The sequence below is a fragment of the Sphingopyxis sp. USTB-05 genome (assembly GCF_023822045.1).
Lineage (GTDB): Bacteria > Pseudomonadota > Alphaproteobacteria > Sphingomonadales > Sphingomonadaceae > Sphingopyxis.
In genome coordinates, this window is sequence record NZ_CP084712.1 from 2,897,364 (window position 1) to 2,953,186 (window position 55,823).

The 55,823-nt window shown below is 63.5% G+C and carries 54 protein-coding genes and 1 tRNA gene (1 of these 55 only partly in view); 22 read left to right on the forward strand and 33 right to left on the reverse strand.

Features of this window, described 5'->3' with window-relative positions; translation table 11 throughout:
- The first annotated feature begins 147 nt into the window (after positions 1–147).
- Positions 148–819 (forward strand): glutathione S-transferase family protein, encoded by a 672-nt coding sequence (locus KEC45_RS13405; RefSeq protein ID WP_062178320.1) that lies wholly within the window; start codon positions 148–150, stop codon positions 817–819.
- A gap of 169 nt (positions 820–988) precedes the next feature.
- Here KEC45_RS13405 and KEC45_RS13410 read toward each other — a convergent pair whose 3' ends face one another.
- Both KEC45_RS13410 and ubiG read right to left on the reverse strand, forming a co-directional pair.
- Complete coding sequence (locus tag KEC45_RS13410) at positions 989–1,591, reverse strand: YdeI family protein (protein ID WP_238586576.1); 603 nt, start codon at positions 1,589–1,591, stop codon at positions 989–991.
- Positions 1,579–2,304 (reverse strand): bifunctional 2-polyprenyl-6-hydroxyphenol methylase/3-demethylubiquinol 3-O-methyltransferase UbiG, encoded by a 726-nt coding sequence (ubiG, locus tag KEC45_RS13415; RefSeq protein WP_062178317.1) that lies wholly within the window; start codon positions 2,302–2,304, stop codon positions 1,579–1,581. Before ubiG ends, KEC45_RS13410 begins: the two co-directional genes overlap by 13 nt.
- A gap of 161 nt (positions 2,305–2,465) precedes the next feature.
- Here ubiG and KEC45_RS13420 point away from each other — a divergent pair, with 161 nt between their 5' ends.
- Positions 2,466–3,713, forward strand: coding sequence for an aspartate kinase (locus tag KEC45_RS13420; protein WP_062178313.1), 1,248 nt, complete (start codon positions 2,466–2,468; stop codon positions 3,711–3,713).
- Between the two features lie 3 nt (positions 3,714–3,716).
- Here KEC45_RS13420 and KEC45_RS13425 read toward each other — a convergent pair whose 3' ends face one another.
- The 4 genes from KEC45_RS13425 to KEC45_RS13440 all read right to left on the reverse strand — a co-directional run bounded on the left by KEC45_RS13425 (position 3,717) and on the right by KEC45_RS13440 (position 6,544).
- Positions 3,717–4,301 (reverse strand): inner membrane-spanning protein YciB, encoded by a 585-nt coding sequence (locus KEC45_RS13425; protein ID WP_062178310.1) that lies wholly within the window; start codon positions 4,299–4,301, stop codon positions 3,717–3,719.
- 118 nt (positions 4,302–4,419) lie between these two features.
- On the reverse strand, positions 4,420–5,541 hold the full coding sequence (locus KEC45_RS13430) for an HlyD family secretion protein (protein ID WP_062178308.1): 1,122 nt from the start codon (positions 5,539–5,541) through the stop codon (positions 4,420–4,422).
- Entirely contained in the window at positions 5,538–5,954 is a 417-nt protein-coding gene (locus KEC45_RS13435; RefSeq protein ID WP_062178304.1) for a PaaI family thioesterase, read from the reverse strand. The genes KEC45_RS13430 and KEC45_RS13435 overlap by 4 nt, the downstream gene beginning before the upstream one ends.
- Complete coding sequence (locus KEC45_RS13440) at positions 5,951–6,544, reverse strand: TetR/AcrR family transcriptional regulator (RefSeq protein WP_062178301.1); 594 nt, start codon at positions 6,542–6,544, stop codon at positions 5,951–5,953. The genes KEC45_RS13435 and KEC45_RS13440 overlap by 4 nt, the downstream gene beginning before the upstream one ends.
- Before the next feature lie 55 nt (positions 6,545–6,599).
- Between KEC45_RS13440 and KEC45_RS13445 the strand changes: the two genes are divergently transcribed.
- From KEC45_RS13445 to KEC45_RS13455, 3 genes are all read left to right on the forward strand, one after another.
- Positions 6,600–8,213 carry a DHA2 family efflux MFS transporter permease subunit gene (locus KEC45_RS13445; protein ID WP_062178298.1) on the forward strand — a complete coding sequence of 538 codons (1,614 nt, stop codon included), beginning with the start codon at positions 6,600–6,602 and terminating at the stop codon, positions 8,211–8,213.
- Positions 8,214–8,331: 118 nt separating this feature from the next.
- Positions 8,332–9,015, forward strand: a complete 684-nt coding sequence (locus tag KEC45_RS13450; protein ID WP_062178295.1) for a hypothetical protein — start codon at positions 8,332–8,334, stop codon at positions 9,013–9,015.
- Between the two features lie 541 nt (positions 9,016–9,556).
- On the forward strand, positions 9,557–9,967 hold the full coding sequence (locus KEC45_RS13455; protein WP_062178292.1) for a hypothetical protein: 411 nt from the start codon (positions 9,557–9,559) through the stop codon (positions 9,965–9,967).
- A 206-nt stretch (positions 9,968–10,173) separates the two neighbouring features.
- Here the strand turns inward: KEC45_RS13455 and KEC45_RS13460 are convergent, their stop codons facing one another.
- Positions 10,174–11,292: a helix-turn-helix transcriptional regulator gene (locus KEC45_RS13460; RefSeq protein ID WP_252171106.1), complete on the reverse strand. Its 1,119-nt coding sequence runs from the start codon at positions 11,290–11,292 to the stop codon at positions 10,174–10,176.
- 198 nt (positions 11,293–11,490) lie between these two features.
- On the opposite strand from KEC45_RS13460, the gene KEC45_RS13465 reads away from it, so the two are divergent.
- The 3 genes from KEC45_RS13465 (at position 11,491) to KEC45_RS13475 (ending at position 13,225) form a co-directional block, all read left to right on the forward strand.
- Complete coding sequence (locus KEC45_RS13465; RefSeq protein ID WP_062178286.1) at positions 11,491–12,132, forward strand: YceI family protein; 642 nt, start codon at positions 11,491–11,493, stop codon at positions 12,130–12,132.
- Positions 12,133–12,216: 84 nt separating this feature from the next.
- Complete coding sequence (locus KEC45_RS13470; protein ID WP_062178283.1) at positions 12,217–12,567, forward strand: hypothetical protein; 351 nt, start codon at positions 12,217–12,219, stop codon at positions 12,565–12,567.
- Between the two features lie 142 nt (positions 12,568–12,709).
- Positions 12,710–13,225: a rhodanese-like domain-containing protein gene (locus KEC45_RS13475; protein WP_062178280.1), complete on the forward strand. Its 516-nt coding sequence runs from the start codon at positions 12,710–12,712 to the stop codon at positions 13,223–13,225.
- A gap of 819 nt (positions 13,226–14,044) precedes the next feature.
- Here the strand turns inward: KEC45_RS13475 and katG are convergent.
- Entirely contained in the window at positions 14,045–16,246 is a 2,202-nt protein-coding gene (katG, locus tag KEC45_RS13480; protein ID WP_062178277.1) for a catalase/peroxidase HPI, read from the reverse strand.
- 364 nt (positions 16,247–16,610) lie between these two features.
- Between katG and KEC45_RS13485 the strand changes: the two genes are divergently transcribed.
- Positions 16,611–16,757 carry a hypothetical protein gene (locus KEC45_RS13485; RefSeq protein ID WP_193749110.1) on the forward strand — a complete coding sequence of 49 codons (147 nt, stop codon included), beginning with the start codon at positions 16,611–16,613 and terminating at the stop codon, positions 16,755–16,757.
- Between the two features lie 69 nt (positions 16,758–16,826).
- Here the strand turns inward: KEC45_RS13485 and KEC45_RS13490 are convergent, their stop codons facing one another.
- Both KEC45_RS13490 and KEC45_RS13495 read right to left on the reverse strand, forming a co-directional pair.
- Positions 16,827–19,349, reverse strand: a complete 2,523-nt coding sequence (locus tag KEC45_RS13490; RefSeq protein WP_083435687.1) for a TonB-dependent receptor — start codon at positions 19,347–19,349, stop codon at positions 16,827–16,829.
- An 88-nt stretch (positions 19,350–19,437) separates the two neighbouring features.
- On the reverse strand, positions 19,438–19,608 hold the full coding sequence (locus tag KEC45_RS13495; protein ID WP_082521326.1) for a YezD family protein: 171 nt from the start codon (positions 19,606–19,608) through the stop codon (positions 19,438–19,440).
- A gap of 204 nt (positions 19,609–19,812) precedes the next feature.
- Here KEC45_RS13495 and KEC45_RS13500 point away from each other — a divergent pair, with 204 nt between their 5' ends.
- The 4 genes from KEC45_RS13500 (at position 19,813) to ptsP (ending at position 24,920) form a co-directional block, all read left to right on the forward strand.
- Positions 19,813–20,817 (forward strand): nitronate monooxygenase family protein, encoded by a 1,005-nt coding sequence (locus KEC45_RS13500; RefSeq protein ID WP_252171107.1) that lies wholly within the window; start codon positions 19,813–19,815, stop codon positions 20,815–20,817.
- 32 nt (positions 20,818–20,849) lie between these two features.
- Positions 20,850–21,569 (forward strand): hypothetical protein, encoded by a 720-nt coding sequence (locus tag KEC45_RS13505; protein WP_062178272.1) that lies wholly within the window; start codon positions 20,850–20,852, stop codon positions 21,567–21,569.
- 347 nt (positions 21,570–21,916) lie between these two features.
- On the forward strand, positions 21,917–22,564 hold the full coding sequence (locus tag KEC45_RS13510) for a hypothetical protein (RefSeq protein WP_062178268.1): 648 nt from the start codon (positions 21,917–21,919) through the stop codon (positions 22,562–22,564).
- Positions 22,565–22,622: 58 nt separating this feature from the next.
- Positions 22,623–24,920, forward strand: coding sequence for a phosphoenolpyruvate--protein phosphotransferase (gene ptsP / locus KEC45_RS13515; RefSeq protein WP_062178265.1), 2,298 nt, complete (start codon positions 22,623–22,625; stop codon positions 24,918–24,920).
- Here ptsP and KEC45_RS13520 read toward each other — a convergent pair.
- Complete coding sequence (locus tag KEC45_RS13520) at positions 24,899–25,918, reverse strand: phosphatase PAP2 family protein (RefSeq protein WP_252171108.1); 1,020 nt, start codon at positions 25,916–25,918, stop codon at positions 24,899–24,901. The two genes, ptsP and KEC45_RS13520, sit on opposite strands and share 22 nt — an antisense overlap.
- Before the next feature lie 141 nt (positions 25,919–26,059).
- On the opposite strand from KEC45_RS13520, the gene KEC45_RS13525 reads away from it, so the two are divergent.
- Positions 26,060–26,476, forward strand: coding sequence for a GFA family protein (locus KEC45_RS13525; protein WP_062178251.1), 417 nt, complete (start codon positions 26,060–26,062; stop codon positions 26,474–26,476).
- Here KEC45_RS13525 and KEC45_RS13530 read toward each other — a convergent pair whose 3' ends face one another.
- The 6 genes from KEC45_RS13530 to KEC45_RS13555 all read right to left on the reverse strand — a co-directional run bounded on the left by KEC45_RS13530 (position 26,477) and on the right by KEC45_RS13555 (position 32,607).
- A complete protein-coding gene (locus KEC45_RS13530) occupies positions 26,477–27,871 on the reverse strand; it encodes a serine hydrolase (RefSeq protein ID WP_252171109.1) in 1,395 nt (464 codons plus the stop codon).
- The gene (locus KEC45_RS13535; RefSeq protein ID WP_252171110.1) at positions 27,828–28,181 is read right to left on the reverse strand and encodes an MmcQ/YjbR family DNA-binding protein; all 354 of its coding nucleotides are present in this window, start codon (positions 28,179–28,181) and stop codon (positions 27,828–27,830) included. The genes KEC45_RS13530 and KEC45_RS13535 overlap by 44 nt, the downstream gene beginning before the upstream one ends.
- A gap of 13 nt (positions 28,182–28,194) precedes the next feature.
- Positions 28,195–28,941 (reverse strand): hypothetical protein, encoded by a 747-nt coding sequence (locus KEC45_RS13540; RefSeq protein ID WP_062178245.1) that lies wholly within the window; start codon positions 28,939–28,941, stop codon positions 28,195–28,197.
- 76 nt (positions 28,942–29,017) lie between these two features.
- Entirely contained in the window at positions 29,018–30,337 is a 1,320-nt protein-coding gene (locus tag KEC45_RS13545) for a replication-associated recombination protein A (protein ID WP_062178242.1), read from the reverse strand.
- Between the two features lie 6 nt (positions 30,338–30,343).
- Positions 30,344–31,501 (reverse strand): glycosyltransferase family 1 protein, encoded by a 1,158-nt coding sequence (locus KEC45_RS13550; protein ID WP_062178239.1) that lies wholly within the window; start codon positions 31,499–31,501, stop codon positions 30,344–30,346.
- A 44-nt stretch (positions 31,502–31,545) separates the two neighbouring features.
- The gene (locus KEC45_RS13555; RefSeq protein ID WP_062178236.1) at positions 31,546–32,607 is read right to left on the reverse strand and encodes a hypothetical protein; all 1,062 of its coding nucleotides are present in this window, start codon (positions 32,605–32,607) and stop codon (positions 31,546–31,548) included.
- Between the two features lie 176 nt (positions 32,608–32,783).
- Between KEC45_RS13555 and KEC45_RS13560 the strand changes: the two genes are divergently transcribed.
- The gene (locus KEC45_RS13560) at positions 32,784–33,503 is read left to right on the forward strand and encodes a hypothetical protein (protein ID WP_062183580.1); all 720 of its coding nucleotides are present in this window, start codon (positions 32,784–32,786) and stop codon (positions 33,501–33,503) included.
- Positions 33,504–33,511: 8 nt separating this feature from the next.
- Here the strand turns inward: KEC45_RS13560 and KEC45_RS13565 are convergent, their stop codons facing one another.
- Together KEC45_RS13565 and ybeY are read right to left on the reverse strand one after the other, a co-directional pair.
- Complete coding sequence (locus KEC45_RS13565) at positions 33,512–34,450, reverse strand: hemolysin family protein (protein WP_062178234.1); 939 nt, start codon at positions 34,448–34,450, stop codon at positions 33,512–33,514.
- 19 nt (positions 34,451–34,469) lie between these two features.
- Complete coding sequence (gene ybeY, locus KEC45_RS13570; RefSeq protein WP_062178231.1) at positions 34,470–34,976, reverse strand: rRNA maturation RNase YbeY; 507 nt, start codon at positions 34,974–34,976, stop codon at positions 34,470–34,472.
- A 176-nt stretch (positions 34,977–35,152) separates the two neighbouring features.
- Between ybeY and KEC45_RS13575 the strand changes: the two genes are divergently transcribed.
- Entirely contained in the window at positions 35,153–35,779 is a 627-nt protein-coding gene (locus KEC45_RS13575; RefSeq protein WP_238586575.1) for a TetR/AcrR family transcriptional regulator, read from the forward strand.
- Positions 35,780–35,851: 72 nt separating this feature from the next.
- Positions 35,852–36,676: an SDR family oxidoreductase gene (locus KEC45_RS13580; protein WP_062178225.1), complete on the forward strand. Its 825-nt coding sequence runs from the start codon at positions 35,852–35,854 to the stop codon at positions 36,674–36,676.
- Positions 36,677–36,690: 14 nt separating this feature from the next.
- Here the strand turns inward: KEC45_RS13580 and KEC45_RS13585 are convergent, their stop codons facing one another.
- Both KEC45_RS13585 and KEC45_RS13590 read right to left on the reverse strand, forming a co-directional pair.
- Entirely contained in the window at positions 36,691–37,569 is an 879-nt protein-coding gene (locus KEC45_RS13585; RefSeq protein WP_252171111.1) for a sigma-70 family RNA polymerase sigma factor, read from the reverse strand.
- Positions 37,569–38,024 carry a carboxymuconolactone decarboxylase family protein gene (locus KEC45_RS13590; RefSeq protein WP_062178222.1) on the reverse strand — a complete coding sequence of 152 codons (456 nt, stop codon included), beginning with the start codon at positions 38,022–38,024 and terminating at the stop codon, positions 37,569–37,571. The genes KEC45_RS13585 and KEC45_RS13590 overlap by 1 nt, the downstream gene beginning before the upstream one ends.
- Positions 38,025–38,164: 140 nt before the next feature.
- Between KEC45_RS13590 and KEC45_RS13595 the strand changes: the two genes are divergently transcribed.
- Positions 38,165–38,542, forward strand: coding sequence for a DoxX family protein (locus KEC45_RS13595; protein WP_062178219.1), 378 nt, complete (start codon positions 38,165–38,167; stop codon positions 38,540–38,542).
- A 731-nt stretch (positions 38,543–39,273) separates the two neighbouring features.
- Here the strand turns inward: KEC45_RS13595 and KEC45_RS13600 are convergent.
- From KEC45_RS13600 to KEC45_RS13650, 11 genes are all read right to left on the reverse strand, one after another.
- Entirely contained in the window at positions 39,274–40,251 is a 978-nt protein-coding gene (locus tag KEC45_RS13600; protein WP_062178216.1) for a DUF6607 family protein, read from the reverse strand.
- A gap of 22 nt (positions 40,252–40,273) precedes the next feature.
- The gene (locus KEC45_RS13605) at positions 40,274–42,580 is read right to left on the reverse strand and encodes a TonB-dependent hemoglobin/transferrin/lactoferrin family receptor (RefSeq protein WP_238586574.1); all 2,307 of its coding nucleotides are present in this window, start codon (positions 42,578–42,580) and stop codon (positions 40,274–40,276) included.
- Between the two features lie 889 nt (positions 42,581–43,469).
- Positions 43,470–44,477 (reverse strand): PhoH family protein, encoded by a 1,008-nt coding sequence (locus tag KEC45_RS13610; protein ID WP_062178213.1) that lies wholly within the window; start codon positions 44,475–44,477, stop codon positions 43,470–43,472.
- A gap of 130 nt (positions 44,478–44,607) precedes the next feature.
- Positions 44,608–45,894 carry a tRNA (N6-isopentenyl adenosine(37)-C2)-methylthiotransferase MiaB gene (miaB, locus tag KEC45_RS13615; protein WP_238586573.1) on the reverse strand — a complete coding sequence of 429 codons (1,287 nt, stop codon included), beginning with the start codon at positions 45,892–45,894 and terminating at the stop codon, positions 44,608–44,610.
- Between the two features lie 58 nt (positions 45,895–45,952).
- Positions 45,953–46,738, reverse strand: coding sequence for a 1-acyl-sn-glycerol-3-phosphate acyltransferase (locus KEC45_RS13620; protein ID WP_062183574.1), 786 nt, complete (start codon positions 46,736–46,738; stop codon positions 45,953–45,955).
- Positions 46,710–47,135, reverse strand: a complete 426-nt coding sequence (locus KEC45_RS13625) for a Fur family transcriptional regulator (RefSeq protein WP_056369183.1) — start codon at positions 47,133–47,135, stop codon at positions 46,710–46,712. Before KEC45_RS13625 ends, KEC45_RS13620 begins: the two co-directional genes overlap by 29 nt.
- Before the next feature lie 134 nt (positions 47,136–47,269).
- Positions 47,270–47,704 carry a MucR family transcriptional regulator gene (locus KEC45_RS13630; RefSeq protein ID WP_062178207.1) on the reverse strand — a complete coding sequence of 145 codons (435 nt, stop codon included), beginning with the start codon at positions 47,702–47,704 and terminating at the stop codon, positions 47,270–47,272.
- Positions 47,705–47,812: 108 nt separating this feature from the next.
- Entirely contained in the window at positions 47,813–48,295 is a 483-nt protein-coding gene (locus tag KEC45_RS13635; RefSeq protein ID WP_238586571.1) for a GNAT family N-acetyltransferase, read from the reverse strand.
- Positions 48,292–48,909 (reverse strand): tRNA (adenosine(37)-N6)-threonylcarbamoyltransferase complex dimerization subunit type 1 TsaB, encoded by a 618-nt coding sequence (gene tsaB / locus KEC45_RS13640; protein ID WP_062178204.1) that lies wholly within the window; start codon positions 48,907–48,909, stop codon positions 48,292–48,294. Before tsaB ends, KEC45_RS13635 begins: the two co-directional genes overlap by 4 nt.
- Before the next feature lie 17 nt (positions 48,910–48,926).
- Positions 48,927–49,520 (reverse strand): malonic semialdehyde reductase, encoded by a 594-nt coding sequence (locus KEC45_RS13645; RefSeq protein WP_062178201.1) that lies wholly within the window; start codon positions 49,518–49,520, stop codon positions 48,927–48,929.
- A gap of 25 nt (positions 49,521–49,545) precedes the next feature.
- A complete protein-coding gene (locus KEC45_RS13650; RefSeq protein WP_152682298.1) occupies positions 49,546–50,199 on the reverse strand; it encodes a NifU family protein in 654 nt (217 codons plus the stop codon).
- On the opposite strand from KEC45_RS13650, the gene KEC45_RS13655 reads away from it, so the two are divergent.
- From KEC45_RS13655 to KEC45_RS13665, 3 genes are all read left to right on the forward strand, one after another.
- Entirely contained in the window at positions 50,182–51,051 is an 870-nt protein-coding gene (locus tag KEC45_RS13655) for a hypothetical protein (protein WP_062178199.1), read from the forward strand. The two genes, KEC45_RS13650 and KEC45_RS13655, sit on opposite strands and share 18 nt — an antisense overlap.
- 17 nt (positions 51,052–51,068) lie before the next feature.
- Positions 51,069–51,144, forward strand: a tRNA-Thr gene (locus KEC45_RS13660).
- Between the two features lie 196 nt (positions 51,145–51,340).
- The gene (locus KEC45_RS13665) at positions 51,341–51,688 is read left to right on the forward strand and encodes a RidA family protein (RefSeq protein WP_062178197.1); all 348 of its coding nucleotides are present in this window, start codon (positions 51,341–51,343) and stop codon (positions 51,686–51,688) included.
- A gap of 99 nt (positions 51,689–51,787) precedes the next feature.
- Here KEC45_RS13665 and KEC45_RS13670 read toward each other — a convergent pair whose 3' ends face one another.
- Positions 51,788–54,568 carry a TonB-dependent siderophore receptor gene (locus KEC45_RS13670; protein ID WP_062178195.1) on the reverse strand — a complete coding sequence of 927 codons (2,781 nt, stop codon included), beginning with the start codon at positions 54,566–54,568 and terminating at the stop codon, positions 51,788–51,790.
- Between the two features lie 199 nt (positions 54,569–54,767).
- On the opposite strand from KEC45_RS13670, the gene KEC45_RS13675 reads away from it, so the two are divergent.
- Positions 54,768–55,823, forward strand: partial view of a CocE/NonD family hydrolase gene (locus KEC45_RS13675; protein WP_202966782.1) — the 5' portion only. It continues 828 nt past the right edge of the window; 1,056 of the gene's 1,884 nt are visible here — the first part of the coding sequence; the start codon lies at positions 54,768–54,770; its stop codon lies off the right edge, out of view.

Genomic DNA, 55,823 nt, shown 5'->3' on the forward strand with positions numbered 1-55,823 from the left:
CGCAATGACGGAGTGGGTCAATACAAAGTCATCAGACTCTAACCTCCCCATCTTGGCCACCCCGGCGCAGGCCGGAATGACGACTAAACTGGTGACATGTTCCCATAGCCGTTGCGCGCGGCGCCTTGCTGCCGCTATGCCGGGGGTATGTGGCAACTCTATCAATTCCCGCTCTGTCCCTTTTCGCGCAAGGTTCGCCTTTTGCTGGGCGAAAAGGGCATTGGATATGAATTGGTGCGCGAATCGCCGTGGGAACGCCGCGACGAATTCATCGACCTGAACCCCGCCGGGCGCACTCCGGTAATGGTCGATCAGTCGCGCGGTCAGGTGCTGATGGACAGCATGGCGATCGCCGAATATTTCGAGGAAACGGTCGAGGGCAAGGCGATGATCAACGGCACGGCGGCAAACCGCGCCGAGATCCGCCGGCTGACGTCATGGTTCGATCATGACTTCTATTATGAAGTCACCGGCCCACTACTCTTCGAACGGATGCAGAAGCGTATCGTCCACCGCCAGCCGCCCGATGGCGGCGCGCTGCGCGAGGCGATGAAGGCCGCGAACAACCATCTCGACTATGTCGATTATCTGATCGATCACCGCACCTGGCTCGCAGGCGCGACGATGAGCTTGGCCGACCTGACCGCCGCCGCACATATCTCGGTCGCCGACTATCTGGGCGGGATCGACTGGACCGGGCATGAGCAGACTAAGGGCTGGTATTCGGGCCTGAAATCGCGGCCGAGCTTCCGCCCATTGCTCGCCGAACGGATGGAGATTGTGACGCCGCCGAAATATTATGAGGATGTGGATTTTTGACGCCGCGCTGAATGCCAAGCGTTCCGAAACATCGACATGAAGAAAGCTGGAGACCTGTGATGATAGGGGCATGGATCGCGATCATCATTGGTGTCGCCACCGCTTTGATCCTCGCATTTTACAGCGTATTTTCTTCAACCAAGGATCCCGAGGCCTGACGGGAACGCGTTCAGCAGTTCTTGTATTTCCAGTTCCGGTCCTTGCCTTCAGCCACCTGCGCAACGATTGTTTCGATCCGCTTGGCCCGCGTTTCCTCGCGCTTCGCCTCGATCACCCATTCGATATAGTCGCGCCGCTTGCCGGGCGAAAAGGCGTCCCAATGACCTTGCGCAGCGGCATTGACCTTCAGCGCCGCTCCCAGGTCGGCGGGCAGATCGAGCGCCGCCTTGGGCTTTGGTGCCGCGCGCTTGGGCCTGCCCTCGGCACACAGCGCAGCCGCCTTTCCTATATAATCCGCCATCTGCTTGTCGGATGGCAGGTCGGCGAGCGACGCCAACCGTCCCATGCTCCCCATCGCGCCGGTATCGCGCGGCGATCCAGTCACCTCCTCGTCGCGCCAGAAGCCAAAGGTCGCATGCTCCTTGAACGCCGCCATTCCTGCAAGATTCTGTCCGCCCAGCACGAAATGCGGCACGCCCCATTTCAGCGTCTCTTCGGCGTCCGGCGCATATTTGTGCACCAGTTCGCGCAAATGGGTCAGGATCGGCTGCGCAAAGGGCTGCGCCTTCGCGATATAGTCGTCGACGCGGGGGTCGCGGGTCAGCCCGGCCACCTTGCTGCAACCAGATAGTTGAGCGCCTCGCTGCCGCCGAGTTTGAAGCCTTTTGCCGCCGACGGCGACAGGCCGGTACGGTCGATAACTTCCAGCCCCGCGCCTTCGAGCAATTTCGTCAATTCCTCGGGCTTCAGAAACTGGTCCCAATCGTGCGTGCCGCGCGGCACCGCGCCGACACGCTCGGCCGCCTCGACGAGGAGCAGCTTCGACAACATCGTCCGGTTCGGGGTCGACAGGATCATCAGCCCACCGGGCGCAAGCCGCGCCGCCAGTTCACCGATGAAGGCCGCGGGATCGGTCACATGCTCGACAACCTCCATCGAGGTCACGAGATCGAAGGTCGCGGGCGGCAGCGCGGCCAGTTCACCGGCAAAATAGGTGATCGGCAGCCCCTGCCCAGCCGCATGATCGCGGGCGGCGGCAATATTTTCCGGCGCCGCATCGACGCCGGTAACCGTGGCGCCCATCCGTGCTAGCGGCTCGGCGAGCAGCCCGGCGCCGCAGCCGACATCGATCGCGCTCCGTCCTGCCAGCGCATGGCGCTCGCGCGCATCGACGTGCCAATGCGCGTCAATCTGTTCGCGGATATAGGCAAGGCGAACCGGATTGAGCTTATGCAGCATTGCCGAAGAACCGTGCGGATCCCACCAGTCGGCGGCAAGCGCACCAAAATGGGCGGCTTCATTCGGATTGATCGTCGCGGCGCTCATAAGGGTGCGATGTGGCACTCCGCCATCATCGGCGCAAGAAATTCTATCGTGCGCATAGGTTCTCACGCTTGCCATCGCCCTCCCCCTTCCGTAACGACGCGGGCGCCGCGGAAATGCTCGGAAAAGTTGCGGCGGAAACCAGATCAGGAAAGCGGGGCGAGATGGCGCGGATCGTGATGAAATTCGGGGGCACGTCGATGGCGGGCACCGAGCGGATTCGCACCGTGGCGAAACTCGTCGCGCGCGAAGTCGCCAATGGCAACGAAGTCGCCGTCGTCGTTTCCGCCATGGCGGGCGAGACCGACCGGCTCGTCAATTTCTGCCGCGAAGCCAATCCGCGCTATGACCCCGCCGAATATGACGTCGTCGTCGCGGCGGGCGAACAGATCACTTCGGGCCTGCTGGCGCTGACGCTGCAGGCGATGGGCACGCCCGCGCGCAGCTGGCTCGGTTGGCAGCTCCCGATCCGCACCGAAGAGGCGCATGCCCGCGCGCGCATCGCCGACATCGACACCGGCGCGCTCGCCGCCGCGATGGCAAAGGGCGAAGTCGCCGTGATCCCCGGCTTCCAGGGCATGATGGACGACGGCCGCGTCTCGACGCTTGGCCGCGGCGGTTCGGATACCAGCGCGGTCGCGGTCGCGGCAGCGCTGAAGGCCGATCGCTGCGACATCTATACCGACGTCGACGGCGTCTACACCACCGACCCACGCATCGTCGCGCGTGCGCGCAAGCTCGACTATGTCACCTATGAGGAAATGCTCGAACTCGCGAGTGTCGGCGCCAAGGTGCTCCAGACCCGTTCGGTCGGGCTCGCGATGAAGGAGGGCGTGCGCGTGCAGGTGCTCTCGAGCTTCGTCGAGGGCGACGAGGCTCCGAAAAAAGGCACGATGATCGTCAGCGACGAGGAAATAGAGGAACATCAGATGGAACGGCAGCTGATCACCGGCATCGCCCACGACAAGAATGAAGCGAAGATCATCGTTACCCGCGTGCCCGACAAGCCGGGCGCGGTCGCGAACATCTTCGGCCCGCTCGCCGCGGCCGGGATCAACGTCGACATGATCATCCAGAATGTCGGCCGCGAAAAGGGTGAGACCGACGTGACCTTTACCGTTCCGGCCACCGACCTGCTCCGCTCGATCGACCTGCTGGAAGCCGCGAAGGAAAAGATCGGCTTCAACCGCATCATCAGCGATGACAAGGTCGCAAAGATCAGCGTCGTCGGCGTCGGCATGAAGAGCCACGCAGGCGTCGCGAGCACGATGTTCCGCGCGCTCGCCGATCGCGGCATCAACATCCAGGCGATCTCGACCAGCGAGATCAAGGTCAGCGTGCTGATCGACGAGGATGAAACCGAACTCGCGGTGCGTGTGCTGCACACCGCCTATGGGCTGGACGCCGACTAGGCTTTATTCGGCCGCGAGCGGCTGCAGTTCGCCGCCCGCGCGGCGGCGCAGCCGTGCCTGCCCGATGAAGTGCACGACCGCGACGTGGACCGCGAAAAGGCCGAATTTCGACGCCAGCGGGAAAATCCCGATAAACAGCGGCCACCATGCGGTAAAGAACAGCGCGACGACGAGGTTCAGCCCCGCGCTCGCGAACATCAGCGCCGCCCAGAGCATCCCGAACCGGTCCATGACATCGCCGACGAGTTCTAGCTGTTCAGGCAATATATAGCGATTGAGCCAGCCGCGACGGAGCATCACCGACCCGACGATCAGGTAGACAATCGTCGGCTTGGCCATCACGAAGCGCGGATCGCCGGTAAAGAGGGTCGCGGCGGCGGTGAGCAATACCGACGCCAGGCTGATCCATTGCAGCGCCGCGACCTTCTTGCCGCGCGCCAATTCATAACCGACGACGCCAAGCGCAACGACGGTCCCGGCGATCGTCGCAGGGACGATCCCCGCGCCGGCAACGAGCAGCACCGCAAAAACGAGCACGCCGAGCGAGTCGAACAGCATCGGTCCGAGAGCGTAGAGCAAGGTTTTCATCCGCCTGTCCTTTCCGACTCAATGTTATCGACGTAAACATTGATCGCGGACGGGCGCGAGGTCAAGGATAAATTGACGCTGTTAACATGATATGCGGTGAAGCGCGCCTGGGCGGCGATCAGCTACGAAGCCGGACCTTCGCCGTCACCGACAGGCCCGGGCGCAGTTCGGCGAGCGCCGCCTGCCCCGGATCGAGCCGGATGCGCACCCCTACGCGCTGGACGATCTTGGTGAAATTGCCCGATCCGGGCTCAAACGGCAGCAAGGTGAACTCGCTGCCCGATCCCGGGGCGAGACTTTCGACCGTGCCGCGCAGCGTTTCGCCCAGCGCATCGACATAGACATCGGCCTTTTGCCCCGGGCGCATCTCGCGCGTTTGCGTTTCCTTGAAATTGGCGACGACATAGATCGAGCGCACCGGCACGACCGAAAGCAGCCGCGATCCCGGCTGGACATAGTCGCCGACCTGGATGCGCCGGTTGCCGACGACGCCGTCGATCGGCGCTGCGACGAGCGTATGTCCGCGATCGAGCTTCGCCAGTGCGAGCGCGGCGCGCGCCTTCGCCGCCTCGGCTTCGGCCGCCCTGACCTGCGCCGACAGGATCGGCCCCTTGGCGCGCGTCACCGCCGCCGCCTCGACACTCGCGCCCAGATCGGCGCGCGAGCGCTGTGCTGCCGACGCCGCGCCGACCGCGGTCGCCGACACCTGCTCGGCATCGCGCTTCGTCACGAAGCCGTCGACGAGCAGCGCATTGTAACGCCGCCGGTCCTCGGCCGCGCGCGCAAATTCGGCATCGGCGGCGGCGATCTGCGTATTCACCGAACGGATCTGCGCCGCCGCAAGCTTCTGCTCGGCGCCCAGCGAGGCGAGCGTCGCGCGCGCCGTCGCGACCTGTGCATCGGCATCGGCGACCGCGGCCTCGGCCGCCATCAACCGCGAGTCATAATCGCGCACGTCGATGCGGACGAGCGGATCGCCCGCCTTCACCGCCTGATTGTCCTTCACCAGCACCGCGGTAACCAGCCCGCCGACGCGCGGCGCCACCTCGCTGGCGTCCGCCTGCAGATAGGCGTTGTCGGTCGACTCCGCGCTGCGCGGCGACAATATCCACCATGTACCGAGCGCGGCGATGACGAGCGCAACAAGCCCGACCTTCCACGCCTTTTTCGGCAGCGCGATCCCGCGGCGCCCGATTTCCTTGGCCGGCGCTTCGGCCTCGATCGTCATCGGCGCGTTCATGGCTGGATCACCAACAGGGTCGATGTCGCCGTCGCAAGGATACGCCCTGCCTCGTCGGTGATCTTCGCCTCGGTATAGGCGACCCGGCGGCCGATCGAGATCACCCGCCCCTCGGCGCGCACCTTGCCGGTCTTTTCGGTCATGGCCTTCAGATAGGAGGTCTTGAGCTCGAGCGTCGTCATCGACTGCCCCTCCTCAAGCTTGGTCACGACCGCGATCCCGCATGCGGAATCGAGCAAGGTCGCTGCATAACCGCCGTGGACAGTCCCCTGCGGATTATAATGTTCGGGGCCCGGCACGCCTTCGAACGCCGCCCAGCCATCGCCGGCATCGACCAGCTGAAAACCCAGCGTATGCCCGATCGGTGGGCGGCCGCCCGATGCAATCAGTCCCTGCACCCGCGCGAGCGTCATTGTGCGACCTCCAGCCCATAGCGTGCCACGATGCTGGCGTGGGTATCGGCGAGCATCGCGTCGGAAAGCGCCGGATCGCCAACCGCCCGCGCGAGCGCGACACCGCCAACGAGCTGCGCAAGCAGCGCGTGCGATTCGGCCCGCGCGTCCGCAAAGCCCAGCTTCGCGAGCGGTCCGGCCAGCCGGCTCGCAATCCCCTCGACCCCGGCGCCGAAACGATTGCGCGTCGCGGGCTGCGACCGTGCGAAATCGCCCGACAGCGTCGGCAGCGGGCAGCCCCGGTCGCGCCCGTCGCGATGCGCGGGCGACAGGTAGAAATCGATATAGGCACGCAGGACGCCGCGCGGTTCGCCGTCATGGTCGATCCGGTCGCTGCGCACGCGCGCATCGGCGAACATCGTACCGATCGCCTCCTTCACCAGCGCGTCCTTCGACGGAAAATGGGCATAGAAGCCGCCATGGGTCAGCCCCGCGCGCGCCATGATTCCCGCCACGGCGACATTGTCCGGTCCCTTCGCGCGAATCTCCTTCGCCGCCTCTTTCAGCACCCGTTCGCGGGTCTCTGCCTTGTGCTCGGTTGAATAGCGCACTTGCGTCTCCTTTTATATGACGCATATAATATAAAGACGACAGGACACAAGACCCATGGCCTCCATCCCGCTTTCTCCCGCCGCCGGCGCCGCTTCGGACGACGCACCGTTCAACCCGGCGGCGATGCCCGACGCACGGAAATATCTGATCTTTGCCGTGATGGCGTTCGGCCAGTTCATGGCGCTGATCGACATCCAGATCGTCGCTGCTTCCCTGAACGAGGTGCAGGCGGGGCTCAGCGCCGGACCCGACGAAATAAGCTGGGTACAGACTGCCTATCTGATGGCCGAACTGGTGATGATCCCCTTCTCTGCCTTCCTCGCGCAGGCGCTCTCGACGCGCTGGCTGTTCGCGGCGTCGGCGGGGCTGTTCACGATCGCAAGCATACTGTGCGGCCTCGCGTGGAGCATCGAATCGATGATCCTTTTCCGCGCCGTGCAGGGCTTTGTCGGCGGCGCGATGATCCCGACCGTCTTCGCGACGGGATATATGCTGTTCGAGGGCAAGCAGCGCGCAATGATCCCCGCGATCCTCGGCATGGTGTCGGTGCTGGCCCCGACGCTTGGCCCGACGGTCGGCGGCTGGATCACCGATGCGATGGGCTGGCGCTGGGTCTTTTTCATCAACGTCCTGCCCGGCGCGATGGTGACGCTCGCGATCCTGGCGCTCGTCCGCATCGACAAGCCGAACCTGCCGATGCTGCGCCGTATCGACTGGGTGCATCTCGCCTCGATGGCGGTGTTCCTCGCGGGACTGGAGTTCGTGCTGGAGGAGGGACCGAAGCACGACTGGTTCAGCGAGCCCGAAATCGCGATCGGCGCCTGGATGTCATTCGTCGCCTTTGGCCTCTTCCTCGAACGCTCCTTCCGTTCGGACGGGCCGATCGTCAGGCTCACGCCATTCCGCAAACCGACCTTTGTCTTCGCCTGCGTCTTCAATCTCGTGATCGGCTTCGGCCTCTATGCCAGCACCTATCTCGTTCCGATCTTCCTCGGCCGCGTGCAGGGCTATAACGCCTCCGAAATCGGGACGACGGTCTTCGTTTCGGGCCTCGCCCAACTCCTCGGCGTCCCGATCGCCGCGGCATTGTCGCAAAAGGTCGACCAGCGCATCGTCATCACCTTCGGGCTCAGCCTCTTCGCGCTCGGCCTCTGGATGTTCAGCTTCATGACCCCCGAATGGGGTTTCGCCGCACTCTTCTGGCCCCAGGTCGTGCGCAGCTTCGCGATCATGCTGTGCATCGTGCCCTCGGTCGGCCTTGCGCTGGGCAATTTCGAGGGGCCCGAACTCCGCTACGCCTCGGGCCTGTTCAACCTGATGCGCAACCTTGGCGGCGCGATCGGCATCGCGCTCGTCAACACCTGGCTCAGCGACAATCTGCGCATCCATATGCTGCGCCTGTCGGAAGCATTGGGCCGCTCGGCCGACGCCGCGAACGAAGCCGCGGCGGGGCTGGCGCAGCATATTGGCCGTTATGTGTCCGACCCCGCGCTCGCGCAGCAGATGGCAGAGGGCACGCTCGGCCGCATCGTCGGCCGCGAGGCGCTGACGCTGGCTTTCGACGACGTCTTTCGCCTGATGGCATATCTGTTCCTGGCGGCGCTGGTGATGGTCCCCTTTTGCAAGCCGCCCCCGATCGGCGGCCCCGCGCCGAAGGACGCGCATTAGCCGAAAAAATCGGGAAGTTCATCGAAAACAACTGGTTGCAAACAAGCGTTTGCGCTGCAAAACCGCGCATCGAATGCCGGGGGCCTCGGGACCAGCCCAATACCAAACAGAGGATAAAATGCGAATAGAAGGCAATTATGCGGACGATGGTTATGCGACAATCAGGGGCCTGATCCCTCCAGAGGTTGCCACGAATCTCTTCAAGCAATTGCAGATGGACCTTCAGGGTGCGGGAAAATCTTTCGACACCTTTGCCAAGTCGCACCAGCTGTCGAAGCAGCGGACGGTCGATATCTCGGGCCATTTCTACCGCCCGCTGACCACCTTCCTCTGGGGTCTTACGCCGATCGTCAGCGAACTGACCGGGGCCGACCTGCTGCCAAGCTACGACTATTTTCGTATCTATCAGAAGGACGATATCTGCCGCGTCCATTCGGACCGCCCTTCGTGCGAGCACAGCGTCTCACTCACGCTTGCCTATAGCGACGATGTGCCGTGGCCGCTCGAAGTCGGCTCCGTGCCGGTCGAAGGCGAAGGCCCGTGCGTCGATGATTTCGGCGACGAGCCCTATACCGCGGTGGCGATGCAGCCCGGCGACGCGGTGCTATACCGCGGCATCGACCTGCGCCACGGCCGGACGATGCCCAACCCCAACCGATGGTCCGCACACCTCTTCCTGTTCTGGGTCGAGCGCAACGGCGATTTCGCGCAACATGCCTTCGACGAACAGCGCCTGAAGTCGGAACTGCAGCGGGTCGGCAATCTGCAACCCCGCGCAGACCCGATCACGGCCAGAGCCTGATCAGGGTCCGGTAGCGACCGGAAGCGGACACTCCACCCAATCTAAACCGTTCGCATCGAGCGCAGTCGAGATGCCCATTGGGCTGGGCGTTTCGTCGATGGGTGTCTCGACTTCGCTCGACACGAACGGAGAAAGGGCGGAGCTCAAAGCGACCGGTTGCAGACCTCCCCATCATCGTCACCCTCGAACGCGACACGTGGCTCGTTCGACTTGATCCGGGGTCCCGCTTGAAGTCGAAGCCAGTGGGCGCCTCAAAGAAGCGGGATCCCGGGTCAAGCCCGGGATGACGGAGGGGGGCGACAAAACGACCGCTCACCACCCCCCAGCAGCCACACCGCCCTGTCCGCGCCGCGAATAATCAGTAGGGGCTTGGTTTCCCATTTCCGAAACACCATCTGAACGACATGGGGCCCGCGCAGCCGCCCGAACGCCCGTTTCCGCCAAAAGCGCAGCGGGTTACGCAGGGAAGGTTCGGCTTAGGTTCATCTCGGCGCGCCAATCTGCGCCGCAGGGGATATGGGGCCTGGGAACGCGATTGATAATGAAGACGACAGCCCGCCTCCTCATCCCCCTCTCCGCGATGCTCGCGCTCGCCGCGCCCGCGCTTGCGCAGGATGACGGCAGCCTCGCCCAGTCGGGCCATCCGCCGGAGCGCACCTCGGTGCTCTATACCTATGGCGACGAACCCTGCCCCGAACCGCAGGGCGACGAGATTGTGGTCTGCGCGCAGCAGCCCGAAACCGAACGCTACCGCGTCCCCAAGGAACTGCGCGAGGAGCTCAAGGAAGATGTTCCCGTCGGCGGCGGCAGTTGGGCCTCGGCGGTCGAGGGTTATGACAATGTCGCTCGCGCTACGCGCCCGAACAGTTGCTCGCCCGTCGGTTCCTACGGCTTCACCGGCTGCGCCGCCGCCGCGATGCGTCAGTGGTTCGAGGCGCGCCGCGCGCCCTGACTTTCGACTCGTCGCAAATACCCCGCACGGGGTATGACCCCCGTCTACATCGCTGATATCGGGCCGCTCAGAGGGACTTGATTGTGTGGGGCAATCGAAAACCGGGCGCGGTCACACCCGTGGCGCTGGCGTTCGGCTGGGGGATATCGGCGGCTAGCGACCCGCCGTCGGTATCCTTTCCAGGCCGCCGCGGCATCCGCCCCGTCTCAACGCATCAGCCGGTTCACCAATGCCGTCAGTTCGGCCTCGCGGCCGACATCGCTCTTGCGCAGGATTGATTTGATCTGCGTGCCCAGCGTCAGCGCGCTCGTCCCGCGCCCTGCAGCGATTTCCTCGCGCGCTTCACCATTCGCCAGCCGCAGCGCGATCTCGGCCTCGGCCGCCGTCAGTCCCAGCGCATCGCGCAGCGGCGCCGTCCGCATTGCCGGGATATCGGCCGCACGGCGCGCCACGACCAGCACGCGCGGGTCGAAACCGAAATCCCATTGGCGCCGGGGCAGGCGGAACAATTCGCACAATATACCCGGCGCGCCGTTGCGCGGGGACGCGATCCAATATTGCTGCATCGCCCCCTCGGCTCCGGCGCCGTTCAACGCACGGGCAAGCGCCGTCTGCAGCACCGGATCGGCATCGCGTCGCCCCGCGCCCAGCCGCCCGCGGCGCAGGCAGAGTGCGCCATCCGCGCGCTCGCCGACGATCGCTTCGGCCGCCGCCGACAACGCCGCAACCGTGCCATGCCGGTCGATCAGAAAGGCCGCGACGCCGATCGCATCGAACGCGCCGACGGTCATCGCGGTGCCGCGCTGCGCCATCGCCTGCTGCATCCGCACCGCCGCAAGCGCATAGGTCGCGCCCGCCGCGAACAGCTTGCGGTCGCGCCCTGCCGTCCGGCCATCGCGCTCCGAACGAAGCGCCGCCAGCCCGACCATCAGCCCCTCGCCCTCGACCAGCACCGTCTGGCATCCGTGAACGCCGTCCCACTTGCGCACATGCTCTTCATAATCGTCGGTGCCGCTGTGTTGCCGGACGATATCGTAATGCGCCTCGCTCAGCACCTCCATCGGTCGCCCGCCAGCGGCGACACGCCAGTTCACCTCGGGCCGCCATCCTTCGATTTCCATGAATTCGCGCTGATAGGCGGGGTCGATGTCGGGCATGAAGTTGAACAGCGTCGCGTCGTCGCCCAGCCCCAGCAATTGCGCACGCGACGACCCTGTCCGCCGCGCGAACAGGCGCAGCGCCGCGTTCCAGCCGTCGTCCTCGAACGGCGCCGCCAGAAAGGCGTTTTCGATCTCGCCCGCCTCGCGAACGAACAGACTATCCATCGACGTCGGCCCCCCAGCCTTCGTACGCAGCTTCTGCTGATGATGCTGCGTTGCAGCATGAAATTGCAGGCAGCACAAGCGACTTGCGACGATATGTTTGTCGGTGCCCGCGGCGAAACGCTGTGTTTCGCCGCCGCTTATTGACGCCGTCCGGTGGCTTCGCATAGCTTCGCGCCTTCCCCAACAGGAGACTGTCCCATGCGTCGCATCCTCCCCTATGCCGCTCTCGCTTTCGCCGCCGTTGTCGCAACCCCGATCGTCCTCGCGCAGGGCGGTTCGGCCCCCGGCGCCCCCGACAAATCGCGCGTCACCGCCGGCACCTACGCCGCCGATCCGCTCCACACGATGGTCGTATGGGAAGTCGATCACCTCGGCTTCAGCAAATATACCGGCATCTTCGGCGACGTGTCCGGCACGCTCGTCATCGATCCCAAGAATCCCGCCGCGGCCAAGGTCGACGTCATCATCCCCGTGTCGAAGGTCACGACCGCCAACGCCGGCCTGACCAGCCACCTGCTGCGCCCCGGCAAGGACGGCGGCAAGCCCGACTTCTTTGGCGCCGCCCCCGCCGACGCCAAATTCGTCTCGACCAGCGTCGTCCTAGACGACGACGGCGACGAAGCGAAGGTTACCGGCAATTTGACGCTGAACGGCGTGACCAAGCCCGTCACTCTCGACGTCGATTTCCACGGCGCGGGCGTCGGCATGAACAAGAAGGAAACTGTCGGCTTCCAGGCCGAAACCACGATCAAGCGCAGCGATTTCGGCATCAACATGGGCATTCCCTACGTCAGCGACGCCGTCGAACTCGAAATCCACGCCGCTTTCGAAAAGCAGTAAGCGCACCCAATCTGTCACAAGCGCCGGTTACAAACGGGGCGGAGCCAACATTGGCCCCGCCCCTTTTCGTACAGGAGCCGTGTGATGAGCGAACTGGTACGCGAAATTGTCGAAGTGAACGCCTCGATCGACGGCGACGAGGAAAATCCGCTGCTGATCGTCGAGGTCGAGGGCCTCGCCTCCACCGCGGGCTGGACCAACGTCCGGCTCGAACCGCATGTCACGATCACCCCGCCCGAAGACGGCGTGCAGGATTTCGACCTTGTCGGCGACCGCCCCGCCGATGCCGCCGAGGTGCTCAGCGAAGTCGAGGCCGCATGGGAAGGCTCGCTCGAGGACTGGTGCATCGGCGTCCGCGTCCACGCCATCGACAATCTGATCGAGGACGAAATTTTCGAACCCTGGGATGAGGACGACGAGAGCGAAGCCGCCTGACGCTCGCTTTCCTACGATCCCCTGCACTGCGCCGGGCCGCAAGGCCGTCTTTGATCAGCAAGGCGGCCCGGCGACATTTTTCGGTTCATCGAAGGGCCAGCATGCCCGGCGTAGCCTTCCTTGCATTCAAGGGAGGATCACCATGCACCGCAGCCTGCTTCTCGCGTTTGCCCTCGCCGCCACCCCCGCGCTGGCGCAAGCCAATCCGCAGATCGACTATCCCGGATTCCAGGCGCTCACCGCCAGCGTCGCCCCCGAACGCGCGACGCGCCTCATCGCCTTCGATGCCTTCAAGGCGGAGGCCGCCAAACCCGGCACCCTCCTGCTCGACGCGCGCTCGAAGGACGCCTTCGCGCGCGGCCATATCAAGGGCGCGGTCAATCTGCCGCTCACCGACTTCACCGCCGAAAGCCTCGCCGCGGTGGTGGGCGCCAACCCCGGCCGCCCCATCCTCATCTATTGCAACAATAATTTCTCGAACCACCGCAGCCCCGTGCCGCTGAAATCGGCACCGCTCGCGCTCAACATCCAGACCTTCATCAACCTTGTCGGCTATGGCTATCCGAACATCCTCGAACTCGCCGACGTCGTCGATTTCAACGATCCCAAGGTGGAGTGGGTGACGGGGAATAAGATCTGGCTCCCCGGCTCTTTTTGACCTCTCCGCCTCGCGATCGGGCGATGATCGCTTTTGAAAAACAGCCGTTCCCCGGCGAAGGCCGGGGCCCAGAGCGGCCGCTTGTTTTGTACGCCTTGCGTCCGGCTTTCGCCGGGGGAACACGAGCGGCAAGAAACGACCGGGAGCGGACACTCCACCCAATCTAAACCGTTCGCATCGAGCGCAGTCGAGATGCCCATCGGGCTGGGCGTTTCGTCGATGGGTGTCTCGACTTCGCTCGACACGAACGGAGAAAGGGCGGAGCTCAAAGCGACCGGTTGCAGACCTCCCCATCATCGTCACCCTCGAACGCGACACGTGGCTCGTTCGACTTGATCCGGGGTCCCGCTATTTCGTGAAGCGTGCCGATGCCGTAAAAAAGCGGGATCCCGGGTCAAGCCCGGGATGACGGAAGTGGGGGACGGGATGTCCGCTTCCCACCCCAAAACAGACATCGCCTCCAAAAAGGTCTTTCCTACATTATCCGGCCGTGCCAGCCTTCATCCGGCTCTTTCATTCGGTGAACAAAAAGCTGGTCGCTGCCTGGCTTGCGGGTACGACCACGATCGGACGTGCCGCGCACATCCGGCACTCCGCGACTTGCAAATCGGGGCGCTCATAGGGCTGAACTTTCCTGAACTTTGGAATATCGCGCGGCCACAAAGGCCACATTTTTAAATGCGCGCATGCAGGGCTTTTGTGGCTTTAAGCCCAAAGAAAGACCCGCCCCCAGGCCCATGTCCCCGGGGGCGGGTCGCGACCCGTCGTCCGTTGGCCGCCTCCGGCCCCGCGGCATGATTGCGGGACCGGGGCGCCGGATCAGGCGAGGTCGAAACGGTCGGCGTTCATCACCTTGGTCCACGCCTTTACGAAGTCCTTGACGAATTTCTCCTCATGGCCCTTCTCGGCATAGACTTCGGCGACTGCGCGGAGTTCCGCGTTCGAGCCGAAGATCAGGTCGGCGCGTGTCGCGCGCCACGTCTCGCCCCCGCTCGCGCGGTCGGTCGCGACATATTCCTGGTCGTCCGAGCCTTCGACGGACTTCCACACATTGGTCATGTCGAGCAGGTTGACGAAATAATCGTTCGTCAACTGGCCCGAACGTTTTGTGAAATGCCCGTGCCCGCGCTCGCCGTGATTGGCGCCGAGGACGCGCAGCCCCCCGATCAGCACCGTCATTTCGGGCACCGACAGGCCGAGCAGCGAGGCGCGGTCGAGCATCATTTCCTCGATCTTCACCGCGAGCTTCTTCTTGCCGACATAGTTGCGGAAGGCGTCAGCCTCGGGCTCCATCACCGCGAAGCTGTCGGCGTCGGTCTGCTCCGCCGACGCATCGCCGCGGCCGCCGTTGAAGGGCACCGAAACGCCGAAACCCGCATCCTTGATCGCCTTTTCGAGCCCGACGACACCGCCAAGCACGATCGCGTCGGCCATCGACAGGCTGCCGCGCAGGCCGTCGAGCGTGCCGAGCACCTTCGCGAGTTCGGCAGGTTCGTTGACTTCCCAGTCCTTTTGCGGCGCAAGGCGCACACGCGCACCATTGGCCCCGCCGCGGAAGTCGGATTTGCGATAGGTACTCGCCGAGGCCCAGGCCGTCTTGATCAACTGGCTGACGGTCAGGCCGCTGGCCGTGATCTTGTCCTTTACCGCCTTGACGTCGGCGTCCGACGGCTTCGAGCCGGCGGGGATCGGGTCCTGCCAGATCAGATCTTCGGCCGGGACTTCGGGGCCGAGATAGCGAATCTTCGGCCCCATATCGCGGTGGGTCAGCTTGAACCATGCCCGCGCGAAGGCATCCCGAAACGCCTCATGATCGTCGCGGAACTTCTCGCTGATCTTGCGGTATGCCGGATCGCGCTTCAGCGCCATGTCGGCGGTGGTCATCATCGTCGGGACCTTCAGGTTCGGATCCCAGGCCGCGGGGGCCATATCCTCTTCCTTCTGGTCGATCGGCTGCCACTGGTTGGCCCCCGCCGGCGACTTCACCAGCTCATAATCATAATCGAACAGCAGGCGGAAGAAATTGTCGGTCCATTTGTCCGGCGTATTCGTCCACGCGCCTTCGAGGCCGCTGGTGACCGTATGCTCTCCGATGCCGCCGCTTTCATGCCCGCTGACCCAGCCAAAGCCCTGCGCAGCGAGGTCGCCGCCCGCGGGAGCGTTGCCGAGCAGCGACGCATCGCCATTGCCGTGCGCCTTGCCGAACGTATGGCCGCCCGCGGTGAGCGCGACTGTTTCCTCGTCGTTCATCGCCATGCGCGCGAAGGTTTCCTTCATGTCGCGCGCCATGCCTTCATCATCGTGCGAATTGCCCTGGGGCCCCTCCGGATTGACGTAGATCAGGCCCATCTGGATCGCGGCGAGCGGCCCTTCGATCGCATGGAAGCCATGTTCGGGGGCGATGCGCGTCTGCACGCCCTGGTTGACCCATTTGTCTTCGCTGCCCCAATAAATGTCGCGTTCCGGCTCGAACACGTCGGCGCGGCCGCCGCCGAAACCGAAGACCGGTCCGCCCATGCTTTCGATCGCGACATTGCCTGCGAGGATAAACAGGTCGGCCCAACTGATCTTGTTGCCGTATTTCTGCTTGATCGGCCACAGCAGGCGGCGCGCCTTGTCGAGGTTTCCGTTGTCGGGCCAACTGTCGAGCGGCGCGAAGCGCTGTTGCCCGCTATTGGCGCCGCCGCGCCCATCGGCGGTGCGATAGGTGCCGGCGGCGTGCCATGCCATGCGGATGAAAAAAGGCCCGTAGTGACCATAGTCCGCCGGCCACCAGGGCTGGCTGTCGGTCATCAGCGCGGTCAAATCATCCTTCAGCCCCTGATAGTCGATCGACTTGAAGGCGGCCGCATAATCGAAGTCATCGCCCAAGGGATTCGACGAGCCGTTCGGGTTCAGTATCTCGGTCGCCAGCATCTCGGGCCACCAATCCTTGTTGGTGCGACCAAGCAGCGCGCGTGCGCCTCCCGGCTGATGGACCGGGCAACCGCCCGCTGGATCGATGGGGGTGGGGTCGTTCATGCAGTCTCTCCTTTTATGGTTTCTTGGAAAGCGTGGCGCAGGCCGATGACCGGCGCATGACGAGTGGGCGACCTGGGGGTCACCATATGGCTTTCGGTGCGGGCATGGCGCGAGTCGATGCCGTTATCCTTTCGCTCTGACCCGGCAACGATAGGCCCCGTCCGCCCATCGACCTAAACGAATAAGGTGAATTCAGTGATTGAGTGGTCCGATCATAGACGCAGCTTTCCTCCACGCTCCAGCGCGTCCATCGCACAACGGCCACGCCTCGGCGAAAGCACGACGAGTTGCGGAACATCGGCCGCAGCGGTCGGTTTTTCGGATGCCGCATGATTATGTTTTGCGCGGCAAAAGGAGATGGAAAGTGGCTAACACCCCCAACCAGCAGAATGAGAAGAAGCCGCAGTCGGATCGTCACCGCCAGCAGCAACAGCAGCAGGGCGGCGAGAACCGCCAGCCCGGCAGCGAACAGCGTCCCGATCAGGGCCGCCAGAACCCGCAGCAGCGCTGACACCGTCAGCCTGCAAGAGAAAGGGCCGCCCTCGCGGGCGGCCCTTTTCTTTTGTCCAGAATATGAAGGTCAGAAGCTGAACTTCACCGTCCCGCCCCAAGTGCGCTCGTCGCCCACCTGACCGGCGATCAGGCCGGTGTTGCCGGGCGCGACCTGCAGCAATTCGATATAATCGATATCGAAGGCGTTGCGGACCCACCCAAAAACATCGAGGCCCTCGCCGCGGAAACCGACGCGGAAGTTGGTAAGCGCATAGCCCTTTACATTGGTATAGATCGACGGCGACGCGTTCGAATTCCAATGCGAGCGGTAATTGCCGTCGACGCCCAGATAAATCTGCCCTTCCTTCGCCAGCAACGTCACCGGAACATTGGTTTCGGCGCCGTAGGAAAAGGCCCATTTCGACACGCCGGGCAGGCGCTGGCCAGAGATGTCGCACTGCCGCGGGCTCAGCGCGCCGGGAACCCCCGGCTGCGAATAGTTTGGCGTCGCATTTGCCGGCTGAAGCGTTCCGCCCGACAGTTCGGGCGGGCACGGCGCGTTGGTGAACTTCTTGTACTTGGCGTCGGTATAGGCGCCATTGGCATAAGCGGTGAAGCGATCGCTCGCGACGATCTTGAGGTCCGCTTCGATGCCCTGCGTCCGAACCTTGTCGGCGTTGGCGAGATAGCCGCGCACCGTGCCGAACTGCCCGCCGTTCACCGTAGCCTGGAAATCCTTGATTTCGGTGCGATACGCCGAGAGGTTGAACGTCGCGCGCCGGTCCAGGAACTGCGTCTTGAGGCCGATTTCGAAATGGTCGATCGATTCAGGCTTCACCGTGCTCGCATCATAATTGACCGTGTTGTCGGCATTCAGCGGCAGGCCATTCTGGTTGATGCCCAGCGTCTTGAAGCTCTTGGCATAGGTCGCATAGGCCAGAATATCGGGCGCGACCTTGTAGTTCACGTTGAAATCATAGGTGAAGTTCCACGCGCTGTCCGACGGCGCGCTTTCCTGCGGCTGATAGACGCCGCACTGCGCCGCCAATATTGCGGGAAGGCTGGTGCCTGGTGCCGGGGTGCAATTGATCACCTGCCCCGCGCCGTTCGTCACGACGCGCCGGTAAAAACCCGATTTCTTGTCATAATTGACGCGCGCGCCCGGCTGGATCGTCAGGGCGTCGGTCACCTTCCAGCTAAGCTGGCCGAACAGCGCGGCGCTGGTGCTCTTGAGATATTGCGTATTGGTGGCGGTCAGGCCGTTGAGGACGGCGGGATTATCCGCCAATGCGCCGGTCAGGCTCCATTTGCTGGCATCGGCGCCCTGCTGCTCGGTCCCCTGCGTGTCGATCCGCTGCTTGAAGCCGAACAGGCCGACGACGAAATCGACCTTGTCGCCCTCGTAATTGTAGCGGAATTCCTGGCTATATTGGTCCTGCTGCGACGGGTTCTGCGATTTCGAGACGATCGAGAGGCCGGTGAAGTCGCGGTCATTCTCGGGCTTCCAGTCCCAGAAGCGCCAGGCGCTGATCGACGTCAAGGAACCGGGGCCGACGTCCCATTTAACGCGCACCGAAGCGCCGCCGATCTTGTTACCGGCGTTCAGGCTGGCATCCAGGTCGGTCAGGCGGTCATAGGGATTGGTGCTTGGCACGGCATAGTTGCGCCCCGGATTGGCGGCATTCACCGCCGCAACCAGCGCGTCATACTGACGGGCGAGCGCGCGCTGCGTCCGGCCCACGCGGACATAGGTCGTGCCGTAACCTTCGGGGTCCTGTTTGCTATAGTCGCCCGCGAGCGTGATGCTGAGATCTTCGTTGGGCTGGAACAGCAACTGGCCGCGCAGACCCAGATTGTCCTGCTCGTTGATCCAGCGATCGCTGACCGTGTTATAAAGCGTGCCACGTCGGCTGGTAGCCGCGATGGCGATGCGCGCTGCAATCTTGTCCGTCAGCGGGCCGGAAATTGCCGCCTTCGCCTGACGATAATTGAGATTGCCGACGCTCACTTCCGCCCTGCCCTCGAAATCGAAGGTCGGCTGGTTCGTCGTAATGTTGATTGCGCCGGCGGTCGTATTCTTGCCGTACAGCGTGCCCTGTGGCCCGCGCAGAACTTCGACCTGCGCGACATCGAGGAAGTCGAAAGTCGCGGCGGCAACGCGCGAATTGTAAACATCGTCGACATAGATGCCGACGCCCTGCTCGAAACCGTCGCTGGTCAGACCGAACGGCACGCCGAGGCCGCGAATATTGACCGAGGTGTTGCGGGGGTTCGAGGTGTAGACCTGCAGCGTCGGGGCGAGCTGCTGGAGCTTCACGACGTTGAAATTGCCTGTCGCCTCGATCGAATCGCCGCGGATCACCGAGATGGCGACCGGTACTTCCTGCGCGGTTTCCTGACGGCGGCGGGCGGTGACGATGATGATGTCGCCGCGGCTGGCCTGATCGTCGGTATCAACGGCGGCATCGGCAGCGGTCGCAGCGGCGGCAGCGGCTTCGTCGGCGGCGGTTTCAGCGGCCGAAGCGGGCGTCGCGCCGCACGCGAGCAAAAAGGACAGTGTAAGCGAGGAGGCCTGCACGCGGCGGCGGACCGAAGGATATTTCGCAGTCATGGGTCAATTCCTGTTGCAATAGAAATCACCACATCCGGCGGTCCGGTCTGCGGCAAGTGGGACATAAGTCCCTTTGGGAGCTCAAAATTCAGTTGGGGTAGCGGTGCCGCTCGGTCACATCGACCTGCACAAGACGCCCCTCGTGCACGGTCAGCTGGATCGCACCGAACTTCAGCTTGTCGAGTGCTTCGAGCACAGTCTGAATGGCGCGCGGCACCTCTTCGGAGCCGCCTTTGGCGACTTCGTTGATAGCGCTCATGATAATTCCTTTCCCTCGTGGATTCGCCGGACAAGCATATGCCAAGTGATTTAGTAGACAATGATTGATTTGCTTTCTGCGCCGAAAGGTTGGGTTGTCGCGCCCAACGGACCGCGCCGAACGGAATCACACGTGCGACGGGCCGACTGGCCGAGCGACGCTAGGGATTGCGCGCGAGTCCCAGTGCTGGCAAAGGCTGGCTCAATGAGCAAAATTAACGATCTGATGGCCCGCGGAACCGAGCTTCTCGGCAGCGACTATGCCATTCTCTGCGGTGCGATGAGCTGGGTTTCCGAACGCCATCTGGTCAGCGCGATCAGCAATGCCGGCGGTTTCGGCGTGATTGCGTGCGGCGCGATGACCCCGGAGCTTCTCGACACCGAAATCGCGGCGACAAAAGCGCTCGCAAAACGCAATTTCGGCGTGAACCTGATCACGATGCACCCGCAGTTGTTCGAATTGATCGAGGTGTGCGCGAAGCATGCTGTCGGTCATGTCGTGCTCGCGGGCGGGCTTCCGCCCAAGGGCAGCCTGGAGGCGATCAAGGCATCGGGCGCCAAGGTCATCTGCTTCGCCCCGACGCTGGCGCTGGCGAAAAAGCTGGTTCGTTCGGGCGTAGACGCGCTGGTGATCGAAGGGATGGAGGCCGGCGGCCATATCGGTCCGGTGTCGACGAGCGTCCTGGCGCAGGAAATCCTGCCCACGCTCGCGGACGAGGTCCCGGTGTTCGTCGCAGGCGGTATCGGTCGCGGCGAGGCAATCGCCGCCTATCTGGAAATGGGCGCGTCGGGCGTGCAACTCGGCACGCGCTTCGTCTGCGCGACCGAAAGCATCGCCCACCCCAATTTCAAAAAAGCCTTTCTACGTGCATCGGCGCGCGAAGCGATCGCGAGCGTCCAGATCGACCCGCGCCTGCCCGTGATCCCGGTTCGCGCGCTCAAAAATGCGGGCACGGAGGCTTTCACTGCGAAACAGCGCGAAGTCGCGAACAAGCTCGACAAGGGCGAAGTCGACATGATGGAAGCGCAGCTCGAAATCGAACATTATTGGGCAGGCGCACTACGCCGCGCAGTGATCGACGGCGACATCGAAAATGGTTCGTTAATGGCAGGGCAATCTGTCGGTATGGTATCGGAAGAGGAGAGCGCGGCAGCAATCGTCGCATCTCTGGTGCAACAGGCCGAAGCGGCGTTGCACGCTCGGGGTTGATCCCGCATATTTATGCGGATGGGGAGTGGGTCATGAATTTGTCGCGTAAAATCATCGTAGCCGGTTTGCTTGCGAGCCTTGCGGCCTGTGCGCCGAAGGCCCCGCCGCCCCCGCCTCCGCCGCCTCCGCCGCCGGTTGCGGTGGTCATCCCGCCGCGGCCGCTACCGCCGGGCAACGCGTCGCTGACCCAGATTCTGCCCGCTCGCGGTCTTGACGGCCGTTTTGTCACCGCAAACAGCGGCGTGACCGGCGACAAGGCCTTCTGGCAGCTTAAGATCGGTCTCAATGTGGCCGCCATCGGCTGCCGCGGGCTTGAAGAAACGACGCTCGTCTCCGCGTACAACAACATCATCAAGACGCACGGCAAGGTGATCAAATCCACCGAGAAATCGGTGATCACCCAACTTGGCAAAGAGAATAAGAACAATGGCATCGCGCCGCGCGATCGCCTGTCGACGCAGTTGTTCAACTATTTCGCGCAGCCGCCGGCGCAGCGCGGTTTCTGCACGCGCGCCAACGAAATCGCGCAGATCGTCTCGTCGACGCCGACCGCGCAGCTCGTCGAACAAGCTCCCGCGCATCTCGCCCGGCTCGATGAGCCGTTCAACGACTTCTATCAGGCCTATGCCCAATATCAGGTCGACGCCGTTGCGTGGGACGCCAAATATGCGCCTAAGCCGGTGATTATGAATACTCCCGCCACGCCGATCGCAACACCTGCACAACCGGGAACGTCGCCATCCGGCATCTGACCTGAACGTCAGGCGGGGCGGCCTGTTGCATTCGCGCAACGCCGCCCTCGCGAGGCGATGGAATTTCCATCGGCTCGTCGCATTTTCCGCGACGGCACAGCGCGCCGGTTGACGTCATGCCGTCGACGCTGCGACGGCACGGCCCTTGTCGTAACAAGTCAGATATTCCCCGCTTTTCTGCCGGTCTGCGCACCATTTCCTCATGGTTAAGCAATGCTCGCAATGGATGCTCAACGGGGCGTTCATGATGAATTTCCGGAAACCTTTCGACTCTCTCCTACCGCTTAGCTTCAGCCTCGCCGGGATCGTCCGGTGTTGCTCGGGGGAGCATTGGGGGAATTGGGAACATGACCAGAGGGATCGGATTCGCCGCGGCGTGCGCGGCGGCGTTGGCTGCTGCGCCCGCAGCGGCCCAATATATGCCACAGGAACCGCAGGCGCCGGGGTATGCAGCAGCCAATTTACGGCTGCCGCCGCGCGATGCACAGGGGGACTATGCAACGCCAAATCGTGATTTGACCGGTCACGACGCGTTCTGGAACTTGCGCATCGCGCTCAACGTCGCGGCCATCGGTTGCCGGCATCCGGGATCGCTGCAGTTGATCGCCGACTATAACAGCATCATCGCGCGGCACGGCGGATTGATCCGCTCGGCCGAAACCGCGGTGATCGCCCGGCTGGGACGCGAAACGGGTAGCAATGGCATCGCTGCACGCGACCGCACCTCGACAAAATTGTTCAACTATTTCGCACAGCCGCCCGCGCAGAAGGATTTCTGCCGCGTCGCCGGATCGATCGCGCAGCAGGTCAGCGGGATGGACAGCGCGGGTGCAATGGCGATGGCGCCCGCAATGCTGGCACAGGTCGACCAGCCGTTCGTCGACTTCTATGACGCCTATGCGCGCTATCAGGTCGAACTTGCCGCCTATCGCGCCCAAAGCGGTCATCAGCCGAGGACCGAACCGGGCATTCAGATGGCCGCCGCGAAACCCTGAGCGAAATTCGCTGGGGGTCATAGCAACGGTGCCAAGCATCTGTTAGCAGGGCGGAGCGATGACCAATGCTCCGCCCCCACCTTCGACCGCGGCCCAGTCCGCGCGCAATATCCTGACCCGGTTGCACGAGGTCATGGCATCGCGCGCCAATGCGCAGGGCAAGCTCAATCAGGTCGTCGGGATCATCGGCGAATGCCTCGATAGCGAGGTCTGCTCGATCTATCTGCTGCGCGAAGGCGCGCTCGAACTTTATGCGACGCGCGGGCTGAAGCAGGAGGCGGTGCACGTCACCCGCCTGGGCCTTGGCGAAGGACTGGTGGGGACGATCGCCGACCAGATCGAAACGCTCAACCTCGACGAAGCCGCCGCGCACCCGGACTTTTCCTATCGCCCTGAAACGGGCGAGGAACTGTTCCACAGCTTCGCCGGTGTGCCGATCATCCGCCGCGAACGCGCGGTCGGCGTGCTGTGTGTCCAGCACAGCGATCCCCGCCGCTATGACGATATCGAGATAGAGACGTTGCAGACCGTCGCGATGGTGCTGTCCGAACTGATCGCCAACGCCGACCTCGTCGATACCGCGGCGCGCACCGATGCCGCCGCGGCCGATCAGTCGGCGCAGCGGCTGAACGGCCAGAAGCTGGTCGACGGCATGGGCGCGGGCGTTGCGGTGTTTCACCAGCCGCGCATCACCATCGAGCATACGGTCGCCGACGATATCGAGGCCGAACGGCACCGCGTCTATGCCGCATTCGACAAGATGCGCGAGCAGATCGACCGCATGGCGAGCTCGGCTGATTTCGGCGTCGGCGGCGAGCATGAGGAGGTCATCGAGACCTATAAGATGTTCGCCTATGACGAGGGATGGTCGCGCCGGATCAACGAGGCGATCGACAGCGGCCTGACCGCCGAGGCGGCGATCGAGCGCGTCCAGCAACGCACCCGCATGCGAATGCGTCAGATTGACGATCCCCTGTTGCGCGACCGCATGCACGATCTCGAAGACCTGTCGAACCGGCTGATCCGCATCGTGTCGGGGCAGATGGGCACCGCGGCGCAAATGGGGCTCCGCCAGGATTCGATCCTGATCGCGCGCAACCTTGGGCCGGCCGAACTGCTCGAATATGATCGCCGCCGCCTGAAAGGCGTCGTGCTCGAAGAAGGGTCCTTGACCGCGCATGTCATCATCGTCGCGCGTGCGATGGGCGTTCCGGTGCTCGGCCGCGTCAGCGACGTGCGGGCCTCGATCCGCGAAGGCGACCTGCTGCTGCTCGACGCCACGGCAGGCCAGCTCCACGTGCGCCCGACACAGGCGGTGCAGGACGCCTTCGACGCCAAGCTGGAGATTTCGCAAAAGCGCCGCGCCAATCTCGCGTCGCTGCGCGATCTGCCCGCTGTCACCAAAGACGGCGTACCGATCGAGCTGATGATCAACGCGGGGCTGCGCGAGGATGTCGCCGCGCTCGACCTGACCGGCGCGCGCGGGATCGGCCTGTTCCGCACCGAATTCCAGTTCCTTGTGTCAGCGACATTACCCTCGCGCGACCGCCAGCAGCGGCTTTACCGCGACGTGCTCGATGCTGCAGGCGACCGGCCGGTGATCTTTCGCACCGTCGACATCGGCGGCGACAAGGCGCTGCCCTATATGAATGTCGGCGACAGCGCGCACGAGGAAAACCCCGCGATGGGCTGGCGCGCTCTGCGCCTCGCGCTCGAACGCGAAGGATTGCTGAAGGTTCAGGCGCGCGCGCTGATGGAGGCCGCGGCGGGACGCACGCTCAACGTGATGTTCCCGATGGTATCCGAGCCGTGGGAATATGAGGCCGCGCGCGACCTGTTCGTCGGCCAGCGCGCCTGGCTCGCGAGCCACAACAAGAAACTGCCGGTCGCGATCCGCTATGGCGCGATGCTGGAGGTTCCGGGCCTTCTCGAAACCCTCGACCTGATGCTGCCGCATCTCGACTTCCTGTCGATCGGTACCAACGATCTCACCCAGTTCCTGTTCGCCGCCGACCGCGCGCATCCGCGGCTCGCCGAACGCTACGACTGGCTGTCGCCGACCGTCATGCGTTATCTCGCGCGCGTCGTCCGCACGGTATCGGGATCGAAGGTCGCGCTCGGTGTGTGCGGCGAGATGGGCGGCCGCCCACTCGAAGCCATGGCGCTGCTCGGCGTTGGTATCGAACGCCTGTCGATCACGCCCGCGGGCGTTGGCCCCGTCAAGGCGATGATCCGTTCGCTCGACCTCGCAGCGTTGCGCGCCGACATGCCGGCGATCCTAGCCCAGCCGTCAGCCGACCCGCGCGGTCAGTATCTGGCGTGGGCGCAGCAGCATCAGGTCGATCTGGGCGATTGATCGAACCGGCGATCTCCCGGATATAATCGGTTCCGGACAACAGTCGTAAGCGCGCAAGCGGCATAGACCGATACTCCGGCGACGATTGCGCCCGCAAAGGTGTCCGTGAGATGGTGGCTGCCATGGAACAGCGTACCGATCCAGACCAGCAGGTTGAACCCCACCGCTGGCCAGCGAAGCGCAGGAATTCGCCAGAAGGCCCACGCGGCCTGGATAGCCATGATCGTGTGAAAGCTGGGAAAGGTAATCAGTCCCATAATCGACGACCGGTTTAGATCGAAAAGCGCGCCCGTTCGCAACTGCATCACATGAACGACCGTCCGGCCCTCTGAACTGAGCGCCATCTGCGGGTGATCCGCGGCCGTCAGCTGCAGATATCCGTATGCGCCGACGGCGGGCAAAAGGACTGCGATGAGATGAACGGCGACCAGCGACAAGAAGGTCGCGGCAAGCAGCTTCATCAGGCGGTCGTTCTGGCGTGCGAGGATCAGCACGGGCAGGGCCAGCATGGCCTGGATGCCTGCCTGGTCATAGGCGATGCGCGTCCAATGCACCAAGGCGGGATAGTCGCCGAACCGATGGAGCATCGTCAACCAATCGAAGCCCAACCATTGATCGGCCGCATAGAGCTGGGCATCGATCAGTGGAAAACCGCGCCCGGCCGAATAGACTAGATACCCGGCTTCAGCGCCCAGAACCTTGCCGAGCTGCACCGCAAGGATGAAACCGAGGACCGTGGCGATCACCGGCGAAAACCGAAAGGTGCAATAGCCAGCGGTGACGATCGCCAGAGCAAAGATCAGTGGGATGCTTGCGCCCGGCGGCCGGAGCGCGACATTGGCAAAGAACCAGAGAATGCCAAGACCCGAGAAGAGAAGCGCACTGGCGCAAGCGACGATGATAGAGGGTATCAGCTCTTCTCGCGTGAAGGCGCCGTCCCACTTCGTCAATGCATCGCCGGGATCGAGGCGCAGCAACAGGGAGGATGTTGAGGTCATGGAGCGGAGTTAACTATCTTTCCGCGATTAAAATCGCGTAAACGAGCGATTTTTCAATATTTTCACAGATGGATGAACCATGTTGAACGCGATATTTGTTTATGTTATGTTCTCCACTCGATTCCTTGAGGAGAGAAAGCGATGACCGAGCAAGCCCCACGTGCCAGCGGCCAATGTCATTGCGGCGCAATCCGCTATTCGATGAGCACCGCGGTGCAGCATCACGCGCTTTGCCACTGCAGCGATTGCCGCCGCCATTCGGGCGCGCCGCTCGTCGGCTGGGCGCTCGTCGGCAATGACGAGATCGAAATCGACGGTAACGCCAAGATCTACGCATCATCCGAACATGGCCGTCGCCATTTCTGTGCCGATTGCGGCACAGGACTCTTCTACACCAACGATGCGATCTTTCCCGGCCAAATCGATGTGCAGACCGCAACGCTCGACGATCCCGACCTCATCCCCGCGCAGGCGCAGATTCAGACTGCCGAGCGTATCGGCTGGATGGAAAAGCTGAGCGATCTTCCGGCGTTCGAGCGTTACCCGCCCTTCGAATGATCAGCGGTCGGCGGCGACAATGGCCTTGACGAGTTCGGCGGTGTCGAGCCTGGCCTTGTCGTCGTCATAACCCTGACGGACGATCACCAGTTCGCGCGACGGGATGATGACGACATATTGGCCGCGATTGCCGAAAGCGCCAAAAGCGTCGGCGGGAATACCGTCCGACTTGTTCAGCAGCCAGAAGCCCGCGCCATAGCCGAACGGTCCGTCGGGTTGCGGCCCGCTCGGCGCCGTGACGAAGCGGCGCCAGTCGGCGGGAAGCAGGCGCTTACCCTGCCACATACCGTCGTTCTGATAGAGCAGCCCCAGCCGCGCGAGGTCGCGCGCGGTCGTCCACACCTGGCTCGACAGGATATAATCGCCGTCCTTGTCATGCTCGACGAAAGTGCGCGTCATGCCGATCCGATCGAAGAAGGCGGCGGGGTCAAGCGGCGCCCCTGCCTTTTTCAGCGCAGCCTTCAGCGACAGCGTCGCGAGCAGCGTGTCGTTGTTGGCATAACGATAACGGCTGTTCGGCGGGTTGAGCAGAGGCCATTGCGTAGTCCATTGCCGCACCGACGCCCCACCCATATAAATGGCGTCGCTGCGGTTGCCCGCAGTATCGCTGGTGAGGCCGCTCGCCATTCGCATCAGTTGTTCGGTCGTGATCGCCGCGCGCGGATCGCCCGGCGACTGCCATTCGGCGATCATCGCGGGCTTTGTGACGTCGATCGAGCCCTGCTGCACCGCATGGCCGATCAACGTCGCCGCCATCGATTTCGCCACCGAAAAGGTGCGCTGTGCGGTATGGATATCATGCCCGCCCCAATAGCGCTCGAGCGCGATCCGGCCGTTTTTGACGATCAGCAGCGAGCTGGTGCGCCCGCCGAAACGGTCGATGCCCATTGCCGTTTCCTCGAACGGGCTCTTGCCCTTGGGAATGGGGCGGCGCGCATCCTTGTCGCCGATCGGCCAAGGCCGGGCGTCGAGATCGGCGCGGCGCTCGGCGGCGGGTATCGCTGCCGACTGTGCCCCGATCGGCAACGCGACGCAGCCGTCGCGCCCGCTCCATTCGGCGATGCGCGGCGGCATATCGTCGCGATAGCTTACGCTGACGCGCTTTGCCCCGGTATCGACATCGGCCTTCAACGCCCGGACGTCGGCCTCAATCTCCGGATAGATGCCGGTGAGTTCGTCGCGCTCGATCGCCTCGATCGGCTTGCCTGCGCCGTTCCAGAGCGACGAACAGACGAACGCAGCGCGATAGCCCGCCGCCCATGCGCGGTTCAACTCGGCGTTGGGTTTGGGCGCCTGCGCGGCTCCGGGAACGGCGCCGGCTAAGAGGAAGGCGCCGAGAACGCACAGAAGGTCAGGGGCGGTCGCCGAAAGCCTGCCGCTGCGCCTTTTTTGCACGATCCCACCAAGCACGCCGGATGACATTGGCGACGCGTTCGGGATCGTCCGATCCGAAGCGGACGAGCAGCGCGTGCCAGCCTTCGTAATGCGGCGTTTGCCAGAAGGTGCCGGGATCGGTTTCAAGCAGGATTTCCTTTTCGTCGGGCTTGCACATCACCGCAAAACTGCCCGGCTCGCGTCCGGGAGACGCGAGAGCCTTGCCGTTGAGCTTGGGACAAGGCGTGCCGTAAAAGGAAAGCATTTCAACCTCTGGGAGCGTGCAGGCAAAGGCTACCACATCGTCGCAACTGTCGAATACAAGCGTCATGCGTCCCGTCGAACTAGTCTTCGAGCGTCCCGGCCATAACCTCGACGTCCCGTCCCAACGGCTGCATGGGCTGGAAGCGCAGGCGCGTCAACACCAGCCGGTCGCCCTGAATATCGAGGTCATAGAAAGCGTTGCCGCCGCGAGGACAGCAATTGCCGTCGCCGTCGCGCGCAACAGGTGCGGAGGCGAACATCTCGTCAAAGGTGAATTGCGCCGGGCCGCGCAGCCAATAACCTGTCGGCAGTAGCTTCCCGCCCTGTTCCGCCCAGTCGGACATATCGACGCGGCGCCATTTGGGTCCGTCGGTATCGCTCGCGAAAAGCGCGTCGGCATTGCCGCCGCCACTACCCGCGAGTGTGCCGCCGATATGGACGAGCCGCCGTTTGTCATTGTCGACGACCAGATCGGGCGTCCCGATCGACCCCGAGCTTTCGGCAAATCCCGCTAGCGCCGTCTTGCCCGCCTTGTCCTGCGACAGGAGCACGACCATCCGCGCCTGCGGCCCGTCGCGCGGCGCAAGCAACATCTTTTGCCAGAGCAGGGTCGCGTCGCGGTCGCTGCTGTTGATCCGTCCGCTGGCTTCGACGCTGCACTTGCCGCCGAAGTCGTAAAGGCATCGCTGCGCAATATTGGTAACGCGTACGCGCGTCAGCGCGATCTTCGCCGTTACCTCCGCAGCGGTGCAGGTGGTTTCGATAGTGCCGCTTGGACAGGACAGGATCGGTGTCGCTGCAGCGGCAAGGACAAGCGCCAATGCCATGATGACTACCCCAGTTTCGGCGCGACCCGGATTGCGCCAAAACTATACCCATGCGCGGTGCGGGGCAAGACTGACGTCATTCCTTCACATGCCGACGCTCATCCCACCAGGCGAGCCGTTCGGCGATGCGCTTTTCGAACCCGCGATCGACGGGGCGATAGAAGGTCGCCGGCGCCATATTGTCGGGCCAGTAATTGTCGCCCGAAAAGCCGTCGGGCGCATCATGGTCGTAGCTGTAGCCCGCGCCATAACCCAGATCTTTCATTAACTTGGTCGGCGCATTGAGGATGTTGGCGGGCGGCGCGAGGCTACCGGTTTCGCGCGCGGCCGCCCACGCCGCCTTCTGCGCTGCATAGGCCGCGTTCGACTTGGGTGCGGTAGCGCAATAGAGGCACGCCTGCACGATCGCGAGTTCGCCTTCGGGCGATCCGAGGAACTGGTAAGCGTCTTTTGCCGCAAGGCACTGCACCAGCGCCTGCGGATCGGCGAGGCCGATATCCTCGCTCGCGAAGCGGGTGATTCGCCGCAACACATAGAGCGGCTCCTCGCCCGCCACGAGCATGCGCGCGAGCCAATAGAGAGCCGCCTGCGGGTCCGACCCGCGCAGCGCCTTATGCAGCGCCGAGATCAGATTGTAATGGCCGTCGCGATCCTTGTCGTAGACCGGCATCCGGCGATGCAGGAATTGCGCGAGCTCCGCCGGATCGAGTGGTGCCTCGATCGTCACCGAGAAGAGCGTTTCGACCTGGTTGAGCAGGAAGCGGCCGTCGCCGTCGGCGCTGGCAATCAACGCCGAGCGCGCCGCGTCGGTCACCGGCAGGCGCTGGTCAACCTCTGCCTCGGCACGCTCGATCAGCGTACCAAGCGCCGCCTCGCCCAACCGGTTGAGCACCAGCACCTGCGCGCGGCTGAGCAATGCAGCATTAAGCGCGAAGCTCGGATTCTCAGTCGTCGCACCGACGAGCACCACGGTGCCGCGCTCGACATAAGGCAGGAAGCCGTCCTGTTGCGCACGATTGAAACGATGGATCTCGTCGACGAAAAGCAGGGTCCGCTTGCCGGCCGCAGCCATCTTTTCGGCATCGGCAAAGGCTTGCCGGAGGTCTGCAACGCCCGAGAAGACAGCCGATAGCGGCGCGAAACGCATTCCTACCGCCTCGGCGAGCAGCCGCGCGATCGTCGTCTTGCCAGTGCCCGGCGGACCCCAGAGGATGATCGACGACAATTGCCCCGCCGCAACCATCCGGCCGATCGCCCCCTCGGGCCCGGTCAGATGTTCCTGCCCGACGACGTCGACAAGCGTGCGAGGACGCAATTTTTCGGCGAGCGGCACCGGGCCGGTCGCCCTGCCCTGCTGCGCCGCCGGCACATCCTCGCCGAACAGATCCTCGGCCATCGTTCCTCAGCCCCGGCGGCGCTGCTTTTGGCGGATCAGGCGGATATAGGTATCGGCGACCGTCTGGTTGATCGCATCCCATTGATAGGCGCCGCTTTCGAGCACCGCCGCAGAACCATGTTCGGCGCGAAGCTGGATATCGCGGCAATAGCGCTCAAGATGATCGGCAAAGCCGGTGATCGATCCCGGGGTAACGAGATAGCCGGTCTGCCCATGCTTGACGATGCTGGCGCTGCCGGTCGCGCGCGCCGCGACGACGGGCAGCCCGCAAGCCATCGCTTCCAGCGTCACATTGCCAAAGGTTTCGGTGACCGAAGGATTGAAGAAGATATCGCATGAGGCGAGCGCGTGGGCGAGATCTTCGCCGCCCTGAAAGCCGACGAAATTCGCGTTGGGCAACCGCGACTCAAACCATTCGCGGGCGGGGCCCTCGCCGATCACGACGACCTTGTGCGGGACGCCGCGCCGTTGGAGCACCTCCACCGCGTCGGCGAACACGTCGAGCCCCTTTTCCATGACCAGCCGGCCGAGGAAGGCGATCGCGGGAACATCGTCTTCGATGCCGAGCGAGCGGCGCCATGCCACGTCGCGGCGCGCCGGATTGAAAATCCCCTGTTCGACGCCGCGGGTCCAGATGCCGATATCATAGTTCATCCGTTGCTCGCGCAACACCTGCGCAAAGCTTTCGGACGGTGCGATCAGCGCATCGCATTTGCGGTAAAGCTTGCGCAACCACGCAACCATTACGGGCTCGAGGAACGACAGATTATAGTAGCGAACGTAGGTTTCGAAACGCGTGTGCACCGAACAGGCGACCGGAAGCCGCCGACGCCGCGCCCACGCCGCCGCCTGCCGCGCGACGCGGTCGGGGCTGGAGATATGGACGATATTGGGTGCAAAAGCGGTGATGTCCTCGCGGACGCGCGATGAAAAGGACACGGGAATGCGATATTCGCTCCGCCCTGGAATCGCGACCGACGGCACGCTGACCAGATCGCCCGTCGGTTCGAAAGCGGGGTGCTCGACGGTCGGCGAATAGACGCGAACCGCGGCGCCGTGAACCAGAAGATAGCCCACAAGACGGTTCAGCGCCTTGTTCGCGCCGTCGGTGGTCATGTTGTAATTGCCGCTGAACAGGGCGATGCGAAGGTCGGAGACGTCCATCACGCCTCCGCTAGTCCCGTCGCGGTGCAAACGCAACGCCGCCGTCAGGCCATGATGCTATAAGGTTCGCCGGGCTTCGCACGGCACATGCGCTTCGATACGCGCGTTTCCTCGCCCTCGACAATCGCGATGTCGGTGATCGACAGACATTTGCTGCCATTGGGCTCGGTGTTGAGTGCGGTGATCGTCGACGACCCCGCCACGCCTTCACGCGTCGGGCTCGTCCAATTCGCGGTCGCACCGACCTCTTCCTTTTTCGTGACGGCCACCGTCGCCTCCGCGGCGACTTTCTGCTCCTTTTCGTCGAGCTGGCACGCGATTTCGGCAACGAGCACCGCCCCTACCAATCCCGACACGAGCGTACCGACGCCCTTGAGGCCCACGGCGCTACCCGCCACACCGCCGATGAGGCCGCCCAGCGCGCCGCCGCGCTTGCGGGCGCGCTTGCATTTGGGGTCGGGAGCGTCGCTGTCCGCGCGCTTCGTTTCCTCGGCCTTCTTTTTTGGGGGCTGCTCGACGGTTTCTGGCGCTACGACTTTGACGCCAGATGCTGGCGCCGGATAACCGTTGCAGCCGGTGTTGAAGCAGAAGCGGTCGGCGAGATAGGCGCGGTCGGTCTGATATTGCGCCTCAAGTCCGCGATATGCAGCGAGGTTCGCGCCTTCGGGATCAGAGGCGGCGTGTTCCGCCATCACGGCCTTATAGAAGCGGTCCTGCGTCGCCGGGGAATAGCGCATATTACCGCCGACCCTGGTCGTATAAAGCGACGACAGCGCATTTTGATAGACAATCATCGCCTCGCGGTACGGCAGCATTTTCTGCGAATAATAGGCGTCGATCGCCACCGTGCAGCGATTGATCGCGGCCGCCTTGTCGAACGGCGCGTCGATCTTCTTATAATCCTCGCGGCATTTCGGATAGCTGCGGGTATCTAGCGCGGGCCGCTCTGGGAGAGCCGGCAGCGCGGGTTCGGTGACCGGTGGCGGGACAAAAGCCTTGTCGCCCTCGCTCGGCACACTCTGCCAAGCTGCCGCGGCAACATTACTCGACAGCAGCACCAAGAAAATGGCGCCCCACCCCGATCGATATCGCAGCTTTGCCGGCATGATTGAACTCCCACCCTTGTCTCCAAGGCTAGGACCGAATGACCGTCCTCACAAGTCGGGTCAATGACCCGGATCACACCGCAAACGAGCGTGTCGTGATATTGTTTTGGCTGCGGCGATGACATAGCATGACCGCGTGTGCGGTCGGGGGTCTGCACGTTGCTGGGGATGATCGTATGAACCGTTGGATCAAATCGATCGCTGCGCTTGTCGCGACGCTCGCATGCACTGCCGCGACCCCGCCCGGCATGGATCCCGACAACCCCACTTGCCCCGCCAAGCCCAATTGGTCGGACTATAGAACGATGGTGCTGACCCCGTTCCAGCGCAGCGGCGAAACCGTGCTGCTGGCCGAAGGGCGCGTCGACAGCGAACTTCCCGCGCGGCTTGAGAAGGTTCTGACCGACAATCCGTCGATCAGCGAAATCTGGATTCGTTCGCCGGGTGGCGATGCGCGCGCCGGCAATGCCGCAGGATTGCTGATCCGCAAATTCAGCAAAGAGCGGCAAATGGTGACACGAATTCCAGCGGGTTGGACCTGTTTCAGCGCGTGCAATTTCGTCTTCATGGGCGGCCGTGCACGCACGATCGACCCGGGCGGTTATTTCATGGTCCATATGTTCACGATGACCGGCGACAAGAACGCCATTCAGTCAAGCGTCGCACTGGGCGCCGAGTCCACCACCGAATTGATCAGCGACGTCGAGCGCGAGGCCGCCTTGATGGCGACTGAGGACAATGATCTGCTGATCCGTCTCGACGTATCACGCGACCTGCTGTCCGACATCATGTACCGGCAAAAGTCGGTGGCGACCGAAAGCGACCGTTCGACGCGCCGATGCCTGACTATGGCCGAAGCGCTGCGCTATAATGTGATCAATATCGGTCCCGAATAACCGGCGCGCTAGTCCCCGGTCTCCGACGGCGCCTCAAGGTCGACCACCACCGGCGGGTGAAGGCGCAAACGGTGCACGCGGCGTTCGTCGGCCTCGGTCACCTCGATGCGCCAGCCGCTCGGATGCTGCAGGATTTCGCCGACCTCTGGAACATGGCCGGCCAGCACGGCGGCAAGGCCGCCCAGCGTATCGACATCTTCCTCGACCTCGGCAAGCCGCGGGTCGATCGCCTCCCCGATATCGTCGAGTTCGGCGCGCGCATCGGCTTCCCAGCAGCCGCCCTCGCCGGGTGCGAAAAGCGCGGTCGGCTCGTCGTCATGCTCGTCCTCGATCTCGCCGACGATTTCCTCGACCAGATCCTCGATCGTCAGCAGCCCCTCGGTGCCCGAATATTCGTCGATCACGATCGCGAGATGGGTGCGCTTGGCGCGCATCTCGGCGAGCAGGTCGAGCACGCCCATCGATTGCGGAACGTAAAGCGGCTGGCGGATGAGGTCGAGCAGCGGCGGCGGCGTCCGCCCCTCCGCAAGCACCGCGAACACGTCCTTGACGTGGATCATCCCGACGACTTCGTCCAGATTTTCGCGGTAGACCGGCAGACGGCTATGCCCCGCCTCGGCAAACAGCGCGACGATATCGGCAAAGCTCGCGCTTTCGGGGATCGCGATGATGTCGGCGCGCGGTACCGCGACATCGTCGACCGTCTGCTCGCCAAAGTGAAGTAGGTTACGCAGCATCTTGCGCTCGATCGGCGACAGGTCGCCGACGACGCTGCTCCCGCGCCGTTCCTGCCCTTCCTCTTCGGCCTCGTCGATGACCTCTTCGATCTGTTCGCGCAGCGACGGTTCCTTGTCGCCGCCGAACAACAGGGTTTTCAGCCCGGAGAATAATCCGGGTCTACTACTGTCCTCTTCCGATCGGTTCGAAGATCCCTGGTCGTCGGGCATAGATAATGGCTTTTCCCTGTTAATCCTGATCCGCATATGGATTGGCGATGCCCAGCGATGCAAGCGCTTTCACCTCAAGCGCCTCCATGGCGGCCGCCGACCCGTCGTCCATATGGTCGTAACCGACAAGATGCAGCGTGCCGTGGACGATCAGATGCGTCGCGTGATCGGGGATCGAAATCCCCTTTTCCTCCGCTTCGCGCGCGCAGGTTTCGCGCGCCAACACGATGTCGCCGAGCAGGATTTCGCCGTCGTCGCTGTTCGACATGGCGATGAGGAGGTCGGCCTGTACCTGCGGAAAGGAGAGGACGTTGGTCGGCTTGTCCTTGCCGCGAAAATCGCGGTTGAGCGTGTGGACCTCGGCGTCGTCGGTCAGTCGCACCGATACCTCGACGAGCGGCGCGGCGTCGGCGAGCGAGGCATAGGGCGTCAGCGCAAGCGCCGCGGCGACCGCCTGCCCCGCCCGCACCTCCCAATCCAGCGGATCGGGCCAAGGCGTCGCGGCATAGGTTTCGACGCTCAGCACCGAATTGCTCCCGCGAAGAAATCAGCGGAAAACTGCGCAACTTCACTCGCAAATCGCGTTTTTCGTGTCGCAGGCGGTACGGGGATTCTGTCGTGGTTCATGGGTCGACGCTATAGCGGGGATGCGGTGTAGGACAGATAAAAAGCCATGGAGCCAAACATCGTCGAAATGAACTGATGCGGCACTTGCCCATTCAGTTATTGACTGATCGTTCCATAATTCCTATTTGGTCCCTCATGGCACGACCCAAGGCATTCGATACCGATGAGGCGCTGGACGCGGCAGTCGCTGTATTTCGCGATCATGGGTATGAGGGATCGTCGGCATCGATGCTCGTCGGCGCAATGGGGATCGGCCGGCAGAGCCTTTATGATAGCTTCGGCGACAAATGGCAGCTCTATTGCGCCGCGCTAAGGCGCTACACCACGACCGAAGTCCAGGCGCATCTCCAAACGCTGCGAAGGGAAGAGCGCGCCATCGATGGCATCCGTGCCATGATGGATCGCGTCGTTGTGGAGGCGTCGAATCCCTGCCTCGGCGTTGGTTCGATCTGCGAGTTCGGGACGAGCCGCGCCGATCTGGAAGAGATCAAAAACTCCGCCGCGGCTGTTTTGTACGACGCGATCGCGGAACGCGTTCGCGAAGCGAAGGAGCAGGGTGACCTTGCCGCAGATTTGGACCCGGTGGCGGTCGCGGGCTTCTTTGACAGCAGCTTTGCGGGAATACGCATCGCCGCGCGCGGGGGCGCCGACCAGAAGCAACTGCAATTGCTCGGAGAACTCGCCCTGCGGGCGCTTCGCTGACCCCCTTTTTTTGATCATTTCTGGAACAATCATTCCATAACTTACCGATCCCGCACAACAAGGAGAATATCGATGACGTCCCCCACGATCCTGATTACCGGCACCAGCAGCGGCCTTGGCCGAATGACCGCCCTCCATTTCGCGAAGCAAGGTTGGAATGTCGCCGCGACGATGCGCTCGCCCGAGAGGGACGAGACGTTCAGGGACCTGAAAAATGTCGCGGTGATTCCACTCGACGTGACCGACGTCGCCTCGGTCCGGGCTGCCGTGGCAGCCGCGATCGATCGCTTCGGCGCCATCGACGCGGTGGTGAACAATGCCGGCGCGGGCGCCTATGGGCCGCTCGAACTTGCCGAGGAGGCAACGATCGACTGGCAATATGCGGTCAATGTGCGCGGCCCGATCAACGTCATCCGCGCAATCCTGCCGCATTTCCGGGAAAGAAAGGCCGGCGCCATCGTCAATGTCAGTTCTTATATGGGCCTGACAAGTGCGGTGCCGACTGGGTCGCTCTACAACATGTCAAAATTCGCGCTCGAAGGGCTGATCGAGGGCCTCCATTATGAGCTGCGCCCGTTCAATATCCGCCTGCGCCTCGTCGAACCAGGCGGCTTCACGGGCAATAAATTCCGCGACAATATGATCTTCCACCGTTCGGACGAAATCCGCGATTACGACCCGCTGGTCGGACAGCTCGAAGCCATGTTCGCGTCGGTCGATCCCGCGCGCCTCGACGACCCCCAGGTGATTATCGACGCGATCCATACGGCCGCTGTCGATCCGGACAGCCCATTCCGGGCCGTCATCGGCGCCGAAGGCAATGGCCTTATGGCGATGCGGAGCGCGATGCCGATCGAGCAATATCTCGATACGATCGCCGGACAATTCGGCCTGTAGTCGCCCGCGCGACGTCAGTGCATATGCTTCAGCTTGTCGGGGTTGCGCATGACATAGATGGCAGTGATCTTGCCGTCCTCGATTTCCAGCGCCGTCGTCTGCAGTTCGCCGTCGGCTTCGCGCGTGACGAAGCCCGGCAGCCCGTTGATCGTGCCGGCGTGGACGAGCGTCGAGCCGTATTTTCCGAACAGCACCGCCAGGCTGCGATGCAGTTTCAGCACGATGTCATGGCCGAGGACGGGGCCCATCGCGGCGGGGCGCTTGCCGCCACCGTCGGCCCACATGCCGACATCGGCGGCAAGCAGCGCGCCGAGCGCGCCCATGTCGCCGCTGCGCGATGCCGCGAAAAAGGCGTTGGCGATCTGAAGCCCCTGCTCTTTTTCAAGCTTGTAGCGCGGGCGCGCGTCGCGGACGTGGGTTCGCGCGCGCGCCGCAAGCTGGCGCGTCGCGGCGGGGTCGCGGTCGATCGTCTTGGCGACCTCTTCGAACTCGACGCCGAAGACGTCGTGGAGCAGGAAGGCGGCACGTTCGAGCGGCGACAGCCGTTCGAGCGCGATCATCAGCGGCAGCGTGACGTCGTCCTCTTCCTCCTCCTCGACCAGCGGATCGGGGAGCCAGGGGCCGACATAGGTCTCGCGCTGACTGCGTGCCGACTTTATCTGGTCGAGGCAGAGACGCGTCACGGTCCGCCGCAGGAAGGCCGCGGGCTCGCGCACGGCGCTGCGGTCGGTGCCGAGCCAGCGAATGAAGGCATCCTGCACCACATCCTCGGCATCCGCGACCGAGCCGAGCATGCGGTAGGCCACGCGCGTGAGGAGCGGGCGCAGCAGGTCGAAACTCCCCGCTGCGTCCGCTGCCGCATCGATTTCGCCGCGGATGCCCTCAGGGGTCATCAGGCAGCCTTCAACGCGCCGTTTTCGTACCAAAGGTCGAAACCGACCGCGATACGATTCCAGCCATTGATGACGTTGATCATCACGGTCAGATTCACCTGTTCCTCCGGCGTGAAATGCGCTTCGAGCGCATCCTTCGCAGCCTTCTGTGTGTGCCCTGCGGACAGCTTGGTCAAGGCGTCGGTCCAGGCGAGTGCCGCGCGTTCGCGGTCGGTATAGACCGGGGCTTCGTGCCAGGCCGAGAGCAGATAGATGCGCTGTTCGGTCTCGCCCTTCGCGCGGGCTTCGACAGTGTGCATGTTGATGCAGTTGGCGCAGCCGTTGAGGATCGACGAGCGGATCTTCACCAGTTCGATCAGGCTCGGCTCGAGGCTCTTTTCGGCGCCGAGGCTGACAGCCATCCATTGCTTCATCAGGTGCGGGGCGGCGGCGTAGGGGTCGGTTACCTTGGTCATGTCATATCTCCTTCATGGGGGTTGTGCAGACTTGACGAGACAGGATCGGCGGATGTGACATGGATCGCGAAAAAAATTCGCGCGGGCCGAAAAATCGGTTAGCTTGCCCACCTCGATAATCAGAACGAGGGGGTCCAATCATGAAATTTCTCGATGGTTTCGGCGAACAGGCCTATGCATTGCTGCGCATCGTTGCGGGTGTACTGTTCCTCGCGCACGGGGTGCAGAAATTCCTCAACTTCCCTGTCGCCTTTCCGATGCCGCTCAACCCGATGCTATATGCTGCGGGGACGATCGAACTGGTCGCGGGCGCGCTGATCATCATCGGCCTGTTCACCCGTCCCGCCGCCTTCATCGCGAGCGGCATGTCGGCGGTCGGTTACTGGGTCGCGCACGGCAGCCAGGGGCCCTTCCCGATCGTCAACGGCGGCGAGACGATCATCCTCTACTGCTTCATCTTCCTGTTTATCGCGACGCGCGGTGCGGGAATCTGGAGTGTCGAAGGCGCTAAGAAATAGGCATTCCAACTCTATCTTGTGGCAGGGATAAGGGAGATGAACGTCGGGCGAACGCCGGCCTCCGGAGAAGTGGCCGCTCGCGGCCTTAAGGCGACAAAAGATACGGACGTACGCGTCCAGAATATCTCCTTTGTCGCCTTAAGGCGATGACGGGCGCGGAGTGTCGAAGGAGTGTTCTGCAGGGTGATCGATGCGGTCATCCACAAGGGTAGATCATCGCCGGATATATTGGGAAAGCGGTTTTTTCTGTGCGAGGTTCTGGCTGATTTTGGTCGGGAGCTGCCGTTGTAGGTGTGTACCCTAGCGAAGGCCGGGGTCCAAAATTCCAACACTAACCTTGCGCTTTTCCGAACTGGGCCCCGGCTTTCGCCGGGGTACACGGATGGGCAGGAGTCGACCGGGAGCTGCCCTCTCCATCTTCGTCACCCAGGACTTGATCCGGGGTCCCGCTTGATCTCGAAGGCCGGTAGATGCGCAAAAAAGCGGGATCCCGGGTCAGGCCCGGGATGACGGAAGTGGGGTAACGAACGGAAGCGGACGATAGTGATGTGCACCCCGGCGAAAGCCGGGGCCCAGAATTCCAACGCTGCCTTTCCGCACTAGGCCCCGGCTTGCGCCGGGGTGCACAAAGGGCAGCTCACCACCCCGTTGCCGCCATTCGCCCGCACCACAAAATAGGGGGCGGCCCTTGCGAGCCGCCCCCAGTTTCGGGCTTCACATGGTGAAGGTCTTCAAAGCTTGCGCGTGTTGGTCTCGATCAGCTTTTTCGCCTCGGCGATGGCTTTCGCGGTGGTCAGCTTCTTTTCCTGAATATCGTCGGCCATTTCGAGCAGGCGGCCGCTGATCACGGTGCCCGTCTGTGCTTCCTCATCGATCGCGATACCGCCCTTGGCTGCGGCGACACGGTCCCATTCGGCGCGCACGGCGGCCCAATAGTCCTTGGTTGCGGCCCAATAATCGTCGGCCGCCTTCACGTCATATTGGTCATATTTGATATAGGTGTTGAGGACATATTCCTGGACGATCGGCACCAGCTTGCCGTCCTTCGTCCCCATTTTCGTATTGTCCTGCCAGTGGACCCAGCCGTCGGGCGAGGGCTGGTGGCGGTTGATCGAGAGGTAGCGGTCGTAGACCGGATTACGCACGGCATCGCGGCGCGCCAGTGGGCGCCAGGTCCAGTTCGAGCGCCAGCGGCGGACGCCGCCCTGCGTTTCGAACTGACCCCAGCCGCCATATCTTGGGGAATCATCGACCTGATACACCGTCTGCGACCAGCGACCGGTGCGCATCTTTTCGGGCACATCTTCCCACGTCCAGGCGTTGCGGTCGGAATAGACCAGCACCTTCGCAGGTTCATATTCCCAATCCTGGCGCCAATGCTTGATGATCATGCTCTTGTCGTCGTCGCCGGTGATGACGAGCATATGCTGCAGGCTGATCTTGCGGCCGGTGTCCTCGATGACGCGCACGACCTCATTGCCGCCCGAACGCTTGGGTTCGAGGACCTCGTACGTCGGATCCCAGCGCGTCGATTCCTGCATGTTAAAGCTGACGCGGTAATTGCCCGCCATCGCGAGGATGTCGGCACGGTCCTGTTCGAAGTTGGCGGCGGCAGCCTCGGCGGCGATCGGCGGATGGGCCGAAGCGGCGATGGGCAGCGCTGCGGTCAGCAACAGCAACCCGGCGGCGATCTTACGATAGGTTTTCATCGGTGCAGTCCTTTTCGTTTTTTTAAAAGCGGAAGCTGAGCGACACGCTCGCGTTGCGGCCGGGCTGGGTATAGGCGTCGGCGATCACGGCGATCGGCAGGTTCCGGCCGCCAATGAGCGTCGTGTTGGCAAGGCCGCGCGCGTCGCTCCACCAGCTATATTTCTTGTCGAGGATGTTGAAGACGCCGCCGCGCAGCGTCAGCCCCTCGGTCAGGCGGACAAAGGCGGTCGCGTCGAGGATGGTGAAACCGTCGGGGCGGTAACCGCCGGCGGTGCGCGACGCTTCCTTGCGTGCGCTGTGCGTCATGATCAACTGGCCGCCGAAACGGCCCTGCGGCTGACGATAGCCGACCCCCGCGACGAGCTTGAGCGGATCGATCGATTCGAGCGGCGAGCGAATGCCGTCGGGGTCGATGATGTCACCCTTCGCATAGGATAGGGCGAGCGTCGTATACAGGCCGGACGACGCTCGCCCCTCGAACCGCGCCTCGGCCCCTTTGACCCGGACGCGATCGAGATTCACGAATTGGAAGATAGCGGGGTCGGCGGGCGTAAAGCTGCCGTCGACCTGCTCCTGGCTGATGAAATCCTTGTAGCGCGCCGAAAAGCCCGTGACGTCGAGGCTGATCGCGTCGCTCGAAAAGCGGATGCCGCCCTCAAAGCTTTCGCTGCGCTCGGGCCCCAGATCGGGGTTCGGGATCGACGTATAGCCCGACGCGAGGTTCGAGAAGAACTGGTTCACCTGCCCCGGCTCGGGTGCCTTGAAGCCCGTCGCATAGTTGGCGAACAGGCGGAATTCGTCGGTGACCTTCCACACCGCGCCGAACTTTGGCGACAGGCGCGAGCCGTCCTGTTTGGCGCCGGCGAAGGTCGGCAGCAGCGGATCGTCGTCGGGCGACAGGTCGTACCAGTCGAAACGCAGCGCCGGATAGAGGATCAGACGTCCGTCGGCGATGGTGATTTCGTCGCCGACAAACAGGCCCGCGCGCGTGAAATCGGTGCTCGGGAAGGCGCGTGTCGGATAAACCTCGCCGAACGGCGGCACGGTGCCGTCGCGCAGACCGCGCTGACGCGTCTTGCTGATGTCGCCGCCGAAGACGAGACGGTGAGCGATCGCGCCGGTCGCGAAATCGGCGCGGGCATCAGCCGCGGCGCCGATCACGCGGTTCTCGAACGTGTTGAGGCGCGTGCGGTCGGCCGCGGGGGTGCGATCTTCCTCGGTATATTGATTGTCTTCGCCGTCCTGCCAATAGAGCGCGACGCGGGCGAAATCGATCGCGCCCTCGCCTTCCCAGCTCCAGTCGAGCGAGACGCGCTTGCGCTCTCCGCTGTCCCACGCTTCCAGCCGGTCGACGCTGGCGGTGACGACGCCCGCCGCATTCCGCGTCGCGGTGACGCCGGTGAGGCCGTTGGTGTAGAGGTCGGTGTCGAGATATTCACCGGTCAGGCGGATCTTGTGGCCGTTGGCGGGGTCATAGACGATGCGCGCGAGCGCCGCGTTGGAGCGGCCATCCTGGGGGTTCGGCCGCGTGCGGAGCGGACCGGTGTTCGCGTCCTTGCCCGAAGTGCCCGCGACGCCGTCGACATAGATGCCGCCCGCAACATCGCCCTTGTTGTCGAGTTCCTTGTGATCGCGCCGCGTATAGGCGGCCATGATCGACCAGTCGCCGCTGCGTCCCGCAAGGATTGCGGTTTCGCTGAATTCCTTGTCGGCGCTGCTATAGGCGGCGCGGAGGAGGCCGCCGACATTCTTGCCGGGTTCGAGGAAATCGACGGGGTCCGAGGTGATGAAGCTGACCGCGCCCGCTAGGCCGTCACTTCCATAAAGCGCGGACGACGGACCGCGCAGGATTTCGACCGACTTGACGAGACCAAGGTCGACATAGTCGCCGCGACCCGACGCCTGCGCGCCGAAGCTGAAGCCGTCGGGAACGCGGACGCCGTCGACCTGGACGAGCACGCGATTGCCCCCGATGCCGCGGATGTTGAAGCTGTCGTTGCCCGCGCGGCCGGTGGTGCCGAGCGCGGCGCCGAAGCGCGCGGGCTGGCGCTGGACGCTGACGCCGGGTTCGAAGCGGACGAGGTCGCGGATATCGGTGACGAGTTCGTCGGCGATCTGTTCGTCGCTCTTCACCGTAATAGTGACGGGAATATCCTCGGCCTTCACGGCGGTGCGCGTGGCGGTGACGACGATACGGTTCTTGAGCGACACCCAATATTCGCCGTCATTGTCCTGCGCAAAGGCCGGCGTAGCGGTCGCGGCGAGCGCGAGGCCCAGCGCGCTGCTCGCGGCAAGGCGGGTTACGGACGGCAGATATCGGATGTTCAATTTAATTCCCCCGGTTAGATTGCGACTGACTCGCAATAGCGGCGCTCTAGGCGCGCAAATTCAGAGGGTCAAGATGCTATTGCGAATCGTTTTCGACATGATGGCGCATGGCCCCGCGCGACCGCCGGCCGCAAAGCGTGGAGAATGCGGAAACAAGCTCGGAATCATGAAGGCGGGTAGCGACCGGGGGCGGACAGATTCTCCCCTCGTCACCCCGGGCTTGACCCGGGGTCCCGCTTGAGGTCGAAGCCGGAGAGTGCCTCAAAAAGCGGGATCCCGGGTCGAGCCCGGGATGACGAGAGCGAAGAAACGACCGGAAACTAACGACGGTAATGTGTGCCCCGGCGAAAGCCGGGGTCCAGGGCGGCAATCCGCACAGCTCGGCTCTCCAGAGCCCTGGGCCCCGGCCTTCGCCGGGGTGCGCAAATGGGAAACGACCGGTTGCCGACCAATCCTTTTTCGTCACCCCGGACTTGATCCGGGGTCCCGCTTGAAATCGAAGCCAGTGGGTGCCGTCAAAAAGCGGGATCCCGGGTCAAGCCCGGGATGACGGAAGTGGGGGGACGGGATGTCAGCTCACCACCCCAAAACAGACATCGCCTTCAAATAGGCCTTTCCTACATTATTCGGCCGTGCCAGCCTTCATCCGGCTCTTTCATTCGGTGAACAAAAAGGTGGTCGCGACCCGGCTTGCGGATGCGACCATGGTCGGACGTGCCGCGCACGTCGAGCGCTCCGCGACTTGCAAATCGGGGCGCTCATAGGGCTGAACTTTCCTGAACTTTGGAATATTGCGCCGCCCTCGCGCCGACCCGATCCGGATTCAGCCGGGCGATAGCCAAAGAGGGTAACGACAGCTCCCCACCCCAAACAGCCGCTGTTCCGCGCGCTAAGCTCCCGGCCCCTCATAGGCATCGACGATGCGCCCGACGATCGGATGGCGGACAACGTCGGCGCTGGTGAAGTAGCTGACGTTGATGCCCTCCAGCCCTTCGAGCCGGCCGACCGCATCGGCAAGGCCCGAGGTTGCGGGGATCGGCAAGTCGACCTGTTTCGGGTCGCCGCAGATCACCATGCGGCTGTTCATCCCGAAACGCGTCAGGAACATCTTCATTTGTGGGATCGTCGTATTCTGCGCTTCGTCGAGGATAATGAACGCGTCGGCGAGCGTGCGCCCGCGCATGAAGGCAAGCGGCGCGATCTCGATCTCGCCCGACGCAATCCGGCGCTCGACCTGCTCGGCGGGCAGGCAGTCGTGGAGCGCGTCGTAGAGCGGGCGCAGATAAGGATCGACCTTTTCCTTCATGTCACCGGGCAGGAAGCCCAGCTTTTCGCCCGCCTCGACCGCGGGGCGCGAAAGAATCAGCCGCTGGACGCTGCCGGTGATGAGCTGCGCCACCGCCTGCGCAACCGCGAGATAGGTCTTGCCCGTGCCCGCCGGACCAAGCGCGAAAATCACGTCGTCGCGCGCAAGCGCCTGCATATAGGGCACCTGCGACGGCGCGCGGGGGACGATCGTCTTTTTGCGCGTCCGGATCATGATCGGCGGCGCCTCATCCTTGTCGTGGCGGATGATGCCCGCGAGCGTCGGCTGCGCCGACATCGCGATCACGCCGTCGACCAGGCCGGTGTCAACCTCCTGCCCCTGTTCGATGCGGTTGTAGAGTTCGGTGAGCACGTCGCGCGCGCGCGCGGCGGCTTCGGCTTCGCCCTCGATCTGCACGCGATTGCCGCGCGCCGAGATATAGACGCCAAGGCGGTTTTCGATCGCGACGAGGTTGCGGTCGAACTCGCCGAAAAGAATGCCCAAAAGCTGCGTTCGCTCAAATTCCGCGGTCAGTCGGACGCGGTCGCCGGGTTCGGCGGGGGTGGAGGCGGTCAGCGGGCGTTTGGACATATGGGCAAGGCTCCTTCGATCGACGACACGACTGTACTCCCGCCAAGACGGGAGTCCATGACTTGCGGACTGCGAATGCGACGGAAGGAGACGGAGTGTGTCTTCGAAGAGACAGCTTCCGCCAGGCGCACTAGGCGACCTCTTCCGTCAAGGCTTCGGCGCCGACACTGTTCGCGCCGGCCGAAGTGATCCGTACATCGATCATATCGCCGATCTTCAGCCCCGGCGCGATGACATGCACCGACTGGAGCCAGGGCGACTTGCCGATGAGCTGGCCGTCGAGCTTGCCCTTGCGTTCCAGGAGCAGGCGCGTCGTGCGGCCGACGGTCGCTTCGTTGAACGCCTGCTGCTGTTCGTTGAGCAGCGCCTGCAATCGCTGGAGGCGGTCGTTCATCACCGCCTCTTCGATCTGGCCCTCCATCGTCGCGGCGGGGGTGCCGGGGCGGCGCGAATATTTGAAGCTATATGCCATCGCATAATTGGTGGCGCGGACGATATCGAGCGTCGCCTCGAAATCCTGGTCGCTTTCACCGGGGAAACCGACGATGAAGTCGCCCGAAATCGCGATATCCGGGCGAACGGCGCGGACGCGTTCGATGATCTTCAAGTAGCTTTCGACCGAATGGCTGCGGTTCATCGCGGCAAGGATGCGGTCGCTGCCCGCCTGCACCGGCAGGTGGAGGAAGGGCATCAGCTTGTCGATCTCGCCATGCGCGGCGATCAACCCATCGGTCATGTCATTGGGGTGGCTGGTCGTATAGCGGATACGATCCAAACCATCCTCGCGCGCCAGTTCGCGGATCAACCCGTCGAGGCCGATTGCCCTGCCCTTGTCGTCTTCGCCATCCCATGCGTTGACGTTCTGCCCAAGCAAGGTGATCTCACGCACCCCGCCCGCGACGAGCGCACGCGCCTCCGCGATCAGATCCGCATAAGGCCGGCTGATCTCGGCACCGCGCGTGTAGGGCACGACACAATAGGTGCAGAATTTGTCGCAGCCTTCCTGCACGGTCAGGAAAGCGGTCGGGCGCTGGCCGCCGGCGCGCTTCGGCAGCGCGCCGAACTTGCTTTCGAGCGGCATGTCGAGATCGATCGCCTTTTCGCCCTTTTCGGCGCGGGCGATCAAGTCGGGCAAGCGGTGATAGGCCTGCGGGCCGACGACGACATCGACGCTGGGCGCGCGGCGGGCGATCTCGGCACCCTCGGCCTGCGCGACGCAACCGGCGACCGCGATCGTCGGGGTGCTGCCGTCGGCGCGCTTCAGCCGGCCGATGTCCGAATAGACTTTCTCGGCCGCCTTTTCGCGGATGTGGCAGGTGTTGAGCACGACAAGGTCGGCGTCGGCGCCATCGGCGGCGGCAACATAGCCCTCGGCGCCCAGCATCTCGGCCATGCGCTCGCCGTCATAGACGTTCATCTGGCAACCGAAGGATTTGACGTGAAATGTTTTAGGAGAGTCGGATTTCATCGGCGCGCTATAGGCGATGCGGCGCGCTGGCGGAAGACCGTGCGATTTCCGCCGCGATCGTCGCGCGCGCCGCCTCGGCGAGCAGTTTTCGGTCGCCTTCGACGATATCGGGAAGCGGATCGAGATAGTGGATCGTCAGGTGGATCGGGCGCTTGCGCGCGAGCAGCCGTTTGAAATTGCCGAGCCCGGATTCAGGATCGAGCCAGGCGATGTCGCTCGCCTCGGGCCCGTAATCGAGAAACACCGGCTGAACGCGCAGGTTCGGCGGCGTCGGGATCATCGCCTGGAACAATGACGCGCGGAACGGCAGCAGTCCGTCGCCGGGGCCCGTCGTACCTTCGGGAAAGAGCGTCACGGGACGGCCGCGCGCGAGCGCGTTGCGCAGGTCGTTCGCCTGATTGTGAATCTCGCGCCGCGCCTCGCGCTGGACATAGACGGTGTGGTTCTGGTCGGCGAGCCAGCCAACGAGCGGCGTCGTGCCGACCTCTGCCTTCGACACGAACGCCGAGCGTGCGGCACCGCCCAGAGCGAGAATGTCGAGCCAACTCACATGGTTCGACACGAACAGTACATTGCGCCGGAGCCGCGTACCCGTCGTGCGGATGCGCAACCCCGCGATCCAGCCGACGGCGTTTAGGAAGGCCATGACCATCGGCGACGGACGCCCGACGGCGCGATAGAGAAGGTGCGGGACGATCAGAAAAAGGAGCGTCAGCACCATCAAGGCGAGACGGGCGACCGTCCGCCAGGTAATCGTACTGCGATCAGTCGCGCTTGCGATCGATGGCGACACCATAAAGCTCCATGCGGTGGTCGACGAGGCGGAAGCCCAGCCGTTCGGCGATCACCTTCTGCAACGCCTCGAGCTCGGGATCGACGAATTCGATCACCTTGCCGGTTTCGACGTCGATCAGATGATCGTGATGCGCCTCGGGCGCGGCTTCGTAACGCGAGCGGCCGTCGCCAAAGTCGTGACGATCGAGGATGCCCGCCTCTTCGAACAGGCGGACGGTACGATAGACGGTGGCGATCGAGATGCCGCTATCGACCTTTGATGCACGCTCATAGAGCGTCTCGACGTCGGGGTGATCCTCCGAATCCGAGATTACGCGCGCAATGATGCGACGCTGCTCGGTGATACGCAGCCCCTTTTCGTGGCACAGGGCTTCGAGATCGATGTTACCGGACATGCTTGCCTTTCCTGCAGATGCAGCCGTGTCTGTCTTTGTTACAAACTGTATAGGCACGCCCCGCGGATAGGACAAGGGCGGCACCCCTACGACGCCGCCCTTCCCTGCTCCGCCGGAGCTAATATCGCAGTGCCTCAGACCTTCGGCTTACGCTTGCGGCCACCGCCACGACCTTTGGTGCCGAGGCCGATTTCTTTCGCCAGCGCACGGCGCTTTTCGGCGTAATTCGGGGCAACCATCGGATAGTCGGCGGGAAGCCCCCATTTGGCGCGATAGTCTTCGGGGGTCATGCCATAATGCGTCATCAGGTGTCGGCGCAGCATCTTCAACTTTTTGCCGTCTTCGAGACAGACAATATAGTCGGGCTTCACCGAGGTGCGGATCGACACCGCCGGCACCAGCTTTTCCTCGACGACTGCTTCGGTCCCGAGACCGGACAGCGCGGCGTGCACATTATTTATCAAAAGGGAGAGGTCTGAAATGGCGACGCTGTTATTGCTGACATGTGCCGCGACGATGTCGGCAGTCAGCGTAACGAGCATCTCGTTGGTATCGGCTTGGTCGGACATGAGACTATTCCTCGTATATATTACCCAAGAGCAAGGTCGGCGAATATTGGATCTGTTCTTTCGCCGGCCCGATTACTGCCACTTTGGATGGAATTCCGCAATGACCGATCAGTCGGGCTTTGCCTCTCGTGCCGATCTCCGCATGGTTATTGCGTCGCGAACGACGCCGTCGGTACCACGATAATAGGCCGGACGCCGCCCGCACTCGCTAAAGCCGGCGGATTCATAAAGATGAACCGCGTCATTATCTGCCCGCATTTCAAGGAAATAATCTTCGGCACCCAGTTCAGCGGCCCAAGCGCGCCAGTCGTCGATCAGTAATGCGCCGATACCGCGGCCTCGAAACTGCGGATCGACCGCAAGCAACAATAATTCGCTTTCGGGACCGGCGATACGCGCCGCAGAGAAACCGCAGGCCCGCTCGCCATCCCATGCGAGGCATACGCGCGCCGACGGCAAAGCGAATAACGTCAAAAGCTGCGCCCCGCTCCACGCTTCGCCATAGGCGGGCTCGAACGCGGCATCCATTACGCGCATTACCGCGGCAAGGTCGCCGACACGGGCGGTGGCAAGGCGAACGTCTGCGGTCATGCCGGCGCCATCGGCTTGGCGTCGGGGGCGCGGCCATAGATCGGGCTGGGCTGGTCGTTCAGCGCGGCGGCGGGCAAGCGGAGGAACGCGCGCGCGTCGGGCAAGGTCGCAAGTGCGCACCCCGAACCACGACGCTCAACAAAAGGTTCGGCACGGTTTCCGACGACGAGTTCGCCCTCGATCAACACCGCCTCGTCCGGCACAAGCGAGCGAATCTCAGCACGCGGCAACAGGTCCGCGGCGAACGGCTGGACGAACCATTGACCATGCCCGCCTTCGACCACGACCAGCCCGCCGCCCGCCGCCGCGATGGCATCGGCTGCCCCTGCCGCGACGAGCGCGAGCGTCGAAAAGCCGCGTACCGGCACTTGCCAGCCAAGCGCCAGCGCGCGAGCCGCCGCCACGCCGATACGTACCCCGGCAAAACTGCCCGGGCCGCATCCCGCAGCGATGATGTCGGCACGTCCGCCGCCGGCAAGTTCGGCAATCAGCGGAACCAGCCGCTCGGCATGACCGCGGCCGATGATCTCATGACGATAGTCGACGACGGCCTCCGCCTCCAGCAGCGCCACCGAACAGGCCTCGCTCGCCGAATCGATGACCAGATACCGCATGGAGGTGAGGCGCTCGCTCAGGCGATGCGGTTGAAGCGCGCGAAGTCCGGCCGCGGGCTGCGTTCGAAGATCGTCGCCGGATCGCCATAGCCGAGGGTCGAGATGAAATTGCTCTTCACATGCGGCTGGTCGGCGAAGAAGGCTTCGTCGACCGCGGCGTTGTTGAAGCCCGACATCGGCCCGGTATCGAGACCAAGTGCGCGCGCTGCGAGAATGAAATAGGCGCCCTGCAGGCTCGAATTGCGGAAGGCGGTCGTCTGCGCCAGCGCATCATTGCCGACGAACCAGCTCCGCGCATCGGTGTGCGGAAAGAGTTCGGGCAGATTTTCGTAGAACTCGTTGTCGCTCGCGATGATCGCGGTGACCGGTGCGGCAAGAATCTTTTCGGCATTGGCCGGGAGCGCGAACGCCGCAACCTTTTGCTTCGCTTCGTCGCTCACGCACCAGACGATCCGCGCCGGCAGGCTGTTCGCGCTGGTCGGGCCGAATTTCACCAGATCCCAGATCGCGTGCAGTTGCGTCTCCGAAACAGGCTTGTCGAGATAGCCGTTATAGGTGCGCGCGGTACGAAAAAGCTGGTCGAGAGCGCTGTCGGAAAGCGGCTCGCTCATGGGCTAACTCCTCAGGAAATATTGGTCAGACGGCGTGGACTGCCGTTACCTCAGGCACATAATGTTTCAAGAGGGACTCGATGCCATTCTTGAGCGTTGCGGTCGATGACGGACATCCCGCGCAGGCGCCCTGCATCTTGAGGTACACATTGCCCTTGTCGAAACCGCGATAGACGATGTCGCCACCGTCGTTGGCGACCGCAGGACGGACGCGCGTTTCGATAAGTTCCTTGATCTGGTCGATGATGTCGGCGTCGGCGGGATCATCGGCGAACCCCTCATCCTCGGCCGGCACCGAAAAGCCCGCGCTCGCGGCGTTGAACAGCGGCACTTCGGCAAGGAAATGGTCCATGACGATGCCCAGGACGTCTGGCTTTACGTCGGCCCATTCGGCGCCGGGCGCAATCGTCACCGACACGAATTCACGGCCGAAAAAGACGCCGGTCACATCGCCGAGCGAGAAAAGCGCGCTCGCGAGCGGCGACGCCTCGGCCTCTTCGGGGCTGGCAAAGTCGCGAGTCCCCGTTTCCATCACCGCCCGGCCGGGCAGGAATTTGAGCGTCGCGGGATTGGGCGTCGATTCGGTTTCGATCAGCATGGCGTGCATGTGGGGCGGAGCGAGGCTTTGTGCAAGATGATAGGGATGCGCTAAGGCGCCCCGATGCGCCGTTTCACTCATTTCGCCGCCATCGACTGGTCGGGTGCACGCGGAGAACGGCAGCGCGGGATCGCGCTCGCTGTCGCGAGCGACACGGCGGCGCCCGCCCTGGTGCAGCCCGAGCATGTCTGGTCGCGCGCCGAAATCCTGAACTGGCTGGAGGATGTCGCGGCGGCGGGCACGAATATGTTGATCGGATTCGACTTTTCGGCAGCCTTCGCCTTCGCCGACCATGGCGCCTATTTCCCCGGCTGGACGGAGACTCCTGCTGACATGGGCGCGCTCTGGGCGCTCGTCGAGCAGTTCGCCGGCGACGATCCATATTATGAGGCTGGCGGGTTTCTCACGCATCCGGAGGCGCGCCGGCACTTTCGGCAAACGGGTGCGGCCGGCGACCTGTTCGAGCCCGGCGCGGGGCGACTGCGTGTCGTCGAACAGCATCAGCGCACGACGAAGCAGGCGGCAAGCGTAAGCAATTTCAACCTCGTCGGCGCGGCGCAGGTCGGCAAGGCCAGCCTGTCGGGGATGCGGCTGCTCCACCGGCTGACAGGCCGCATACCCTTGTGGCCCCGCGATCCCGTGCCTCGAACAGGCCCGATGCTGGTCGAAATCTATACCAGCCTTGCCGCGCGTGCGGCGGGTCTTCCTCCGGGACGCAGCAAGATCCGTGACGGCGCCGCGCTCGACAAGGCGCTCGCGGCGCTGGGTTCGCCCCCTTGCGGCTTGACCGGCCCCGTCAGCGACCATGCGAGCGACGCGCTGCTCACCGCCGCATGGCTGCGCGCAATAGCCGGCGACACGGCGCCTTGGGCGCCATCGCCGCTGACCGACGCCCTCGCACAAACCGAAGGCTGGACCTTTGGCGTCATTTGAAGCAAAGGGCGAAAAGTGCCGGCTTAGCTCAGTTGGTAGAGCACCTGATTTGTAATCAGGGGGCCACGGGTTCGAATCCTGTAGCCGGCACCATCACATAATTCGGGAGGTTTCAGGTGCGCTTTCGGGCGCTGCCGGTCCTAGACGCGGTGGCGCCGTGCGCATGATCAAATTGCCGAACTCTTCGCGACCTGTCATCCGCCCTTCGGCAAATTGGCGCGGGGTCGTCTCGCGGCGACGCCTGCGACCATGATTTCATTTGCCGGTCCCACAAACGAAGGAGATTCATATGACCATCGAACGCCTGCATGCAGGTCCACGCATGAGCCAGGCCGTGATCCATGGCGGCATCGTTTATCTTGCCGGCCAGGTTGGCGCACCGGGCGAGGACGCGACCACGCAAACACGCGCCATTCTCGCATCGATCGACGCGCTGCTCGCCGAAGCCGGCACGGACCGGTCGCACCTGCTCACGGCAATGGTCTGGTTGGCCGACATGGCCGATTTCGCCGCGATGAACGCGGTCTGGGAAGACTGGATTGGCGGCGCCAATGCGCCGACGCGGGCGACCGGCGAAGTTCGTCTGGCGACGCCCGATTACCGGGTAGAAATCATCGTCACGGCCGCTCGACCTTGAAGTAGAAACGAAGGCTTCTGCCTGCTCCCTTATCGAGGCAGTCGAAGCAAGGCCGGGACTGCGTGACCTTGCTTCGAACTGCCCCGAAAACGGATTCGATCAGAAATTGACCCTCGCGCCGACGGTCATATAGGTGCCGACCACGTCATACAGCGTGCTGTTGACGGTAATCAGCGGCGGCTTGCGGTTGAAGACGTTGTTGACGTTGGCGAACAGGGTGAAGCGGTCCTCAATCTTGAACCGCGCGCCCAGGTCGACATAGGTCCGCGACGCGATCTTGTTGTTGATGAGCGTCGTGCGCGTCCGGTCGTAATTGCCGCCATCGATGTAACGGGCGCGGATGTCGAACCCGAAACTGCTATCTTCATAGGTCGCACTGAGCGTTCCGCGCCACTTCGGCGTTGCACGCAGCACCGCATCGCCGACGTCGCCGGCTGTCTCGACGCGCGTGATGCCGGTATCGAACACCAGCTTGTCGACATAGGTCGCAAGCGCGCGGATGCGCAGGCTGCCCGGCAGGCCCGAACTGACGTTCGACAGGTTGACGACATAGGATGCCTCCATATCCAGCCCACTCGTCTCGAAGCTTGCGATATTCTGCTGGGTGGCCGCAACCTGCGTCACCGTCCCCGTCGCATCGCGCGTGACGCTATCGCAGGCAGAGGTGACCCCGCGCGAACACAGAAGCGTCAGGTTTGACCCGTTGAGCGCTGTGATCGCACCGTCGATCTTGATCTTGTAGTAATCGACCGAGGCGCTGAAGCCGCGCAGAAACGACGGCGAATAGGTTGCACCAATCGATGTCGTATAGCTCACTTCGGGTACGAGATTGGGGTTACCGCCGGTATAGGTCGTGACGGCGGACGGCGTCGGATTATAGGCAGGGTTCGCTGCGGCCCGCCCAGCCCTGTCCTGATCGTTGAGCAGCCCGATGTTGATCGACCGGAGCGCGAACAATTCGCCGATACCCGGCGAACGAATGTCGCGCGACCGCGTTGCGCGAAGGAGCAGGTCGTTGAACAGCCGCGCGGTACCGCCAGCTTTCCACGTCCAGATGCCGCCGCTGGTGCTGTAATCGGAATAACGCGCCGCCCCGCTCAAATCGAGTTCCACCGCATTTTCAAGCTTGAGCAGCGGAAACAGCACTTCGCCGAAGGCTTCCTTGACGTTGAACCCGCCCGACGTGGGCGTCGAAAAGACGAGGATGCCGAAATTACTGGCATTCGCGACCGTGAAGTCTTCGCGCGATGAAACCTGTTCTTCCCAGCGCGCCTCGGCGCCGAGCGCGAGGGTCACCGGGCCAGCCCATAGCGAGAATAGATCCCCCTGAACTTCGGCGCCCACCGAATCGAGCTTGTTGGTGCTGAACGCCCGCTGCGCGCCTGTGACATAGGCGCGCGCTTCGGGGGACGCATTCAAGGCGCCGAAGGGATTCAGCGGCCGGCAGGCGGCATCGTCGTTCGCCGTGGTGGCGTCGGCATTGATCGCGCAGACGATTTGCCCGCCGCTCAATACCGCGTTGATCGCATTGTTGAACTGCCGGACAAGGCGCGAATTGCCCATCGTCTGATCGCTGTCGACCTCGCCATGGCTGTACCAGGCCTTGTAGCGGAAGCCGTTGCCGAAGGTGCCGTCGACGCCGATCGCGCCTTCCTTGCTGACCCGCTCACCGCGGAATTGCAGTTGCAGGATGTCGTTGAAATAGCGGCCGAAGGTGAAGCTCGTCTCCCCGGCGGCGGCAAGCCGATCGCGGATCGCGGTCGACAGATAGGGATTGTTCGCCTGGATCGTGAGATATGGCAGGCCGAGCGCTCCGCCGACCGTATAATCGCCGAAGAAGGGCGCGTTCGACACCGCGCGCGCATAGCTGCCATCCACCCAGAAAGTCGCATCGCCCACTTCGTAGCTCAGCCGGGCATAGGTGCTCAGCCGCTCGAACGGGGACGAAACCGGAATCGTGTCATAGAGGTTGATGCCGTCCGCGCCACCGACCATCCGGAGCGGAAACGCGCCCGCACCGACACTCGTGCCACGCGCGAAAGGCCGCAGCGTCCCGTCGGCGTTGAAGGTCTGTCCCGCGAGCACGCCGCTGGTGATGAGGCCGCCCAACGTGACGTTGCCGAAATTCACGTCGCGAACCAGTTCCGACCCCGTGCCCGACGGGATGAAATCGGGGCTGTTGAGCTGCTGCCGCGTGCTCCGCTGGATCACGCCCTCGTCTTTGACATATTCGCCGCCGATGATGAAATGACCGCGCCCGTCGGCGAAGCTCGTGCCGAATTTCGCATCGAAGCCATAGCGGAAGCCATCGCCGCGCGACGAAGTGCCGACATTGCCGCCGATCGAGAGGCCTTCATAATCCTTGTCGAGCAAGATGTTTACGACGCCAGCGACTGCGCCGGAGCCCCAGGCCGCCGACGCGCCGCCGGTCACGACCTCGACGCGCTCGACCAGATTCGTCGGGATGAAATTGAGATTGCCCTCACCCACGAAACGGCGACCGTCGAGCAGCACGAGCGTGCGGTTCGAGCCGAGGCCGCGCATGTCGACGGGTGCGGTACCGGTCGACGTGTTGCCGTTCGACACGCTTGGCGTCGTGGTCGGTCGGATTTGCGGAAGGTCGTTCAATACCTGCTGGATGTTCGGGCGCGCGCCGAGGCGCAGATCTTCTTCGCCGATCACCGTCGTCGGCGTCGGCTGATCATAGCCGGCGCGTGCGATGCGCGATCCGGTGACGAGAATCTCTTCGTCGGCCGTGGCCTCCGTGTCGGCGACGGTCTGCGCCGCGGCCGGCACGGCGAGCAACAATCCGGCCGCCAACGCCGCAATACTGCTGCCGCGCGCGATCCGGTAACCGAGTTTGTCGTTAAGGTTGTGCATCTCATCCGCCCCTTTGTGCTGAGCCGCTCGATGGCGGCTTATCTGGTTTCCCCTGCAATGAAGCTGCCATAATGTCCTATTCAGGACAATATATTTCTTTTGCGAGAAATTAAGCCCATAATTGACAAGGCGTTTAGGTTGAGGTCTGTAAACCGCCGGTGTCGAATCGGGCCCGAAAACTGGGATGACGGAGTTGCTGATGTTGCGCTTTTGCTCGCCGCTCGCTTTGGTTCTTGCCGCCGTGGCGGCGCAGCCCGTAGCCGCGCAGGACCTTTCGAAATACACTCCGCAAGCCTTGGAGAGCGAACTCGCGGCGCTCGCGGATTCGCGCATCGCGGTGATGGTGCCGATGCGCGACGGGGTACGCCTGTCGACAAACATCTATACGCCGAAGAACGCCAAGGGCCCGCTGCCGGTGATCCTGTGGAAGACGCCCTATAACGAACATAAGCTGCGCGGATCGACGCAGCGCTATGCGATCGAGGCGGCGCGACGCGGCTACATCTTCATCGTCCAGAACGAACGCGGCCGCTATTTTTCCGAAGGCAAATATGAGATTCTCGGCAAGCCGCAAACCGACGGATATGACACGCTGAGCTGGATCGCGTCGCAGGGCTGGTCGAACGGCAAGGTCGGCACGCTCGGATGCTCGTCCTCTGCCGAATGGCAGCTCGCCCTCGCTGCGCAGAACCATCCCGCGCACGCGGCGATGGTGCCGATGGCGGCGGGCGCCGGGATCGGCAAGGTCGGCCGTTTCCAGGAACAGGGCAATTGGTACACCGGCGGCGTACCGCGCAGTCTGTTCTTCGTCTGGCTCTATGGCGTCGACAATCCCGTCCGCGCCCAGCTTCCCGCCGACATCGACGAGGCCACCCGCGCGCGCGCAACGCTCAACAACGACCTCGCCGCGACCAAGCCCAGCGTCGACTGGAACAAACACATCAAGCACCTGCCGGTGGATAGCTTGCTGTCGAGCCTGGGCGAGCCGCCGCAGACCTTCGACACCCTTATCGCGCGCACGCCCGCCGACCCGGCTTGGCGCGAGGGCGGGCTTTATCACGACGACATGGGCTGGGGCGTGCCCGCGCTATGGTTCAATAGCTGGTACGACGTCTCGATCGGGCCGAATCTTGAGTTGTTCAACCACGCCCGCGCGAGCAAGACCGACGCCGAGGCGGCGGCAAACCAATATGCGGTGATCGCGCCCGTCACCCATTGCGGCTATTCGCGCCTCGGCAAGGATACAGTGGTCGGC

What these genes read in the sequence shown, in the direction of transcription:
- KEC45_RS13490 (WP_083435687.1), bottom strand. Translation starts at nt 19,349, where the DNA reads ATGACTGCGAAATATCCTTCGGTCCGCCGCCGCGTGCAGGCCTCCTCG.
- KEC45_RS13425 (WP_062178310.1), bottom strand. Translation starts at nt 4,301, where the DNA reads ATGAAAACCTTGCTCTACGCTCTCGGACCGATGCTGTTCGACTCGCTC.
- KEC45_RS13635 (WP_238586571.1), bottom strand. Translation starts at nt 48,295, where the DNA reads ATGACCGCAGACGTTCGCCTTGCCACCGCCCGTGTCGGCGACCTTGCC.
- KEC45_RS13670 (WP_062178195.1), bottom strand. Translation starts at nt 54,568, where the DNA reads ATGCACAACCTTAACGACAAACTCGGTTACCGGATCGCGCGCGGCAGC.
- KEC45_RS13445 (WP_062178298.1), top strand. Translation starts at nt 6,600, where the DNA reads ATGGCCTCCATCCCGCTTTCTCCCGCCGCCGGCGCCGCTTCGGACGAC.
- KEC45_RS13550 (WP_062178239.1), bottom strand. Translation starts at nt 31,501, where the DNA reads ATGGACGTCTCCGACCTTCGCATCGCCCTGTTCAGCGGCAATTACAAC.
- KEC45_RS13500 (WP_252171107.1), top strand. Translation starts at nt 19,813, where the DNA reads ATGAGCAAAATTAACGATCTGATGGCCCGCGGAACCGAGCTTCTCGGC.
- KEC45_RS13430 (WP_062178308.1), bottom strand. Translation starts at nt 5,541, where the DNA reads ATGAACGCGCCGATGACGATCGAGGCCGAAGCGCCGGCCAAGGAAATC.
- KEC45_RS13510 (WP_062178268.1), top strand. Translation starts at nt 21,917, where the DNA reads ATGACCAGAGGGATCGGATTCGCCGCGGCGTGCGCGGCGGCGTTGGCT.
- KEC45_RS13630 (WP_062178207.1), bottom strand. Translation starts at nt 47,704, where the DNA reads ATGTCCGACCAAGCCGATACCAACGAGATGCTCGTTACGCTGACTGCC.
- KEC45_RS13575 (WP_238586575.1), top strand. Translation starts at nt 35,153, where the DNA reads ATGCGGCACTTGCCCATTCAGTTATTGACTGATCGTTCCATAATTCCT.
- KEC45_RS13585 (WP_252171111.1), bottom strand. Translation starts at nt 37,569, where the DNA reads ATGACCCCTGAGGGCATCCGCGGCGAAATCGATGCGGCAGCGGACGCA.
- ubiG (WP_062178317.1), bottom strand. Translation starts at nt 2,304, where the DNA reads ATGAGCGCCGCGACGATCAATCCGAATGAAGCCGCCCATTTTGGTGCG.
- KEC45_RS13455 (WP_062178292.1), top strand. Translation starts at nt 9,557, where the DNA reads ATGAAGACGACAGCCCGCCTCCTCATCCCCCTCTCCGCGATGCTCGCG.
- ptsP (WP_062178265.1), top strand. Translation starts at nt 22,623, where the DNA reads ATGACCAATGCTCCGCCCCCACCTTCGACCGCGGCCCAGTCCGCGCGC.
- KEC45_RS13600 (WP_062178216.1), bottom strand. Translation starts at nt 40,251, where the DNA reads ATGAAAACCTATCGTAAGATCGCCGCCGGGTTGCTGTTGCTGACCGCA.
- KEC45_RS13420 (WP_062178313.1), top strand. Translation starts at nt 2,466, where the DNA reads ATGGCGCGGATCGTGATGAAATTCGGGGGCACGTCGATGGCGGGCACC.
- KEC45_RS13590 (WP_062178222.1), bottom strand. Translation starts at nt 38,024, where the DNA reads ATGACCAAGGTAACCGACCCCTACGCCGCCGCCCCGCACCTGATGAAG.
- KEC45_RS13405 (WP_062178320.1), top strand. Translation starts at nt 148, where the DNA reads ATGTGGCAACTCTATCAATTCCCGCTCTGTCCCTTTTCGCGCAAGGTT.
- KEC45_RS13555 (WP_062178236.1), bottom strand. Translation starts at nt 32,607, where the DNA reads ATGCCGGCAAAGCTGCGATATCGATCGGGGTGGGGCGCCATTTTCTTG.
- miaB (WP_238586573.1), bottom strand. Translation starts at nt 45,894, where the DNA reads ATGAACGTCTATGACGGCGAGCGCATGGCCGAGATGCTGGGCGCCGAG.
- KEC45_RS13525 (WP_062178251.1), top strand. Translation starts at nt 26,060, where the DNA reads ATGACCGAGCAAGCCCCACGTGCCAGCGGCCAATGTCATTGCGGCGCA.
- KEC45_RS13540 (WP_062178245.1), bottom strand. Translation starts at nt 28,941, where the DNA reads ATGGCATTGGCGCTTGTCCTTGCCGCTGCAGCGACACCGATCCTGTCC.
- KEC45_RS13450 (WP_062178295.1), top strand. Translation starts at nt 8,332, where the DNA reads ATGCGAATAGAAGGCAATTATGCGGACGATGGTTATGCGACAATCAGG.
- KEC45_RS13460 (WP_252171106.1), bottom strand. Translation starts at nt 11,292, where the DNA reads ATGGATAGTCTGTTCGTTCGCGAGGCGGGCGAGATCGAAAACGCCTTT.
- KEC45_RS13470 (WP_062178283.1), top strand. Translation starts at nt 12,217, where the DNA reads ATGAGCGAACTGGTACGCGAAATTGTCGAAGTGAACGCCTCGATCGAC.
- KEC45_RS13565 (WP_062178234.1), bottom strand. Translation starts at nt 34,450, where the DNA reads ATGCCCGACGACCAGGGATCTTCGAACCGATCGGAAGAGGACAGTAGT.
- KEC45_RS13595 (WP_062178219.1), top strand. Translation starts at nt 38,165, where the DNA reads ATGAAATTTCTCGATGGTTTCGGCGAACAGGCCTATGCATTGCTGCGC.
- KEC45_RS13505 (WP_062178272.1), top strand. Translation starts at nt 20,850, where the DNA reads ATGAATTTGTCGCGTAAAATCATCGTAGCCGGTTTGCTTGCGAGCCTT.
- KEC45_RS13650 (WP_152682298.1), bottom strand. Translation starts at nt 50,199, where the DNA reads ATGAGTGAAACGGCGCATCGGGGCGCCTTAGCGCATCCCTATCATCTT.
- katG (WP_062178277.1), bottom strand. Translation starts at nt 16,246, where the DNA reads ATGAACGACCCCACCCCCATCGATCCAGCGGGCGGTTGCCCGGTCCAT.
- KEC45_RS13665 (WP_062178197.1), top strand. Translation starts at nt 51,341, where the DNA reads ATGACCATCGAACGCCTGCATGCAGGTCCACGCATGAGCCAGGCCGTG.
- KEC45_RS13475 (WP_062178280.1), top strand. Translation starts at nt 12,710, where the DNA reads ATGCACCGCAGCCTGCTTCTCGCGTTTGCCCTCGCCGCCACCCCCGCG.
- KEC45_RS13580 (WP_062178225.1), top strand. Translation starts at nt 35,852, where the DNA reads ATGACGTCCCCCACGATCCTGATTACCGGCACCAGCAGCGGCCTTGGC.
- KEC45_RS13465 (WP_062178286.1), top strand. Translation starts at nt 11,491, where the DNA reads ATGCGTCGCATCCTCCCCTATGCCGCTCTCGCTTTCGCCGCCGTTGTC.
- KEC45_RS13435 (WP_062178304.1), bottom strand. Translation starts at nt 5,954, where the DNA reads ATGACGCTCGCGCGGGTGCAGGGACTGATTGCATCGGGCGGCCGCCCA.
- KEC45_RS13655 (WP_062178199.1), top strand. Translation starts at nt 50,182, where the DNA reads ATGCGCCGTTTCACTCATTTCGCCGCCATCGACTGGTCGGGTGCACGC.
- KEC45_RS13520 (WP_252171108.1), bottom strand. Translation starts at nt 25,918, where the DNA reads ATGACCTCAACATCCTCCCTGTTGCTGCGCCTCGATCCCGGCGATGCA.
- KEC45_RS13495 (WP_082521326.1), bottom strand. Translation starts at nt 19,608, where the DNA reads ATGAGCGCTATCAACGAAGTCGCCAAAGGCGGCTCCGAAGAGGTGCCG.
- KEC45_RS13535 (WP_252171110.1), bottom strand. Translation starts at nt 28,181, where the DNA reads ATGACGCTTGTATTCGACAGTTGCGACGATGTGGTAGCCTTTGCCTGC.
- KEC45_RS13645 (WP_062178201.1), bottom strand. Translation starts at nt 49,520, where the DNA reads ATGAGCGAGCCGCTTTCCGACAGCGCTCTCGACCAGCTTTTTCGTACC.
- KEC45_RS13545 (WP_062178242.1), bottom strand. Translation starts at nt 30,337, where the DNA reads ATGGCCGAGGATCTGTTCGGCGAGGATGTGCCGGCGGCGCAGCAGGGC.
- KEC45_RS13560 (WP_062183580.1), top strand. Translation starts at nt 32,784, where the DNA reads ATGAACCGTTGGATCAAATCGATCGCTGCGCTTGTCGCGACGCTCGCA.
- KEC45_RS13625 (WP_056369183.1), bottom strand. Translation starts at nt 47,135, where the DNA reads ATGTCCGGTAACATCGATCTCGAAGCCCTGTGCCACGAAAAGGGGCTG.
- tsaB (WP_062178204.1), bottom strand. Translation starts at nt 48,909, where the DNA reads ATGCGGTATCTGGTCATCGATTCGGCGAGCGAGGCCTGTTCGGTGGCG.
- KEC45_RS13610 (WP_062178213.1), bottom strand. Translation starts at nt 44,477, where the DNA reads ATGTCCAAACGCCCGCTGACCGCCTCCACCCCCGCCGAACCCGGCGAC.